This window comes from Vallitalea sediminicola, from assembly GCF_054408565.1.
This window is the reverse complement of the sequence record NZ_BTPT01000024.1, coordinates 1-57,671: the sequence shown is the minus strand read 5'-3', so window position 1 is coordinate 57,671 and position 57,671 is coordinate 1. Positions and strand designations below refer to the sequence as shown.

The 57,671-nt window shown below is 29.9% G+C and carries 57 protein-coding genes, 4 tRNA genes, 1 rRNA gene and 1 pseudogene (1 of these 63 running past the window's edge); 5 read left to right on the top strand and 58 right to left on the bottom strand.

Features of this window, described 5'->3' with window-relative positions; all coding sequences use genetic code 11:
- From ACX6CF_RS10530 to wecB, 15 genes and pseudogenes are all read right to left on the bottom strand, one after another.
- On the bottom strand, positions 1-4,923 hold the 5' portion of the coding sequence (locus tag ACX6CF_RS10530; RefSeq protein ID WP_458785281.1) for a hypothetical protein. It extends 45 nt beyond the left edge of the window; 4,923 of the gene's 4,968 nt are visible here — the first part of the coding sequence; it begins with the start codon at positions 4,921-4,923; the stop codon falls past the left edge of the window.
- 354 nt (positions 4,924-5,277) lie between these two features.
- Positions 5,278-6,201 (bottom strand): stalk domain-containing protein, encoded by a 924-nt coding sequence (locus tag ACX6CF_RS10525; protein WP_458785280.1) that lies wholly within the window; start codon positions 6,199-6,201, stop codon positions 5,278-5,280.
- A gap of 152 nt (positions 6,202-6,353) precedes the next feature.
- On the bottom strand, positions 6,354-6,773 hold the full coding sequence (gene atpC, locus ACX6CF_RS10520) for an ATP synthase F1 subunit epsilon (RefSeq protein WP_458785279.1): 420 nt from the start codon (positions 6,771-6,773) through the stop codon (positions 6,354-6,356).
- A gap of 11 nt (positions 6,774-6,784) precedes the next feature.
- The gene (atpD, locus tag ACX6CF_RS10515; RefSeq protein WP_458785278.1) at positions 6,785-8,167 is read right to left on the bottom strand and encodes a F0F1 ATP synthase subunit beta; all 1,383 of its coding nucleotides are present in this window, start codon (positions 8,165-8,167) and stop codon (positions 6,785-6,787) included.
- Positions 8,168-8,184: 17 nt separating this feature from the next.
- On the bottom strand, positions 8,185-9,039 hold the full coding sequence (gene atpG, locus ACX6CF_RS10510; protein WP_458785277.1) for an ATP synthase F1 subunit gamma: 855 nt from the start codon (positions 9,037-9,039) through the stop codon (positions 8,185-8,187).
- A gap of 4 nt (positions 9,040-9,043) precedes the next feature.
- Positions 9,044-10,567: a F0F1 ATP synthase subunit alpha gene (gene atpA, locus ACX6CF_RS10505; protein ID WP_458785276.1), complete on the bottom strand. Its 1,524-nt coding sequence runs from the start codon at positions 10,565-10,567 to the stop codon at positions 9,044-9,046.
- Positions 10,568-10,609: 42 nt separating this feature from the next.
- Entirely contained in the window at positions 10,610-11,155 is a 546-nt protein-coding gene (gene atpH / locus ACX6CF_RS10500) for an ATP synthase F1 subunit delta (protein WP_458785275.1), read from the bottom strand.
- Complete coding sequence (gene atpF / locus ACX6CF_RS10495; protein WP_458785274.1) at positions 11,143-11,670, bottom strand: F0F1 ATP synthase subunit B; 528 nt, start codon at positions 11,668-11,670, stop codon at positions 11,143-11,145. The genes atpH and atpF overlap by 13 nt, the downstream gene beginning before the upstream one ends.
- Positions 11,671-11,730: 60 nt before the next feature.
- Positions 11,731-12,012: an ATP synthase F0 subunit C gene (gene atpE / locus ACX6CF_RS10490; RefSeq protein WP_113673125.1), complete on the bottom strand. Its 282-nt coding sequence runs from the start codon at positions 12,010-12,012 to the stop codon at positions 11,731-11,733.
- A 63-nt stretch (positions 12,013-12,075) separates the two neighbouring features.
- Positions 12,076-12,351, bottom strand: coding sequence for an ATP synthase F0 subunit C (gene atpE, locus ACX6CF_RS10485; protein WP_458785310.1), 276 nt, complete (start codon positions 12,349-12,351; stop codon positions 12,076-12,078).
- A pseudogene (locus tag ACX6CF_RS10480) lies at positions 12,328-12,582 on the bottom strand (ATP synthase Fo subunit C); the annotation flags it as partial. The gene atpE (ACX6CF_RS10485) and the pseudogene ACX6CF_RS10480, both read right to left, overlap by 24 nt.
- Before the next feature lie 89 nt (positions 12,583-12,671).
- A complete protein-coding gene (gene atpB / locus ACX6CF_RS10475; RefSeq protein WP_458785273.1) occupies positions 12,672-13,388 on the bottom strand; it encodes a F0F1 ATP synthase subunit A in 717 nt (238 codons plus the stop codon).
- A 30-nt stretch (positions 13,389-13,418) separates the two neighbouring features.
- On the bottom strand, positions 13,419-13,850 hold the full coding sequence (locus ACX6CF_RS10470) for an ATP synthase subunit I (RefSeq protein WP_458785272.1): 432 nt from the start codon (positions 13,848-13,850) through the stop codon (positions 13,419-13,421).
- Position 13,851: 1 nt separating this feature from the next.
- Positions 13,852-14,082, bottom strand: a complete 231-nt coding sequence (locus ACX6CF_RS10465) for an AtpZ/AtpI family protein (protein ID WP_113673121.1) — start codon at positions 14,080-14,082, stop codon at positions 13,852-13,854.
- Positions 14,083-14,226: 144 nt separating this feature from the next.
- Complete coding sequence (gene wecB / locus ACX6CF_RS10460) at positions 14,227-15,345, bottom strand: non-hydrolyzing UDP-N-acetylglucosamine 2-epimerase (protein ID WP_458785271.1); 1,119 nt, start codon at positions 15,343-15,345, stop codon at positions 14,227-14,229.
- 336 nt (positions 15,346-15,681) lie between these two features.
- Between wecB and ACX6CF_RS10455 the strand changes: the two genes are divergently transcribed.
- A complete protein-coding gene (locus tag ACX6CF_RS10455; protein WP_458785270.1) occupies positions 15,682-16,149 on the top strand; it encodes an ACT domain-containing protein in 468 nt (155 codons plus the stop codon).
- Between the two features lie 60 nt (positions 16,150-16,209).
- Here the strand turns inward: ACX6CF_RS10455 and ACX6CF_RS10450 are convergent, their stop codons facing one another.
- The 29 genes from ACX6CF_RS10450 to ACX6CF_RS10310 form a co-directional block, all read right to left on the bottom strand.
- Complete coding sequence (locus ACX6CF_RS10450; protein ID WP_458785269.1) at positions 16,210-17,697, bottom strand: hypothetical protein; 1,488 nt, start codon at positions 17,695-17,697, stop codon at positions 16,210-16,212.
- A 64-nt stretch (positions 17,698-17,761) separates the two neighbouring features.
- A complete protein-coding gene (locus ACX6CF_RS10445; RefSeq protein WP_458785268.1) occupies positions 17,762-18,820 on the bottom strand; it encodes a glycosyltransferase family 4 protein in 1,059 nt (352 codons plus the stop codon).
- 26 nt (positions 18,821-18,846) lie between these two features.
- Entirely contained in the window at positions 18,847-19,287 is a 441-nt protein-coding gene (locus tag ACX6CF_RS10440) for a deoxycytidylate deaminase (protein WP_458785267.1), read from the bottom strand.
- A 19-nt stretch (positions 19,288-19,306) separates the two neighbouring features.
- Positions 19,307-19,738, bottom strand: a complete 432-nt coding sequence (gene rpiB, locus ACX6CF_RS10435) for a ribose 5-phosphate isomerase B (protein ID WP_458785266.1) — start codon at positions 19,736-19,738, stop codon at positions 19,307-19,309.
- Complete coding sequence (locus ACX6CF_RS10430) at positions 19,735-20,196, bottom strand: low molecular weight protein arginine phosphatase (RefSeq protein WP_458785265.1); 462 nt, start codon at positions 20,194-20,196, stop codon at positions 19,735-19,737. Before ACX6CF_RS10430 ends, rpiB begins: the two co-directional genes overlap by 4 nt.
- Positions 20,197-20,214: 18 nt before the next feature.
- On the bottom strand, positions 20,215-21,267 hold the full coding sequence (locus ACX6CF_RS10425; protein ID WP_458785264.1) for an L-threonylcarbamoyladenylate synthase: 1,053 nt from the start codon (positions 21,265-21,267) through the stop codon (positions 20,215-20,217).
- 93 nt (positions 21,268-21,360) lie between these two features.
- Positions 21,361-22,188 carry a lysostaphin resistance A-like protein gene (locus ACX6CF_RS10420; RefSeq protein ID WP_458785263.1) on the bottom strand — a complete coding sequence of 276 codons (828 nt, stop codon included), beginning with the start codon at positions 22,186-22,188 and terminating at the stop codon, positions 21,361-21,363.
- A 96-nt stretch (positions 22,189-22,284) separates the two neighbouring features.
- Positions 22,285-22,989 (bottom strand): N-acetylmuramoyl-L-alanine amidase CwlD, encoded by a 705-nt coding sequence (cwlD, locus tag ACX6CF_RS10415; protein WP_458785262.1) that lies wholly within the window; start codon positions 22,987-22,989, stop codon positions 22,285-22,287.
- Positions 22,990-23,062: 73 nt separating this feature from the next.
- Entirely contained in the window at positions 23,063-24,769 is a 1,707-nt protein-coding gene (locus tag ACX6CF_RS10410; RefSeq protein WP_458785261.1) for a glycosyl hydrolase family 18 protein, read from the bottom strand.
- 450 nt (positions 24,770-25,219) lie between these two features.
- Positions 25,220-26,482 carry an L-rhamnose isomerase gene (gene rhaA / locus ACX6CF_RS10405; protein WP_458785260.1) on the bottom strand — a complete coding sequence of 421 codons (1,263 nt, stop codon included), beginning with the start codon at positions 26,480-26,482 and terminating at the stop codon, positions 25,220-25,222.
- Between the two features lie 73 nt (positions 26,483-26,555).
- Positions 26,556-28,010: a rhamnulokinase gene (gene rhaB, locus ACX6CF_RS10400; protein WP_458785259.1), complete on the bottom strand. Its 1,455-nt coding sequence runs from the start codon at positions 28,008-28,010 to the stop codon at positions 26,556-26,558.
- A 329-nt stretch (positions 28,011-28,339) separates the two neighbouring features.
- Positions 28,340-28,489: a hypothetical protein gene (locus ACX6CF_RS10395; RefSeq protein WP_458785258.1), complete on the bottom strand. Its 150-nt coding sequence runs from the start codon at positions 28,487-28,489 to the stop codon at positions 28,340-28,342.
- Positions 28,464-29,468, bottom strand: coding sequence for an AraC family transcriptional regulator (locus ACX6CF_RS10390; protein WP_458785257.1), 1,005 nt, complete (start codon positions 29,466-29,468; stop codon positions 28,464-28,466). The genes ACX6CF_RS10395 and ACX6CF_RS10390 overlap by 26 nt, the downstream gene beginning before the upstream one ends.
- 62 nt (positions 29,469-29,530) lie before the next feature.
- Positions 29,531-30,070, bottom strand: a complete 540-nt coding sequence (locus ACX6CF_RS10385) for a DUF5317 domain-containing protein (RefSeq protein WP_458785256.1) — start codon at positions 30,068-30,070, stop codon at positions 29,531-29,533.
- A 15-nt stretch (positions 30,071-30,085) separates the two neighbouring features.
- On the bottom strand, positions 30,086-31,339 hold the full coding sequence (locus ACX6CF_RS10380; RefSeq protein ID WP_458785255.1) for an HD-GYP domain-containing protein: 1,254 nt from the start codon (positions 31,337-31,339) through the stop codon (positions 30,086-30,088).
- A gap of 250 nt (positions 31,340-31,589) precedes the next feature.
- Positions 31,590-32,216 carry a hypothetical protein gene (locus tag ACX6CF_RS10375; protein WP_458785254.1) on the bottom strand — a complete coding sequence of 209 codons (627 nt, stop codon included), beginning with the start codon at positions 32,214-32,216 and terminating at the stop codon, positions 31,590-31,592.
- 147 nt (positions 32,217-32,363) lie between these two features.
- Entirely contained in the window at positions 32,364-33,227 is an 864-nt protein-coding gene (locus ACX6CF_RS10370; protein ID WP_458785253.1) for a hypothetical protein, read from the bottom strand.
- 1 nt (position 33,228) lies between these two features.
- Positions 33,229-34,023: a PP2C family protein-serine/threonine phosphatase gene (locus tag ACX6CF_RS10365; RefSeq protein WP_458785252.1), complete on the bottom strand. Its 795-nt coding sequence runs from the start codon at positions 34,021-34,023 to the stop codon at positions 33,229-33,231.
- 47 nt (positions 34,024-34,070) lie between these two features.
- Positions 34,071-35,693 carry a DUF6382 domain-containing protein gene (locus tag ACX6CF_RS10360; RefSeq protein ID WP_458785251.1) on the bottom strand — a complete coding sequence of 541 codons (1,623 nt, stop codon included), beginning with the start codon at positions 35,691-35,693 and terminating at the stop codon, positions 34,071-34,073.
- Positions 35,693-35,875, bottom strand: a complete 183-nt coding sequence (locus tag ACX6CF_RS10355) for a Flp1 family type IVb pilin (protein ID WP_458785250.1) — start codon at positions 35,873-35,875, stop codon at positions 35,693-35,695. Before ACX6CF_RS10355 ends, ACX6CF_RS10360 begins: the two co-directional genes overlap by 1 nt.
- Positions 35,876-35,919: 44 nt before the next feature.
- Positions 35,920-37,416, bottom strand: coding sequence for a type II secretion system F family protein (locus ACX6CF_RS10350; RefSeq protein WP_458785249.1), 1,497 nt, complete (start codon positions 37,414-37,416; stop codon positions 35,920-35,922).
- Positions 37,417-37,419: 3 nt separating this feature from the next.
- Positions 37,420-38,187, bottom strand: coding sequence for a type II secretion system F family protein (locus ACX6CF_RS10345; protein ID WP_458785248.1), 768 nt, complete (start codon positions 38,185-38,187; stop codon positions 37,420-37,422).
- Positions 38,184-39,416 (bottom strand): CpaF family protein, encoded by a 1,233-nt coding sequence (locus ACX6CF_RS10340; RefSeq protein WP_458785309.1) that lies wholly within the window; start codon positions 39,414-39,416, stop codon positions 38,184-38,186. Before ACX6CF_RS10340 ends, ACX6CF_RS10345 begins: the two co-directional genes overlap by 4 nt.
- 3 nt (positions 39,417-39,419) lie before the next feature.
- Entirely contained in the window at positions 39,420-40,529 is a 1,110-nt protein-coding gene (locus tag ACX6CF_RS10335) for an AAA family ATPase (protein ID WP_458785247.1), read from the bottom strand.
- A 43-nt stretch (positions 40,530-40,572) separates the two neighbouring features.
- Positions 40,573-41,106, bottom strand: a complete 534-nt coding sequence (locus tag ACX6CF_RS10330; protein WP_458785246.1) for a prepilin peptidase — start codon at positions 41,104-41,106, stop codon at positions 40,573-40,575.
- 560 nt (positions 41,107-41,666) lie between these two features.
- On the bottom strand, positions 41,667-41,900 hold the full coding sequence (locus tag ACX6CF_RS10325) for a pro-sigmaK processing inhibitor BofA family protein (RefSeq protein WP_458785245.1): 234 nt from the start codon (positions 41,898-41,900) through the stop codon (positions 41,667-41,669).
- 247 nt (positions 41,901-42,147) lie between these two features.
- Positions 42,148-42,399: a YaaL family protein gene (locus tag ACX6CF_RS10320; RefSeq protein WP_458785244.1), complete on the bottom strand. Its 252-nt coding sequence runs from the start codon at positions 42,397-42,399 to the stop codon at positions 42,148-42,150.
- A 146-nt stretch (positions 42,400-42,545) separates the two neighbouring features.
- Entirely contained in the window at positions 42,546-43,229 is a 684-nt protein-coding gene (locus ACX6CF_RS10315; RefSeq protein ID WP_458785243.1) for a response regulator, read from the bottom strand.
- A 92-nt stretch (positions 43,230-43,321) separates the two neighbouring features.
- Positions 43,322-44,827: a sensor histidine kinase gene (locus tag ACX6CF_RS10310; protein WP_458785242.1), complete on the bottom strand. Its 1,506-nt coding sequence runs from the start codon at positions 44,825-44,827 to the stop codon at positions 43,322-43,324.
- Between the two features lie 231 nt (positions 44,828-45,058).
- On the opposite strand from ACX6CF_RS10310, the gene ACX6CF_RS10305 reads away from it, so the two are divergent.
- From ACX6CF_RS10305 to ACX6CF_RS10295, 3 genes are all read left to right on the top strand, one after another.
- Positions 45,059-46,510 carry an ABC transporter substrate-binding protein gene (locus ACX6CF_RS10305; protein WP_458785241.1) on the top strand — a complete coding sequence of 484 codons (1,452 nt, stop codon included), beginning with the start codon at positions 45,059-45,061 and terminating at the stop codon, positions 46,508-46,510.
- A 67-nt stretch (positions 46,511-46,577) separates the two neighbouring features.
- Positions 46,578-47,522, top strand: a complete 945-nt coding sequence (locus ACX6CF_RS10300; protein WP_458785240.1) for a carbohydrate ABC transporter permease — start codon at positions 46,578-46,580, stop codon at positions 47,520-47,522.
- Between the two features lie 19 nt (positions 47,523-47,541).
- Positions 47,542-48,381 (top strand): carbohydrate ABC transporter permease, encoded by an 840-nt coding sequence (locus tag ACX6CF_RS10295; protein WP_458785239.1) that lies wholly within the window; start codon positions 47,542-47,544, stop codon positions 48,379-48,381.
- Positions 48,382-48,525: 144 nt separating this feature from the next.
- Here ACX6CF_RS10295 and dnaB read toward each other — a convergent pair whose 3' ends face one another.
- The 9 genes from dnaB to ACX6CF_RS10250 all read right to left on the bottom strand — a co-directional run bounded on the left by dnaB (position 48,526) and on the right by ACX6CF_RS10250 (position 55,546).
- On the bottom strand, positions 48,526-49,863 hold the full coding sequence (gene dnaB, locus ACX6CF_RS10290; protein ID WP_458785238.1) for a replicative DNA helicase: 1,338 nt from the start codon (positions 49,861-49,863) through the stop codon (positions 48,526-48,528).
- A 206-nt stretch (positions 49,864-50,069) separates the two neighbouring features.
- Complete coding sequence (gene rplI / locus ACX6CF_RS10285) at positions 50,070-50,516, bottom strand: 50S ribosomal protein L9 (protein ID WP_458785237.1); 447 nt, start codon at positions 50,514-50,516, stop codon at positions 50,070-50,072.
- Positions 50,513-52,561, bottom strand: coding sequence for a DHH family phosphoesterase (locus ACX6CF_RS10280; RefSeq protein ID WP_458785236.1), 2,049 nt, complete (start codon positions 52,559-52,561; stop codon positions 50,513-50,515). The genes rplI and ACX6CF_RS10280 overlap by 4 nt, the downstream gene beginning before the upstream one ends.
- Positions 52,562-52,633: 72 nt before the next feature.
- Entirely contained in the window at positions 52,634-53,596 is a 963-nt protein-coding gene (locus tag ACX6CF_RS10275) for a DUF2232 domain-containing protein (RefSeq protein ID WP_458785235.1), read from the bottom strand.
- Between the two features lie 42 nt (positions 53,597-53,638).
- A complete protein-coding gene (locus ACX6CF_RS10270) occupies positions 53,639-53,968 on the bottom strand; it encodes a MazG-like family protein (protein WP_458785234.1) in 330 nt (109 codons plus the stop codon).
- Positions 53,969-54,156: 188 nt separating this feature from the next.
- Positions 54,157-54,393 carry a 30S ribosomal protein S18 gene (rpsR, locus tag ACX6CF_RS10265; protein ID WP_458785233.1) on the bottom strand — a complete coding sequence of 79 codons (237 nt, stop codon included), beginning with the start codon at positions 54,391-54,393 and terminating at the stop codon, positions 54,157-54,159.
- A 33-nt stretch (positions 54,394-54,426) separates the two neighbouring features.
- Positions 54,427-54,870 carry a single-stranded DNA-binding protein gene (locus tag ACX6CF_RS10260; protein ID WP_458785232.1) on the bottom strand — a complete coding sequence of 148 codons (444 nt, stop codon included), beginning with the start codon at positions 54,868-54,870 and terminating at the stop codon, positions 54,427-54,429.
- Positions 54,871-54,888: 18 nt separating this feature from the next.
- On the bottom strand, positions 54,889-55,176 hold the full coding sequence (rpsF, locus tag ACX6CF_RS10255; RefSeq protein ID WP_458785231.1) for a 30S ribosomal protein S6: 288 nt from the start codon (positions 55,174-55,176) through the stop codon (positions 54,889-54,891).
- A 193-nt stretch (positions 55,177-55,369) separates the two neighbouring features.
- Positions 55,370-55,546, bottom strand: coding sequence for a DUF951 domain-containing protein (locus tag ACX6CF_RS10250; protein WP_458785230.1), 177 nt, complete (start codon positions 55,544-55,546; stop codon positions 55,370-55,372).
- Positions 55,547-55,828: 282 nt separating this feature from the next.
- Here ACX6CF_RS10250 and ACX6CF_RS10245 point away from each other — a divergent pair, with 282 nt between their 5' ends.
- Positions 55,829-56,707: a DMT family transporter gene (locus ACX6CF_RS10245; protein WP_458785229.1), complete on the top strand. Its 879-nt coding sequence runs from the start codon at positions 55,829-55,831 to the stop codon at positions 56,705-56,707.
- A gap of 287 nt (positions 56,708-56,994) precedes the next feature.
- Here ACX6CF_RS10245 and ACX6CF_RS10240 read toward each other — a convergent pair.
- The 5 genes from ACX6CF_RS10240 to ACX6CF_RS10220 form a co-directional block, all read right to left on the bottom strand.
- Positions 56,995-57,068, bottom strand: a tRNA-Met gene (locus ACX6CF_RS10240).
- A 32-nt stretch (positions 57,069-57,100) separates the two neighbouring features.
- Positions 57,101-57,171 (bottom strand) — tRNA-Cys (locus tag ACX6CF_RS10235).
- A gap of 43 nt (positions 57,172-57,214) precedes the next feature.
- Positions 57,215-57,332 (bottom strand): 5S ribosomal RNA (rrf, locus tag ACX6CF_RS10230).
- Positions 57,333-57,334: 2 nt separating this feature from the next.
- Positions 57,335-57,406: transfer RNA gene (locus tag ACX6CF_RS10225), tRNA-Glu, on the bottom strand.
- Between the two features lie 11 nt (positions 57,407-57,417).
- Positions 57,418-57,489, bottom strand: a tRNA-Asn gene (locus ACX6CF_RS10220).
- Between the last annotated feature and the right edge of the window lie 182 nt (positions 57,490-57,671).

Here is a 57,671-nt window from a genome sequence, read left to right as displayed (position 1 = left end):
TGTTTCTGTGACCACTTCTTCATTGGGTAATAACCTACCATCTGTTAATTTGATTATACCTAGATTAACTCCTTTAATAAGTACATCTCTATATTCTTCCTTAATATCATAGTCGTCTTCAATAATATTATAGTCAGTAACATTAATACTATCTAGATTAAGGTTATTCTTTATTGAATAAGCCTGCATGAATATGTAAATGGCTTCATCTTTTCTCATATGTCCATACATATCATTTACTGGAATATCAACATTATGTTCTTCTAACCATTCTGCATTATCATAACCTTTTCCAGCACCCAAAACTCTAGCTGTAGCTGATAATAGTTGATAGTTATATACATGATACTTAAGATTACTAAGTTCACCACTGTTGAAAATATCTGTCAAGCTGTACTGAGTTACTAGATCAGTAACCATACCATTATAGATATTATCTAATTCACTGTACATATTCGATTTTGGTGCAAACAGATAAGACCCTGCTTTATCTGTTTCTATATTATATGTACCACCATAGTTATCACTGTTAACTATAGTAAATGAACTTCCCTCTTTTATATAACCTTGTAGAGTATCATTCACTGACCCAACATCAAATGCTATTCGAACACTTTCATTCAATTCCCTTACAGTACTATACTTAGTCTGAATAGAACTTTTCATTAAGCTCTTGATATTAGCTCTGTGAGTTTGTTTGACTAGTACTAGAGTATCAGTCACTATCTTTAATAATTTTGCATCATCTATGCCAGAATCTAATTCTTTATCCAACTGCTCCATGAGATACGTTTTTTTGCTTTCGACTGCCTGTTCGAACTTCTGTAAAATCAATCTTTCAATATCATCTTCTGATTTATTACTGCCAACTACTTGTATATCATAATTCATAAGATTAGTTGATGGTGATTTTCCGTTTACCTTATCTTTATATTCTCCGATATTCATTATTAATCTTATATAATAATCTTTTGTAGAATTATTATATTTATTGATTTCATCAATCTTTTCTATTATTTCGGCTGTCTTATCCATTGATAATGTATATGGTCTAATTCCTAAATCTCCATCAGGAAACCTAATCACTATTGTTATACCATTATCATTAGCAGTTTCAATCATCTTAGCTGGTAGATAGTAATCCTGTATACCTTTTATAGCATCTACCAAATAGTAATTTCCTTCTTTAACATATTTCAAATCTCCGATATTATAATCTTGACGATACTTTATAACTTGTTTCTTATCATCTTTTTCTATCTCCCAATAAGATGTTTTAATAAGTTCCTGAGCTTTATCTTCATAATACTTGATATACTCTATATACTTATTTTCCTTATCATAGTCTTTCTGATCAAATTCCGTACGCGTACTTACTCTGTCAGAAAAACTTGACCTTGGATAGACTCTATCACCATTAGGTAATGTATCTTGTGGCTTAGTTCTATCCTCTATTCGTACTTTTATACTATAGGTAGTACCTGGTTTTAATCCACTAATTTTATAAAATGACCTCGTATAGCCCTCATTAGCACCTGTTACCTGTTCTAAATAATAACTACTGTATTTAGTATTAGTATAATCAGTATCCTTGTCACCTTTTACAAATATCTCTACACCATAATTGCCTGTTGTGTGATAATCCGTAGGTACAGGCGCATCAAATCTTATTACAGCTTCTCTCTTAGGATCATAAGCGTATTTGGGATTATGATCTACTATTAGATTAATTGGTCTTTTGATAGGCGCTGTTGTCAAGGAAGCTGCTACCCAAGCAGAAGCTGCTTTGGGAAGTTCAGATTCAATTCTTATTGTACGTGCATAGTAATAATATACTTTGTTAGGTAGATTATTATTATCGATTATACTAATCTTATTGTCAGCTACATTGAATGTCTGTGTAGCTTCAATCCATGTTCGAGTATTTTTATCATAATACTTCAAAACATATTTTCCATCTTTTACATAAAGTCTCCATCCTTCTACAACTGCACCTGTAAGGAGTTGTGAATCAAATATGTCTTGTAACATCTTTCCACTGCCTAATGATTCTGGCAAGGATTTATTTTCAATACTGATCAATTCAAAACCGTACTTATCTTCTATTAGTTCAATTTCTGTAGGAAATTCCCATGAAATTTCACCTGAAATCATGCTATCATCCAAATGCTTAGCTTCCATATTTTCTGGAGCTAATGGTATTAACTCACTATCTCCTGGATTAGCTGGTATAACTGGTGATGTAGCACTTAACATGCTTGAAGGTTCTGAACGTCTTTTATCAACGATAACACTTGTATCAGATACATCGGAAATATCTAATTTAGTTACAATTCTAATATAATAATTAGTGTTAGGGTCTAAATTCAATAATTTTAATTCTTGAAATCCTGCATCTGTTGGCTGAGTACTTATGTCACTGTATAAAATATTATCAGACCTTAGATTATCTATCTCATCTGCTGTTAACTCGATATCATCTGAATAATCAGCTATTTTATATACTCCATTTTCATTTTCCCTAGCCGCATTATCCAAATCTAGTATTTTCTCTGTATCACCCTCAGTAGTCATCAGTGACTCTAGGTTTAGTATCTTTTGTTTATCCTTAGATATATATATCCTGTAATTGATGTTATTAATATTCTTATTTATAGGAGCTATCATATAATTATCATAATTCTTTATATCAACCAGTTTGAATTTTACATTAAGACCTACTCTTGGTTGTTCCTCTGAAGTAATTCTTGGCGTATAATCTAGAGTTCCAGCCATAGGTATGTCATATCTTAACATACTAAGTGAAATACTATCTGCTATAGAACGGTCACTTTGTCCTGTTCCTCCTGCAGATACATATACAGATCTCATTTTAATGAAATTAATTCCTGGGAATTCATAATCATACTCATCATCTGCTTCTTCAGATTTCGTATAAGGTGTTGTTTTATTAGTTAAATCTTTTTTAATAGGTTTTGACCAGATTGTTGGTTTGTCAGTTAATGAACTACCTTTGTATTCACCCCTGATAACAATATTTTTCACTTGAAATAGATTCTCACTAGCATTATATCCATATTGATATCCTGATATTGTTGATGGTGAAGCTTGTTCCATTCCTGAATCAACTTCCTCAACTTTGATACCTTCTACAGCCTTATATACCTTAAACACTTTTGTAATTGTGTATTGATTGCTTGGTTCTTCTATGGGTATATCATTGAATAGCATCTCGTAATACACAGCAGTATCCGTTTCTGATAACATATCTTCTAACAATTCTTTATCTGGAGCATGCCATGTTAAGTCAAATTGCACTTTAGCTGGTGTGTCAGAATCTAAGTCCTCAGGTGGAACGACAGCTAGGTTCTTAATTTCCTTGATTCTTGGTACTGGAGGTGGTACATTATTATCATTTTTCGGCACATATTCTATTGTCTGTGATCTTAGAGGAGATCCAGCAAACTGAACACCTACTTGATAATATTCTTGAGAACTTCCATTAGAAAATGGAACTGGAATATATATATTAAAGTCTGAATATTCTTGTTTGTGATAGTGTTTTAACCATATATCGTCCTCACCAAATTCTGAACTCCATGTTTTACTATGATAGATAGTATATTCTAAATCATCTGCATTGCTACCTGCATATGGCGCTATGTCTAGATATGCATCATCCATACTCGCTCTTTTTACGATATAATCCAGATATGTATAAGCATATTTATTGACAGGTTCATATTGGTTGAATTGATAATTAGGACTTTCTTCTAAGGTAATGGCTGCAGTATATACTCTACTTGCTCCTAAATTATCCCATTGTAGAAAATCCGTATTTCCATCTTTAAGTCCTGTTCTATCTTGAACTAATTCAATAGTATATGTTCCTGTCGATGAATTATAATCAAATTGTGCTGAAGTATTGTTCCCAGTAGCTATACTAGGCGGACTAATAAAATTCCCATTACTTACACCCATCGGTATTATAATATCAGTATTATCCCCATTATCTCTGATATCCTTTAATGCTAATACAGCATTAACAAGATCACCATCAGCTTTTTTTAATTGGTCTATTGTTGCAATCATATATTCTAAGCTAGTATTATTAAATACTTTTGGTCTATCAAAAGTTATTCTAAGACCTGGTTTACTACCTGGTCGTATATTAGAATTATTTGGTATTTCTATAGTCTGAAGATCTTTATTCGTATTATGAGCTGAATCCTCTACCCAATGTGTTGGTACTATCTTAAAATTATCAAATGCTCTAAGTAATTGTAATGTTTCTACTGTCATATCTGGTGTCGTTAATTTAAAAGGAACGATACACCCTTTCTGAATACCTTTTGTAAGAAAGCTCACTGTTTTTGTCTGCATATTCCATCTAAATCTAACAGGCATATTATTAATAACAAATGAAGCCCCTGGGTATTTGGAACTTGCTCCCTTTACAATGGTAAATTCTAAAGAATCCCCAACAAGTAACCCATCTGTATCTGTTATTGTTTCTAATTGAGGTACAAGTAAATCATAATTCATCATGGCAAATGATTTATTGAATTCTGTATTTGTAATACTAGTTTCTGTACCAGATGAATAATCTAATATATTATATTTAACAACCAACTGATTAACTTGGTGTTCGAATGTTACTTCTGTCTTAATCTTTTCTGTAAGATAATATTCTAATTTGTACTCACCATAATCTTCTAGATCCCAGTTAATAAATACTTCATCATCACCTGCTTTGTTACTTACTACTTGCAGTAATTCATCCATAGTATCATTTTTTTTCCATTCAAACCCTAAATCTGAAGCAGCTTTAATAATATTTGTATTAGTTAAATTTATAATAGATACAAATAAAAAAACTACTAAAGACATTGAAGTTATCCACAATGCTTTTCTTTTTCTCATCATTTATCCCCCTTATTAATGTTATTTGTTCACACTTCTGTTTTTTTCCATCACTTAGTTTTAATATATTAAAACTTAACGTTTATAGATAATTTAATCCAATCTATTTCATCAGTACATAATTATCTCTGTTTCTACAAAATAACATAAAAATCTTTTTCAATTATATATCGGCATTATCCTTATAATAATTGATAGAAACTATCAAATTAACCTACCATTTTTATTAGGAAAAATTCTCCATAAATCAGTCATATAGAAAGTATTTTTTGCAAATTATAAAAACTCCAAAGTATATTTACCTTGGAGTTTAATAATTTTTTTATTATTTCATATTAAAATCATTAATAGTATTTATTTAAGTTTAAAGAAAATACGATCTTTCTTATCCATACTTACAAATTTTTGTATAGCCAAATAATTTTCAGAATAATTATATACCCCTAAAATTATTTTACCTTCTACACTAAAAGATTCATTTTGTCCTGGATGAAGTTCTTTGTAATCTATTAAATCTTCTAGATTCCTTTTTAATGATCCATCAAATCCATAATCTGTTCCACCAATTATACAATTTCCATTTACTGCTTCAGTACCCCATATATCAGGTAGATATGATTTCAAAAAGGCATACTCATTTTTACCTTTATATGTTGCATTGCTCACATCTACTTTGAGCGTTACCATAACATAATCAATTGATGTATCATCATTTGCTTGAAAACCTAATGATGAAATCTTCTCTCTAGTTATTGGCTCTACTTTTGAAACAGTTAATTCATAATCAGCACATTTTGTCCAATCATCATAATCATATATATCACTATAAGAAATAGTTGTCCCTATTTCCACTGGATTATCCATTGAACCTGAATTTGTTGACATATTTTTTTGTGTTGATTGGTCTTGCTTTGGTTGATTTGGTTTATTTGAACCATTATCATTGTTAGCTGAAGGTAAATCAGTAGGAACTGCACCATCATTTACTGTATTACTTGCCATAATTGAAATAGTTTTTGTTTGTCCATCCCATGTTATATCTGCTCCCATCATATCTGCTATTGCTCTAACAGGAAGATAAGTAGAACCATTGATTATTACTGGATAAACATCATTACCATGACCATCTTTCAAGTTTTGTACTTGATTATTATAAGTTATTTTGATACCTTTGTTTTCTTTCCCTGATATATCTCTTATCAAGGAACTTGCTGATAAAGATGTTGATAATGTAAGAATTAGAATTACTGAAGCTAATACTCTTGCAGTTTTTTTCATAAATTACTCCTTTTTTCGGTTTATTTTGACTAATTTCTAGTATATACCATATATTACCATATGAAAATAATTCTTTCAAGAAAAATAATACCCATAGATTAAACACTTTTACAAGTGCTATATCTATGGGTATTTATTATAATTCTCATTATCTATTCATCAGAATCATCATATTTACTAACTTCAATTCTAACAACCGACCTAGCCAGCGCCGCCTTGGTTCTGATCTCATTGAGCTCAGCCTTCTCAGCCGTAAGTCTTCTTTCTGCTCTAATCTTAGCCTCTTCCGCTCTTTTTGCATCAATCTCATGGGGCCATTCAGCAGCATCTGTTAGAATTGTTACTTTTTCAGGAGTTACTTCTACAAATCCTTTGTGGATTGCAGCTTTTTCTTCTTTGGAATCATTCTTGATAATCATCATTCCACTAACCACTGGTGTAGTTAACGGTATATGATTAGCATATATTCCTATATCACCTTCACTGGTTTTGAATTCTACACGATCGACATCATCTTCATAGAATATTCGTTCTGGTGTAACAACTTGTAATAAAAATTTATTATTAGCCATCTAATCACCTACTATACTCTGCTTAAAACATCATCAATACTACCTGCCATTAAAAATGCATTTTCAGATATATTGTCATGTTTACCATCAAGAATCTCTTTAAAACCTTGTATTGTATCTTTTAACGGTACATATTTTCCTACTTTACCAGTAAAGTTCTCTGCCACGAAGAATGGCTGTGATAAGAAATATTGTATCTTTCTAGCTCTTGCAACAATAATCTTATCATTTTCTGATAATTCATCCATACCTAGAATTGCAATGATGTCTTGTAATTCTTTATATCTTTGAAGTATTTCCTGTACACGTCTTGCAACATCATAATGCTCTTCACCTACAACCATAGGTGAAAGAATTCTTGAAGTCGAATCAAGTGGATCTACTGCTGGGTAAATACCACGTTCAACAATATCACGTGATAATACTGTCTTCGCATCAAGGTGAGCAAATGTAGTTGCTGGAGCTGGGTCAGTTAAGTCATCAGCTGGTACATAAACTGCTTGAACTGATGTTATAGAACCGCTCTTAGTAGATGTGATACGTTCTTGTAATGCACCCATTTCTGTAGCAAGTGTTGGCTGATAACCAACGGCACTAGGAACACGTCCAAGTAAAGCTGATACTTCAGATCCTGCTTGTGTGAAACGGAAAATATTATCAATAAATAGTAATACGTCACGTCCACCTTCGTCACGGAAATATTCTGCCATTGTAAGACCTGTTAATCCAACACGCATTCTTGCTCCTGGTGGCTCATTCATCTGTCCAAACACCATGGTAGTCTTATCAAGAACTCCTGATTCTGCCATTTCATGGTATAAATCATTACCTTCTCTTGTTCTTTCGCCAACACCAGTGAATACAGAATATCCACCATGTTCTGTTGCAATATTACGAATTAATTCTTGGATAAGTACTGTTTTACCTACCCCTGCACCACCAAAAAGACCTACTTTACCACCTTTTTGGTAAGGACATAATAAATCAACAACTTTTATTCCTGTTTCTAATATTTCAGTTTCAGTTACTTGTTCCTCAAATTTTGGTGCTTCTCTATGAATAGGCCAGCTATGTTTTGTCTTTGGTGCTGGTTTATTATCTATTGCTTGACCTGTAACATTAAATATACGACCTAAGGTTTTTTCACCAACCGGTACTGTTATTGGCTTTCCAGTATCAATTGCTTCCATCCCTCTTGATAAACCATCAGTTGGACCCATGGCTATACATTTTACAATATTATCACCAAGATGTTGGGCAACCTCTACTATAAGGTCAGTTCCATCAACTTTTTTGATTACAATAGCATTGTAAAGAGCTGGAAGATGTCCACTAAATTTTATATCCAAAACGGCACCAATAATTTGAGTGATTTTACCTACTTTTTCTGCCATTTTATTATTTCACTCCTTTACTTAAGCGCTTCTGCACCACCAACGATTTCTGATAGTTCTTGAGTAATTGAAGCTTGTCTAGCTCTGTTATACTCAAGTGATAAGTCATCAATCATATCTGTGGCGTTATTTGTAGCTGAATCCATGGCAGTCATTCTTGCACCATGTTCACTAGCTACTGATTCTCTAAGTGCTCCAAAAATAATACTATTAATATATTTAGGAATAACTTGTTCAAGTACCTCTTCTGGTGATGGTTCATAAGTCATCATATCACTACTTTTTTCGCCTGTTCCTTTAAAATCATCTGTATCGACAGGAAGAACTTTTAGAAGTTTAGCTTCCTGAGTAAGTGCAGAAACAAAAGAAGTATACGCTATATAAACCTCATCAATGATACCTTCTGTATACATTGTTAACAGCTTTTCACCTATTAATATTGCATCTTTATAAATTGGTTGTTCTATAACATCATTATATTGTTCAACAACTTCATAATCATTTCTTTTGAAGTTATCAGCACCTCTTTTTCCTACTGCAACTATTTTGGAATCATTAGGTTCTGAGTCCTTCATTACAAGTTTAACCACACTGGAATTATATCCACCCGCTAGACCTTTATTAGATGTTATAACAATGTATCCTTTATTTTTAACTTCTCTTTCTGTTAAAAAAGGATGACTAACAGTATTACTTCGCTCTAATATGGAACCTATAGTTTCCCTCATTTTGTCAAAGAAAGGTCTTGACTCAGCAGCTTTTGTTTTAGCTTTCTGAAGTTTTGAAGTGGCAACTAATTTCATGGCCTTTGTAATCTTCTGGGTACTTTGTATACTATTTCTTCTTAACTTGATATCTCTCATGGATGCCATGGAATTACACCTCTTTACTTAGGTTTTTATATCCACTCTTAAACTCTTCAATAATTGAAGCAATTCTTCCATCCAGTTCTTCGTCTAGTCCTTTTTTACCTTTTATATCTTTTTCAAGCTTAGGATATTTTGTGTCTACAAATTCAATAAGCTTTGATTCAAAGTCTAGAATACTGGATACAGGAATATCCATTAAATATTTTTTGGTAGCAGCATATAATATTATTACTTGATGCGCTACTGACATAGGTTTGTATTGAGGTTGTTTTAGAACTTCAATGATTCTCTCCCCTTGGTCAAGTCTTGCTTTAGTCTCTTTATCCAAATCAGAACCGAATTGTGCAAATGCTGCAAGTTCTCTATATTGTGCCAACTCAACACGAATAGGTCCAGCAATCTTTTTCATAGCTTTTATTTGTGCAGCACCACCAACCCTTGATACAGATAGACCTGGGTTAATCGCAGGACGAACACCAGCATTGAATAATTCTGTTTCAAGGAAAATCTGACCATCTGTAATTGATATAACATTCGTTGGAACATATGCGGAAATATCTCCCGCTTGTGTTTCAATAATTGGCAGAGCTGTAATTGAACCTCCTCCAAACTCATCTGAAAGTTTTGCTGCTCTTTCTAGAAGTCTTGAATGAAGGTAGAATACATCACCAGGATAAGCTTCACGTCCAGGTGGTCTTCTAAGAAGTAATGACAGTGCACGATATGCAACTGCATGTTTGGACAAATCATCATAAATGATAAGTACGTCTTTACCTTTTTCCATCCATTCTTCACCAATTGTTACCCCTGCATAAGGAGCAATATATTGTAATGGAGCAAGTTCAGATGCTGTAGCTGCAACAACTGTTGAATAATCCATTGCGCCATTTTCTTCTAATGTTTTAACGATTCCTGCTACAGTTGAAGCTTTTTGTCCAATTGCAACATATATACATAATACATCTTGTCCTTTTTGATTGATGATTGTATCTATTGCTATAGCAGTCTTACCTGTTTGTCTGTCTCCAATGATTAACTCACGTTGTCCTCTTCCAATTGGAACCATTGAGTCAATCGCTTTAATACCTGTTTGTAATGGAGTATCAACTGACTTCCTAGTTATAACACCAGGTGCAACCCTCTCTACTTCACGGTATGTATCCGTATTAATTGGACCTTTTCCGTCTATTGGTTGACCTAATGCATTAACAACACGTCCAATAAGCGCATCTCCAACAGGAACTTCTGCAACTCTTCCTGTAGCTTTTACAATGTCGCCTTCACTAATATTTTTATCAGAACCCATCAAAACTGCACCAACATTGTCTTGTTCTAGGTTAAGTACCATTCCATATACTTCACCTGGAAATTCCAATAGCTCTCCAGCCATTGCTTTTTCAAGACCATGAATACGTGCAATACCATCAGCAACTTGAATAACAGTTCCAACATCACTTACTTCTAGTTCTGTTTTATATCTTTTAATTTGTTCTTTTATTACTGAACTAATTTCCTCAGGCCTTAAATTCATGGTAAGGTTCCACCGCCTTTCTGTTCATAAAGTATATTCATTTTAACCTATTTGAATAGCGTATAATTCCTTTGAAATAGCTTCAATTTTACCTTTTATGCTATTATCTATAATTCTATCACCTATTCGAATCACTAAACCACCTATTAAGTTTTCATCCACACTTGTTACTAGTATTATTTTTTTCTTTGTAGTCTCTTCAAGTCTGTTTCTAATACTATCTAACTGTTCATCAGTTAACTCCTGTGCAGATGAAACATAAGCTTTTGCATTTCCTTTTAGCGCATCAATTTCGTCAAGACAATAATTTATGATTTTCAATAAATTATTAGCCCTTCCTTTTTTTATCGCTATAACCAAAAGACCTAAAATTTCTTTTATTATTTTACCTTCAAAAATATCTTCCACCATAGCAATCTTATTTTCAACAACTACTTTTGGATGGTTCAATAATCCCATAAAATCTTTTTCTGTAAGGATTATCTCTTTAATGAATTCTAATTGTTCGCCTACAAGGTTGACTTGATTTGTTTCTACGGCAAGCTCAAACAAAGCTGTTCCATATCTTTTAGCTATCAATTCAGCCATGTTTCTTCACCAATTGAATCTAAAGTTTCTTCTAACAATTTATCGCTTACTTTTTTATCAATAGATGATGCCACAAATTTGCTTGCCAAAATTTTAGCAACTTCTATCATTTCAATTTTAATTTCATCTTTAACTTTGTCTTTTTCTCTTTCTATCTCTTTATTAGCTCTAGCCATAAGTATAACTGCTTCTTCATCAGCATTTTTAATAATTTCACGTTCTTTTAATTGAGCTTTCTTTCTAGCTTCTTCTAGAATCTTGCCAGCTTCTTTATTAATATTAGCTAATTTTTCTCTATATTCTTTTTCAAGCTCAGCAGCTTTTTGTTTTTCATCTTTAATGAAATTATATTCATTAGCTATACTGTCTTTTCTTTTCTTTAAGACTTCTCTTACTGGATTAAATAATAATTTACTTAATATAAAGAATAATAGAAGTACACTTATAACATGTAGAAGAATTGAGGCTACCATTTGAGCATCAAAGTTTATAATCCAGCTTTCTACTAAGTACATAAGCTTTTATTTCCTCCTTTCGTTAAGGAGTGAAAGGGTTAAGTTCCCTTTCACATTTTATTAGCCAATCAAACTCATATATTTTGAGATTAGTGGATTAGCAAATAAAAGAATAATTGCTACAATCAATCCATAAATACCTGTTGTCTCAGCTACTGCTGCACCTAATAACATAGTTCTTAAGATATCTGATTGAGCACCAGGTTGTCTTCCTACAGCTTCTGCACCTTTACCCGCTGCAAAACCTTGTCCGATACCAGGACCTATACCTGCTATCATTGCTAAACCTGCTCCTATTGCTGAACATGCTAAGATTAACGCTTTTCCATCGATTTGTTCCATTTTAACATCCTCCTATAATATTAATTCTCATATTATTGTTAATCAAGTTTACTTTTAATTTATTTATTTTAAAACATTAACAAATAATAATACTAATGCAATAATTAGTGCATATATACCAGTTGTTTGAGCTACTGCTTGGCCAAGTAACATCGTTCTTACAATAGGACTTTGTAACTTAGGTCTTTTCCCAACTGCTTCTGCACTTTTACCTGCAGCAAATCCTTGTCCTATTCCTGGACCAATTCCTGCTACCATAGCAAGTCCTGCGCCAATTGCACTGGCTGCTAATACTATTCCAACCCCATCGCGTGTTACCAAAGGATTAGCAAATAACATAATAATGGCTATTACTAAAGAAAATATTCCTGATGTTTCGGCTACTGCTGAACCTAATAGCATAACGATTGTAGCTGGTCTTCCACCTTCTGGGTTATTTCCCACTGCTTCAGCAGCTTTACCAGCAGCAAATCCTTGACCTATTCCTGGGCCAATCCCTGCTATCATAGCTATACCAGCACCAATTGCTGAAAAGGCTAGGATTAATGCTCTCTTATCAACATACGCCATCCAACCTATTAGCAAATCAAGTATGCCGTTCATGACCTCACCTCACTTGTTTTTATAAACTCAATATTAATATTTTGTGATTTTACATTCTATTCCATAGCACTTGATACAAAAGTCATACTCAACATAACAAATATAAATGCTTGCAATACACCTGCAAAAACATCAAAATACCCGTGTAATGCTGTTGGTACACCAATAAGTGCAAACCAAGGTAAATTATAATATAAAGTCATGATAATCGTACCACCAAGTATATTTCCGAACAAACGAAAGCTAAGTGATACTGGATTAGCAAGTTCTCCAATAATATTAAGTGGTGTCATTGGCCATAAGGGTTCTGTTAAACCTTTTGCCCATTTTCCAACACCTTTTACTCTAATTCCATAACCTTGCACCATAAAAAATGTAATTAGTGATAACGCAAACGTCACTGATGCATCAGCTGTAGGTGGTCTTAGAAATCCAAAACCTAATTTTCCATTATTGAAATTAGGACCTAGTAATAAACCTGATAAGTTACAGATCAAGATGAATATAAACATACATCCATAGAAAGAAGAGAACTTTCTACCATTTTCACCCATTGTTGATACTGTAAAATTGTCTAATAATTCAATAATCCATTCAATAACATTTTGAACACCTGCTGGAACTTTTTTTGGCTTTAATATAATTCTTCTTATGATTAATGCAATAACTATTAGAACAATTCCTATAAGCCATACATTTACCATTGATTCAGTAATCCATAGGTCAAAACCAAATATTCTTATGGTTTTAACATGATGAATACCAATATCCATTAATTAACCCTCCTTTCCATATAGGAAACGTTAAAAATCTGACTCTTCTTCTTCATCTTCCCATTCAAGGAACTGTACAGAGCCATCTTTTGGTGTAGGTTTTTCTATGTATCCTTGCCAATAAGCGGCTAATTTCACAGATACAAGTGAAATAATAACACCTACTAAATTAATTGTTGGTTCCAATGCTCCAACAACTAATACTAAAATAGTTAATAAATACCTTAAAAAATAATGAAAATTGGCATATCTCCTAGCATCATTTGGAGGTTTGCTTAATGCTTTTTTAAATGTTACTTCCATTAGTTTTAACTTAAGAATGGAAAATATTCCTCCAAGAGCCAAACCTTTACCATAAGCTAAAATATCTTTAACGAAAAACAGACCTATTACAAATGAAAGGACTACAATGATTGTGATTTTAATTGTAAGTGGAAATAATATTGATTTTTCTGAGTTCATATCAAGAGTCCTTCTTTCTCTTTTTACTACTTTTCATAGCTATGACGTATAAATTTCGAAAGGCAGTCAACATACCTAATATTGTAAATATGATTAGAAATAGTACTCCGGTACTAAGTATCCTGTCGAGAAAATTTCCAAACAAAATACAACCAATAATAGGTATTGCCATTAAAAAACCTATTTGAGTTATTAAAGATAAGCTTTTCATTATATTCGGATCAAACTTCATAAGTTCTCCCTCTTAATAAAGTATTATACGCATGATTTTATCATATGTCTACAGTAATATCTATTTTTTTACAATTTCCATCTTATTACCTATAAATTATTAAAACCTATAAAAAAACAGAAAAAGATAGACATATTAATGCATCTATTTTAAACTATTTATGATAATATCAACAATTCTACTTGATGCTTCTCCATCCCCATAAGGGTTAACAGCATTAGCCATTTTTTTATATTCATCAGCATCTTCAATTAATGATTTTGTAAATTCATAAATAGGTTTTTCTTCCGTACCAGCAAGCTTTAATGTACCAGCTTCTACACCTTCCGGTCTTTCTGTAACATTTCTAAGAACTAGGACAGGCTTGCCCATTGAAGGCACTTCTTCTTGCAATCCTCCTGAATCAGTTAAAACTAAATAGGAGTTATTTAGAAGATTATGCATGTCTTGCATTTCAAGAGGCTCTAATAAATGTACCCTTTCATGCTTTCCTAATATCCTATGTGCTACATCCCTAACTGCTGGATTAAGATGTACAGCATATACAACTTCTACATCTTCATACTCTTCCACTATTTTAAGCACTGCTTTACATATATTTTCTAGTGGTTCGCCAAGATTCTCTCTACGATGTGCAGTCATCGCTATAATTTTTTTGTTCTTGTAATCTAAGTGATTAAGTAAATCATTCTGAAATTTATAATCATCCTTTATTGTAGTATTAAGGGCATCAATAACTGTATTTCCTGTTACAAAGATGTTCTCTTCTGATACATTTTCTTTTAATAAATGCTCCTTAGCCGTATTAGTAGGTGCAAAATGCAAATCAGCCAAGCATCCTGTAAGTTTCCTATTCATTTCTTCAGGGAACGGTTCATATTTATTATATGTTCTAAGTCCTGCCTCTACATGACCAACTTTTACCTTATTGTAAAATGCAGCCAATGAACCTATAAAAGTTGTTGTTGTATCACCATGAACAAGTACTATATCAGGCTTTACTTCTCCAATAATATTGTTTAGTCCCTCTAGCGCTCTTGTTGTAATTTGTGCAAGTGTTTGTCTTTCTTTCATAATATTAAGATCATAATCTGGTTCTAAGCTAAATACTTTAAGTACTTGGTCTAACATTTCTCTATGCTGAGCTGTTACACATACAATACTCTCTGTATATTCACTTTTTTCTAGAGCTTTAACAACAGGACACATTTTTATAGCTTCTGGTCTTGTTCCAAAAATACTCATGACTTTTATCTTTGACATTGGTACTTTTCCTCCTATATATAATCTAAGTTTTCCAATTATCTTATTACAGTAATCTAATCCTTTTTAGCGTTTCATTTTATATTATACATCCATTTTACACCTCTTGCAAAATATTTTATACATTTTTTATTTAATTATTCCCACTATTCAAATTAAAATTTAACTCATAAAATATTTTTATATAATTATATTTTTTTAATTAATTGTTTAATCAAAAAAATTTATTTTAATAACTGATTTTTTTAAAATAATATTTGTTACCTTGATAAGTATATGCTATAATCAATCTTATACTCAATTATGTTAAATAATTTATAGGAGTGATTATATATTATGAATAAAATTATTAGTAAGCTAAACATTACACAAAATGTAACTTTAATTACCTTAGCTAATATACCTATTAATAATAAAAGCATTGCTGCAATATTCACTTCTTTGGCTGAAGCTGATATTAACGTGGATATGATTAGCCAAACATCACCTTTAAAAGGAAAAATAAATATCTCATTTACTCTACAAAATGACGTATTATTTAATGCTATACAAACACTTAAATCATATAAAAAAGATATTCCTAATCTACGTATTGATGTTAATTCCAATAATACTAAACTTTCACTGTATGATGATGATATGAAATACCATCCTGGAATTGCAGCAAAAACCATGTCCATCCTTTCAGACGCAAATATTGATATTAAAATGATAACAACATCTGAAATAGATATTTCTTATCTCATATATGCATCTGATGAAGAGAAGGCTATCTTATCACTTAAAAATATAATAAAAGATTAAAATTCAGAAGCTATCTCTTTACTACTTTTTACTTTGAGATAGCTTTTTTAAAATCTATTTTTAGTTATTTTCAAGCCATTTAGTTTTACTTTCAATCAGCTTACTAAATTCGTCAGGTACGGTTTCGCCTCTCTCATTTAAAAGATTAACTAATAATTTCATATCCTTTAATGTTAATTCTCTGTAATCAGTTAATCCATATTCACCATTTTGCTTTATACAATACCAAAAATCATTATTTTCCTTTATCCAATTTTTATATGTATCAATTATTGCTTGCTGCATCTTGTCTGCTAATATTATGTATTCATTATCACAATTATAATATTTATCATATAGATATATTGCATTAATTTCTGATAAAAGATGGTTAAGTGAGCAATGTGTTTCAGATTTCTTTTCGTTTCTGTTTTTATAATCAGGTATAAATAAACCATTATTCTCTGTTTCCCAATTATTATCATAGGCATACTCTATAAAAAACGAAAAGTAATTATCTATAATCTCATTTAATTTAGACTCATCTAATATTTGGTCCCAATAAATTAATGCCATGATTGTATCTGTATTAAATCTTGTATCATAAAATTCATAATCGATATCATAATCTTCATACAACCATGTAGACCTTGGTAAACTAGGTATGTAATAATCATCATTAAATTTATCTATGTAATCATATAATAAACTAGTTCCAATTAATCTAAATAAATTATTGTCTTTAATATTTTCATACATTATTATCAATGGAAATCCAGATGGGTAATTCCACTTAGAATTACTACCATATGGTATATAATTATTAGCAATATTATAATAGATACCATCACTTCTAAAAATCTTTTTATTAAATAAATCTAATCTTCTTACTAAATCAAGAGTATCATTGTCTTGAAAATCAACTAGTTGATTAGTTGATATTATAGCCTCTAAATTAGTCTCCATATTATATTTAATATCAAGTTTTATATTAGTATTAAACCTATTCGTATTGTTAATCTTCCAGCCATTACTATAATGTGCAACATCTATTACAGAACATCCTAGTTCCTTAACATAATAGGGGCTACCTAATCTAATACTATAATTATTACCGTCAAGGTATAATTGACTTTCTTTATTTATATTTACTAAGTCATCATTCTTATTATTGAATTCAAGTAATACATTGTTATTATACATAGCTTCTGTAATAGTATTTATTTTTAATTTACCTTTAAATTTAACGTCTAAAGAAAATTCCTTTGACGTTGTAGTAGCTTTCAAGAACAGAATATTATCTTTGCCAATTTTTTTATTAACAATAACTACTGAACCAATTTTTTCTTTTTTATCATATATAGAAAAATTATATTCTTTTTTAAATAACTGAGTATATTCAACTAAATACTTCTCCTCAGTTTTTATAACAAAATTATCTAATGATTTTATACATAAATCTAAATCTTCATTAATGGAAATATGTATCTTGTTAGAATTATCATTCTTAAAAAACAGTAATAACATTCCTATCATTGCCATTATAACTAATAGTACTATTTTTTTCATTGATTTTCCTCACATTAGCATAATAAATCTCATTTTTTAATTTACTATTATAATATACCTATTTTCACTTTGTCTTAATTTTTCTAGCTATAAAATCAAATAACCAAACTACAAGGATTAATCCAATAATTATAAGTGCGAACATTACATCGTTCATAGCTATCAGAATCCCAGCTATACCGAATCCTCCACTTATTCCATACAAAGTTAAAACTGCTCGTTTATGACTGTAACCTCTATCAACCAATCTATGATGTAAATGTCCTCTATCGGCTTGCATAACAGGTTTACCATTAGCTATTCTTCTAAGTATCGCGAAAAAAGTATCAAATATAGGTAATCCCAATATTAACACAGCTACAATAATTGTTATGGCTGTATAACTTTTAATACGTCCTTGAATAGAAATCACTGATAAAGTGAACCCTAAAAACGTTGATCCTGTATCACCCATATAAATAGTGGCTGGATTAAAATTATGTGGTAAAAATCCTAAGCACGAACCGGCAAGTGCCGCTGTCAATAATACAGCAGTCGGTTCTCCATTCAATATAGATATAAACATCAAACAAAGTGCTGCTATTGACGATACACCTGTAGCTAATCCATCTAGCCCATCTATTAGATTAACAGCATTAGTTACTCCAATTATCCAAACAATTGTTATAACGTTGCTAAAAGAACCCAAAAGAATGACACCTCCAGGTGCCCATGGCCAACTTACAGCTTGGATAGTAGTACCTGTAATTATCACAATTAATGCAGCTAAAATCTGAAAAAACAATTTTAACTTAGCTGGTAAATCATAGATATCATCTAACAATCCTACAACTGTTATAACAATACCTCCTATAATTAAACCTAATAAATGTTTTAACTCTAAATCATCGATTGAAGGTGCAATTAAAGCTACTGTAATCAAAAAACCCAATACAATAGAAATTCCACCTGCTAAAGGCATTGGTTTTGTATTCATCCCTCTAGCTTTGGGCATATCAATAGCACCAACTCTATAAGCAAATTTTCTGCTAAGTGGTGTAGTAGAACATGCTATAACAAAGGCAATAGCAAAAGCAATTATATAAATAAAATTACTATTAATACCTTTTAAAAAATCAAACATTTTTCTTCCATCTCCCCTTAAAAAGCTTATTCATATTTATCTACAATAATGCTTGCTTCTTTTAATAGCTCCATGGAGAGTTCATCTGGATAAGATCCTTTGAAAACTACCCTTTTCAAACCAGCATTTATAATTAGCTTTGAACATATTACACATGGTTGATCTGTAACATATATAGTACCACCATCAATTGATACTCCATGCATGGCAGCTTGTACTATTGCATTTTGTTCAGCATGAGATGCTCTACAAAGCTCATGTCTTTGCCCCGATGGGATATTCATTTGTTGTCTTAAACATCCAACTTCTGCACAATGCTTACAACCCGATGGTGCTCCATTATACCCTGTTGTCAGTATTCTTCTATCTTTAACAATTACCGCACCTACTTTTCTTCTTAAGCAAGTAGATCTGCCTTTAATAATCTCTACAATATCCATGAAGTACTCGTCCCACGATGGTCTCATAATATTTTCCCCCGATACATTAATCTATTTCTATTTTATTAATTCTTTTAATATGTCTTTCATCATTTGAAAATTCAGTATTTAAAAATATATTAACAATCATTAAGGCTAACTCTATTCCAACAATCCTTCCTCCAAGAGCTAAGACATTAGCATCATTGTGCTCTCTCGTAGCTTTAGCAGAAAAACAATCATGACATAGAGCTGCTCTAATACCTTTGACTTTATTTGCAGCTATTGATATGCCAATACCTGTCCCGCAAATAAGTATTCCCTTATCACTCTCTTTATTAACTACTGCTTTACAAACTTTTTTTGCAAAATCAGGATAATCAACTGAATTCTGATCATAACATCCATAATCTTTAAATTCTATTTTATTAGTTTCTAAATATTTAATCACTTCTTGTTTTAATTCAAAACCACCGTGATCACTACCAATTGCTATCATAATATTTCCTCCATATTTTTTATTTTACTAACTAATTTATCAATTAAAACACTAATATCTTCAGCACATTTTAAATAAATATCTTTTCCATTACCATATGGATCAGTTATATCTCCAACTTCATCCAAATACTCTTTTAACGTCAAAATGTTTTCTTTAATACTAGGATAAGTCATGTGTAGGTATGCTTTATGTCTACAAGTCATAGTAAGCACCAAAGTTTCTCTATCCACTTCATCTTCACTAAATACAGTAGCAACATGCTTAATTACTTCTGGATAATGCTCTTTTACCGCTTCAACTGTATATTTACTAGCAGGTGAAGGAAATGTCACAAGTATCCCTCTAGATGAAACTTCAATGTCAATATTATTATCACTAAAATTTTTATTAGCTAAAGCTTCAGCCATAGGACTCCTACAAGTGTTCCCAGTACATACAAATATAATTTTTTTCATAGCATCACCTTTTTTTGACTAATCAACATTAATAATTTTATTACCAGCTGCTTTTAAAAGTCTATTCATAGTCGCTGTACCAATGTCTTTTTTAGAAAAAGCTTCACAATATATTGTTTCAACATTCATTTCATCAAATTCTCTTAATACTCTAAATAAGTTAGATGCTATTTCTTCTGGTTTATTTTTATCCCCGATAATTATAGTGTTCTTACAATTGAAATAAGCTTTTGTTTGTTCAGTAGCTATAACACCTATTTTTTTATCCTCTTGTTTTTCTATTCCAACTAATTCATTAATGCGGGATACAACTTTATCACTTTCCCCCTTGAATACAATTAGATCTGCATTTGGAGCATAATGTCTATACTTCATTCCAGGTGATTTCGGTATCAACTTCTTTCCTGACAACTTAATTGCAGGATCAACACTAACTGAACCTATCACTTGTTCAAGCATTTCCTTGGTTATTCCACCAGGTCTAAGTATTGTAGGAATAGTACCAGATACATCCACTACTGTAGATTCAAGACCAATCTCTGAGAAACCTCCATCAACAATCATATCAACTTTACCACTTAAATCATTAATTACGTGTTTTGCCATAGTTGGACTTGGTTTACCAGACACATTAGCACTTGGAGCAGCAATAGGTAGATTCGAAGCTTCAATTATACTTCGTGCGATTTTATGAGATGGCATTCTTATAGCTACGGTTGAAAGTCCTCCTGTTATATTATCTGGAATGATATCCTTCTTTTCAAATATCAGGGTTAAAGGACCTGGCCAAAATTTACCCATTAATTTTTGTGCTGTCATACCAATGTTTCCAACATATTTACTAACATCTTCTTTGTTAGCTACATGAACAATCAATGGATTATCAGAAGGTCTCCCTTTTGCTATATATATTTTTTTTACTGCATTGACATCTAACGAGTTAGCACCAATTCCATATACAGTTTCAGTAGGAAATGCCACTAAACCGCCATTTTGCAAAATATTTGCTGCCTCTACAATTATATTATTATCAATATTATTACTGTCTACTCTACGAATTATTGTCTCCATATAAATGTCTCCATAAATGATTTATTATTTTCCTAACCATTATACCATATATTTATCAAATTAAAAGTGCAACCTAATTATTGCTTCCATTCATTATTCCATGAATTCAATTATCTCACTCTCTTTATTTTCTCTCATCATATAAATAATCCTTAATCCCATTACGGTCAATAGAACTCCAGTAACAATAAAAGTAACTAAGTGGTTATATCCTATATTTTTCCCTTGTATATTTGAGATAATCGTACTTAAAGAATTAATCACAATATGTAATATAATAGAACTATATAAACTACCTGTCCAAATAACCACATAACCTAAAATTATACCTATCAAAAATGCATATGTACCTTGTACTAAGTTCATATGGCTTATACCGAAAAACAGAGCTTGTATCATTACTGCTCCAAAAACACCAAATCCATTTCTTAATTTGTTCAATACAATTCCTCTATATAATAATTCTTCAAAAAAAGGAGCTAATATCCCTACACCTATCAGCGTAATATAAAAATCATTATTAGAGATACTTGCCATTAATTCTTCGTATTCAGGAACTAACTCATTTATATTAATTAATGTCAATATTCCATCTATAGCTATATTGATACCTATCCCACAGATGATACATATAAGTATAGTCTTTAATGAAAGCTTTTTATTCAAATTGGTTTCATTAACAAAATTTTTCTTACTAATTAAATATATCAATAAAAATACACCCAAAGTAACAACCCATGCAATTATAGTGATTAGCAAAGAGTGAGTAACAAAAAAGCTATATACATCTTCTTGATTAGTTTTATACATATTAAGCTTTACAGTAAAATAAATACCCGCAACTACAACTGCTAATACCTGTATTAATTTAGATATAATCACAAAAATCACACTATTTCCAAAAGCTCTAAATTTATTCATATAACGCACTCCTTATAATAAATTAAAAAGCTGTCTTAAAATACATAATTAAGGCACTTAATTACCATTAAATGTGTTTTAAGACAGCCCCAGAATCTATTTTTCTTCTAAAAATTTCATAATACCAATGTATATAGCCCATGCAATTTTATCTTGATATATATCATCAGTTAATAACTCCGCCTCTGCATAATTAGACAAAAAACCACATTCAACTATAACACCTGGAATATTAGTTTGTTTTAATATAAAATACGAATTACTGTCTTTTACTTGTCTCTTGTTTTCAATATCCACAAAAGTTTTAATCTCTTGTTGTATGCACTGGGCCAATTTTTTCCCATCGTCAGAGGAAGCATAGTAAAAAACTTGTGCTCCTTTATATTTTTCTTGGGAGAAGCTATTTTGATGTATACTAACCAGCATATTTCCCCCACTTGAATTAATTATCTCTTTTCGTTTATTCATATCCTCTCTTTTTTTATTATTGCTCGATTCGTTGTATAAACCGCCATCATCTTCTCTTGTCATCACAACGTGTACTCTACTATATTCCAAGTATTCTTTTAATTTTATGGCAATAGATAAGTTAATATCTTTCTCTAATTCACCATTAACACCAACTTTACCAGGGTCAAAACCTCCGTGCCCTGCATCAACAACAACAACATGTTTATCATCCACACTTGAAAAAACATTAATTACCTTATTAGCATATAATATTGTTGCTACTAAAAATATTAATATTATTAAAGACACTACCCACATCAGAACATGAGTTTTTTTAATAATTATTATCATATATCCACCAAAGGGTTTTTATAAATATATTAATTAAGACATACCTATTATGCATATATGAAATATTTTCCACCTATTTCTTCAAATAATCACGTAAGACATCCCATATTTCATCTTTTTCTAATCCTATTTTCCACCCTGCAACACCAGCTATATCATTATCTATCACTAATTTAACTTTTTCTTCAATTGAACGTTCCTCTTCTAACCAAATCTTATAGACTTTATTTTCCTTTTTATAATCACCATAGTATTGCTTTACTTCATCATTCCATACTATTTCTGCATCATTATCATCAAGTATTTTTTTAGCCCTATCCATACTATATGCTTTGGAAGATACATTTACTAAGCCGTCCACTTCTTCTTCAGTCCATAAACGAGTATAATAAGGTAATCCTAAAACAACTTTTTCTTTCTGAACTTCTTTTAGTGTATTCACAATACCTCTCTCAACAAAACCTATTGAAGCTACAGATCCACTTTCAGGTGATGTTGACCAATGTTCATCATATCCCATGATAATTACATAATCAACAACTTTGCCTATTTCTGTTCTATTATAATGAGCAGTCCAAGCTGAAGGTACATAAGTATCTACGGAAACTACTAAGTCTTGAGCCTTAAGATAAGGCGTTAATTCTCTGATAAATTGAACAAAATATATGCCGTCTTCTTTTGCAACATTTTCAAAATCTATATTTATACCATCTAAATCATATATAGAAGTCAATGCTAATATTTGTTTTATGACTTTTTCTCTTTTTTCTGTACTACTTAATACATCATGAGTAATTTTTTTATCAAATCTATTACTAAATAATGCCCATACTTGATATCCTTTTGATTTTGCATATTGCACATAATCACTACTAGCGATATTACTTATATCTCCATCTGAATTTTTTATTGAAAACCAAGTCGGTGATATTACATCAAGTCCTTTGACATCTTCTAATACCTCTTTAATTTTACTATTAGCAGCTGTTCTTGTTACTTGGTGCCAAGCAAGATTAATAAGTCCATCAATATTCTTTTTGTTGTTATATTGTGGTTCGTCTTCTTTTTTTACTATATTTGGATAGATATCTTTTATTACCCCTAAATCAGTTCTTTTCATGTAACCTACTAACCCGCTTTCGCTTCTCACTTTTACCCATTCATCAAGTTGTTCGTATATTCTTAATTCATCATTCATAGCTAGTTTTTCTACAACTTTACTTTTTTCGTTTGTATCCAATCTTATATAGGATTTTTTCTTTACCACATTAGATGTTTTATATTTATTACTTAGATAATCGAATATCAGTATTTTTAGGTCTTTATTAAGTTCAAATTCTATATCAGAGAATTCTAGAATGAAATCCATAGGTATATAAGCCATATCAGTTTCGAATGTCATTATTGGCATGTCTAATTTCAGTGGCTCACTGTTAACAAAATATGTAAGCTCATCATTTTTCATTCTTATTACTTTATTACTAGTTGTATAAGTTAATGTTTTTTCATTTTCATCCCAATGATAATAAGGATCTATATATTTATTAACTAAATCCACTGGTAGATATATTTTCTCCTCTACCAATTTGGGCGAATAATTTATTTTTACATTTTCATCTTCAATTATAACTGACATATTTCCTCTTTGGTAATTTGGTAATATTTCTCTTATGTTTGCTTGTTCAAAATTAGGTAGCATATCAATTATGTAATGATAAGCAAAAAACCCCCCTAAGAACAAAAGTAAAGAAATCATTACAATTTTCATTGCTTTTTTCATTAATTATCACTCCTTGAAGGTATTATATCACAAACTTCTCGTTCATTTAACAGTTGTCGACAAATTAAATTGTTAACAAATTGTGACTAGGAATGCAAAGATATCATTTGTATATTTATATTGTTTTAGAAATCATAGATACTAGAATAATATTTAGATGATTTTAAATAAATGAATAGACTATTTTAAACTTACGACAAGAATTGTAATATAAAATGAATCACCTAATTACTTTTTTTACAGAAGATGATTCATTTATATTTAAAATTGGAAATAGCTTTATTACTCCGTTCGCTATGGCAAACTTCTTAAATGTTTTTTATTGATTTTATCTTATTTATATTCACTAGTGAATCATCTATTACTAGTGTTATGTCATAATATTCAAGTACAATATTATCTATATCAATTAAAATACTAAACAAATGATTACCTAATGTTTCAGCCACATCAACGTTTAATTAACACTTCTTTTTCATATACTTTAACTTCTTGTAACCATTCCAGTCCTGTAGGATTTCCATTTGTATAACAATAATAATCCCAAACAGCTTGCCATGGATATGATTTCAATTCCTCAAGTATAACAAGCCGTGTAGTGAAATCAAAATTTCTTTCAGCTTCAACTATTGTTTTCGTAGGTTCTAGCAATGCAATCATTAATGCCTTCATCATATTCCTCGTACCAATTGTCCATGCTGCTATTCGATTAATACTTGCATCAAAAAAATCAAGTCCAATGTGTACTCTATCAAGAAGATTATTTCTGACAATCTCAGCAGCTATCGCTAGTAACTCTTCATCCAAAATAACCACATGATCACTATCCCAACGTACAGATCTACTCACATGTAATAGAATTTCATTTGTAAATAAAGATAGGGAAGAAATTTTATTAGATACTGTCTCTGTTGGATGAAAATGCCCTGCATCCAAACATATAAGTGTATCATTTTTTATGGCATACCCCATGTAGAATTCATGAGAACCAACTACATAACTTTCTGATCCTATTCCAAAGAGTTTACTTTCCAATGCATCTAAATGAAAGGCTGGATCTATTTTTTCTTGTAATATTTCATCTAAAGAGTTCTTTAGCCTTTGTCGTGGACCTAATCTATCTACTGGGATATCTTTAAATCCATCTGGGATCCATATATTCATAATGGAAGGTGTACCTAATTCTTTTCCGAAGTATTCACTAATTCTTCTTGATCTCTTAACATGCTCAATCCAAAAATCTCTAATTTTCTTATTAGGGTGAGAAAGTGTCAATCCGTCATTGGCATATGGATGAGAAAATAATGTAGGGTTAAAATCAAGTCCAATTTTATTCTTTTTAGCCCATTTTACCCATTTTTTGAAATGCTTAGGTTCAATTTCATTACGATCGACTTTTTCACCATTTGTCTCTAAATAAATAGCATGAAGATTAAGCTTCTTTTCCCCTGGAATAAGGCTAAATACCTCTTCAAGATCAGCTCTAAGTTCATCAGGTGTTCTTGCCTTTCCTATATAATTACCTGTGGATTGTATGCCACCGCTTAAATCCCTATCAGTATTTTCAAATCCTCTTACATCATCACCTTGCCAACAATGTATAGATATAGGTATTTCATTCAACTTTTTCAAAACTTTTTCAGTATCAATACCTAAATCTTCATATTGTTCTCTAGCTAATTCATATGTTTTTATTATACTTTCTTTCTTCATCTTTCGTCCTCCAATTACCAAATATTTTTTATTACAACTATTTTTTATTTACATATACCTATATAAACATCTACTATAGAAGTTTTTGAAATTCATTCCATTTATCTTCAACATTTTTTTGTAGATCAGGACTAAATTTTTTAATATTAAAGGAGCAGTTAATAAGCTTTCTAGCTTCAGTTAAATTATCTATTTCTCCCAAAGTTATATATTGAACCATAATATTTCCAATGGCTGTTGCTTCAATAGGACCTGCAAAAACATCACATTCTGTATAATCAGCACACAATTGATTAAGATAATCATTTTGTGACCCTCCACCAACGATGTGTACTTTATTAATTGTTCTACCACTAATTTTTCTTAACTGAATAAGTACTTGCTTATACTGAAGGGCTAAGCTTTCAAATATACATCTGGCTAATTCACCAGGAGTAGTAGGTATAGTTTGATTAGTCTCTCTACAATAGGTTTTAATTTCTTCAATCATATTCACTGGATTTAAGAATCTACTATTATTAGGATTAATAAGTGATATGATTTTAGCTTTTTCAGCCAATGATGCTAATTCTGAAAAGCTATATGCATACTTTAATAGACGTTTCACCTCTTGTATTAGCCATAATCCCATAACGTTTTTTAACACTCTAATTTTGTTATAGGCTCCACCTTCATTTGTAAAATTACATACCATTGCTTCCTTTGAACAAATTGGTGTATCATTTTCAATTCCCATCAATGACCATGTACCAGAACTAATATAGGCAAATTGGTTATCTGTAGCTGGAACGGATACTACTGCTGACCCTGTATCATGAGTTGCAGGAACAATGACTTTTAGTTTATTTATTCCCACTTCATTTTCAATCTCTTTAGATAGATATCCTAGAATTGTACCAGGTTGAATCATAATAGGAAAATAAAATGACTTTAACCCTACTAAATGGAGCAATTCCTTATCCCACAAATTTTGGTTAATATTATACATCTGTGTAGTTGTTGCATTAGTATATTCATTAGCTGCTTTATTACTTAGTAAATAATTAAGGTAATCAGGTATCATTAATATTGATGATACTTCATCTCTTATATTTTTATTTAATTTTAGATGTTCATATAATTGATAAATTGTGTTAAACTGCAAAAATTGAATCCCAGTTTTTTCGTATATCTTTTCTTTTGAATAACTCTTTATAATCTCATTCATTGTATTATCTGTGCGATTATCTCTATAAGCATATACAGGACCTAGCTTTTTCCCATTCTTATCTAATAAAACATAGTCAACTGCCCATGTATCAACACCTATACTTTCTGCTTCTAATTTTAAACAACCGAATTTCTTTAATCCTGTAAGTATTTCAGAAAATAGATGATCCACATCCCATAAATAGCTGTTATTTTCTTTGTACATCTGGTTTTTGAAACGGTAAATTTCTTTAATCCTTATTCTATCTTCTGATAAAATGCCTAGAATAAGTCTACCACTTGAGGCACCAATATCCACTGCTAAACATGTCTTTCCCATAAGCACAACTCCTTATTCATCAATATGTTAATTATATCAATTATTATAGATAAAGCATTGTCTTTTAAAGTGTATATACCTAACAAAAACAGATATATTTTAAAATATCCACAACCATCTATGTTTGCTGACTCCATCATTTCTTTAGGAATGGTATTCAATGATGTCATTATAATTAGAGTCGAAACAGGTACACACCCCACTAGATAATGAGCTATTAATCCAAATTTTGTACAGTATCAATGGCAATTCGATTATAGTGATATAGCTGGACATATGATTCTGAGTATAATACCTATACCTTTTGATTTACCTTTAGCTCATGTAGCTTATGGTAATTTTAGAAGTGAAAGTGGTTCATGATTTTCATATGATTTATTTGTTCCTGCTGATACAGATGAAATAAGAGAAACTTGTGAGCTTAATATAAGCTCTGTCCTAAAACAACTTATTCTATTCTTTTCTATTCCTATATTCATCAGGCGTTATTCCCAAATAAGCTTTAAATTGCTTATAAAAATAACTAATATTTGAATAACCTACTTCATTTACAATGTCTGAAACAGAAAGATTAGTGTTTTTTAATAAATATTCCGCTTGCTGAAATCTTTTTTCCTTTATTAAAGTTTTATAGCTCTTTCCCGTTATTTTCTTTATTATTTTTCCCATATAATCAGGATTAAAATTAAAATACTTTGCTATATCTTTAATATTATTTTTTTTGTAATTATCATTTATATAATTCATAATATCAAGTAAAATACTTTTTTCTACTCTATGAGCAAAATCATTATTGAATTGTTTTTTATAATGACGTAACAATTCATTAAAAAGCAAATTCATAAACGCTCTAATAGCTATTTCCGTCCCCACTTTGGGTTCATAATATTCATATAATATATTTTCAATTATGTCTTTAATTTTATTATTATTGGAAGTTTGAAAATGAAGATATTGTTTAAATTTTTTCTTTTCGTATAAAGCCTTTACTATAAAATCAGAAATTATATCATTATAGGCTATTTGACTAAGAAATATCCAATCAAAAAATTCTTTTTTTATAAGAATATTGATGGCAATATCATGTTCATATGCTATATCAATGCTATGCTCCACATTCATATCTAATATTATAATCTCACCTTGTTTAATAATCACTTTGTCATCTTCAATTTTTTGTCTTATCTTACCAGAATAAACAAAGATCAATTCTAAATAATCATGTTTGTGCTTATAAAACTTTATAAACCTATCATGTTTATGTATCGCCAATAATTGAGTACCCATTATAAGTTTATCACTATTAATAATCCATTTACTATCATTATTATTCTTTGAAAAAAAATGCTTAAGTTGGAGCTTATATTCTGATTGATATTTGTTTTTCAATAAATTTTGTAACTGTAATTCAAATTCATTTAGATTTCTTAATTTATTATGTAGTTCTTCCTTATTCATAATAGAATCTCCTTAAATACACTAACCTTATATTTAAAAGAAATACCTTTTACTGTACTTCTTCATCCCTTGAAAAAACATTTATCACAATATCGACTTTTTAGCATTCCATGTTGTATTAGGAGAAAGATTCCTATTAGGATAAATATATCACCCACACTAATGATTTTTGGTAGGGGATAGGGTTTTAGTATTGGGATTATGTCAGATAGTATGTATGCTTTAGTTGTATTAGTACCAAGTATGTGTCCCATATCAAATGAGGCATTAACTCCTTGTGGTAAAAACACAGGCATTTGTCCTTTGTTCAATGCGATAGGAATTAAATTAAGAATTGTACCTATAGATAATAGGTTCATAGATAGTAATCTATGGTTTATTACAAGTGGTATTAAGAGTAAGATGTAGGATAATATATGCATTATGTAGAAAGCAGTTGTATTAATATTAATACTATTTCCTAGGCGAATAGCTATTATTTGGAGTAGTTGACTTGCAATTATCAAATACCATGCTTTGATTTCTATATTTTCAAAGTTAATTAGTCGTCCTTTTCTTAAATATCCAACTATAATAGATAAAACAATACCTTCAATTATCATATTCTCACCTTTTTATCATTCATACATGACTTTAATAAATTCATCAACTAATATAGGATTAAACTGGGTACCTTTGTTTACTTTTAATTCATCTAGTGCTTCTAGTGAAGCCATAGCTCTTTTATATGGTCTATCTGTTGTCATTGCATCAAAGCTGTCAGCTATAGCTAAAATAGCTGATTCTATAGGAATATCAGCACCTTTAAGGGCATCTGGATAGCCCGTACCATCATGTTTTTCATGATGATATCTGATAATATTTGATATCTCTTTTAATGAGTCTACATTACTAAGTATTCTTGCACCCATGACCGGATGTTCTTTAATAATCTCATATTCTTCCCTTGTCAGTTTACCTTTTTTATTAAGAATGAAATCAGGTATTCCTATTTTCCCAATATCATGAAGAAGTGCGGCTGTTCGAATCATTTCCACTTCTTTTTTCTTCATACCTGATGCTTTTGCAAGTTTTACAGCATACTCTTGAACACGTGTTGCATGCCCTCCTGTGTAAGCATCTTTTACTTCCAAAGCGTCATTTAATGCATGTATCGTTTCCATTGCCATTGATTGGGATTCAAAATATAATTTAAATGAATACCTTGCAACTAGAAGTGGAGCAAAGAACAAGACAACTACACCTTTACCATATCTCATATCCGCTAGAGCCATTATTATACCTAGAGCACCAATACCCAATAAGCTTGGAACAATACCTTTTAAATTATTTACAAATGTTTCTAATATATTTTTTTCATGCATAAGATTTATCATAATCGCTACTAAGAATGAATTTAAAATTTCACAGATTAGTATTATTATAAGTACTATTGGAACTAATTCTGATAAAGTATTTAGAGTTCCTTTTGTATATCCAAGTATACCATATAATATTTCCCCGGCAATACCAATAACAACAACTACTTGAGAAATATTAAATATTGTTCTTGAAATCTGCGTATTAAAAATATGCCTTCTTTCTCCTTCAATAACAGGCATTCTAAAAACAAATCCTATACCTGCAACTATCGCTCCAGTAGTAGGACCGCATATAATCATAGCTGTAACAGTAACTGCAAGTCCAACAGAAACAGCTACCCCAGAAGGAAAAGATATTAAAAAAGTTTCAGTTACTGTAGCCAATAATCCCCAAAAGAATATATCTTCTACTGAACTTATTTCATACTTATTATAAAGGAAATATAAAACAGTTATAGCTAATATACTCATAAAAATAATATACATCAGCATACCTTTTTTATTATTCATTCTTATACCCCCATATATATAAAAAGTCGACTAACCAATCATATATATTCTACCAAACGCTAATCCAAGCACCTGCTGATAAAACTAATGATAATAAGCTAACTAAAGCTACAATAATTTTTTTCATTGAATATAGCCTCCTTGTTTCTCATCTCTGCTAATCCGCTATAATAGCAGGCTATATTCCTCTCCGCTAATCTCTATCTACTGAAAAAACTATAATAATTTTAGATTAGTCGACCTCTCATAACTAAAGTGTCAGCTGTAAAATGTGTCTATTTATAGAATCCATAGTTGCCCTTGCAAGAGCTTCTTTGGAATCATTACCAATCTTGGCCGAACCTGTATAGATTTCTTCTCTTCCTTTTAGTTGAGATGAGATACTAACAACCATAACTTCTACGTTAGATAAACTTACTCTTCTAGCATCTTCAAATACAAATACATCTTCTAACTGACAGAATTTCTCAACTGCTCTTAAAACTGTATTACCGAGTATTCTATTAATATTACTTAATGTATTTATACCTGACATACTACTTTCATATGTATGTCCACATTTTTCTAACACTACTCTTACTTCAACGTTAGAACCATTGTTATTGTATTCTATACTTTTAATCTTTAGTCTAGGATCTGACTCCTGCTGTACTACATCGCCTTTAATTTGGGCAATGCTCACTTTTTTATAATCAATGGATATGTCAAACTCAGATATAAGAATTGCTTCTATGTCTCTTAAGATTTGTTTAGGATTTCTTCTTAAATCGGATACTATATGAATCTCTTCAATACTTTCATTTTCATCAATAACTACCTTACAACCTTGCACCGACCTAATTTTCTTTAGGTAGTTTTCCATCTTTTCAATATTCATTATGATATTAGCCCCCTCTCCAATCATTTATTGAATCTCTTTAAATTATATAGTATAAAACTAATAATTTCAATAAATATACGATTTTTTAGGATAAATATACCATCACGAGATATTTTATTTCAATTTATATAGTTGTTCGTTCATTCATAACGCTCCTATATCGAACATATTAGATATAATTCTTAAGATATCCCCTTCTTCTATATCTTCAACATCTAGCTTATTATCTAAAATATCTTCTATTGATATTTCACTTACTTCATTATAATTTTCAATACAGTTAATTGATAATATTCTATAATCATTATTCTCTAAAATAATTTCAATTTTTTTCACATAATCTCTATTATCTATATATGTATTAATATTAATTCTAAATTCTTCTTCAGTTAATGTATTTAATAATTTCTTATCAATAAAATCATTTTTTGCTTTAGTGGTAATTACCTTATTAATATCTTCATTATTTATATTGATGGTAATTTTATTTGTCATAATTTTTTTGCTACTACCATTTATTGTTATTGGTTTCATTCCTTCATCGATAATGATATCATGCAAACCATCAAGTGTTTGTTCTACCCTATTAATATCTAATTTATTGTTTATTTCTTCACTAAACAAATCATAATAATAACTATTTTCTTCTACTATTGGGGCAAAAACTATCCTATTATTTATTTTATAGATATCTCCTAACTCTTTATCTATTCCAAGGTTGTTTGCATTTATACTGATGTTTAGCCTAATCCTATTATCTGCATTACTGACTATTCCATCATATAAAAAAGAGATATCATCTATTATTGATATATCTTCACCTTTACTTTTAATGGTTATTTCTCCACTTATATTGTAATCATCATTGATCAGTTTGTTTACACCATTACATAATTTTTCAGAAGTCGATTTACCAATATCACGTAATGAAACATTCACCATAATTATTAGCAAAATAAATATACCACCAATAACTGTCAGTGGTATTCTTTTCCTATCAAATTTCATATCATTTCCTCCAAAAATACCGTTTATATTTAATAAGAATTATGGATGCATTATCACCTGCTCCATTTTTCATAATAACATTATAGATATCATTTACAATCGATTGCAAGTTAACATTGCTTCTAAATTTATCAATAATAATTTTATCCATTATTTCTTTTGATATAAAATTATATACTCCATCACTGCATAACATAAATAAATTCCCTTTATCTAGATAGTCAATTTTTGTGAATGGATTGATTTTATTTTCCAGGCCTATACATTGAGTTAAAATATTTTTATTGGTATTGATATATATACTATCTCTAGATATGTCTCCTTGCCTTACTTTAGCTGCAACAAGAGAATGGTCTTTTGAAATTTGCTTAAATGAATTCTCGTTCTTCTTATATATTCTACTATCCCCTATATGAGTTATCACATACTTATCCCCATATATGAATAGAACTGTTAAAGTTGTCCCCATTTTCTTATGTTTATTCCTACATTTGTATATTTCCTTATTTATATTTGTAAAACAATTCAACAGACTATTTTTAACAGATATAAAAATATTATCCGATTCCACCATAATTCTCTCTAAATCATTATCCCACCAATTAGTAAGTTCACAGATTGCGATAGTACTGGCAACTTCTCCTTGTGAATGTCCACCCATACCATCAGCAATAACGAATAGTCCAAATTCCAAAGAATTTATTTGTCCTATCTTGATTAATATCCTATCTTGATTCACTTCTTTAACTAATCCACATTCACTTATTACCCCATATTCAAATTTCCTGTTAGCCAATTTTATTAGTCCCTTCCCTATAAAACCCCTTAAACCATAATTCTTAATTAATTCATCTCAAAAGTATATTCACAATTGGAAATAGCAACGTGAGTTCCATCATGCAACTGATATTTCTTATTACTAACCAATCTCTCTTCATCTAGATATGTCCCATTCTTAGAGTTAAGGTCAATTATATAATATTTTTCATCTTCATTAATAATTTTACAATGAATTCTGCTTACTGAGCTATTTTCTACTATATAATCTACTTGACTATCTAACTTTCCTATTATAAATGGATTACTAGCTATAATTACTTTATTAACTATGTCTCCATCTTTACTTAATAAATAAGGTTCTGCCTCAATATTTAATTTCTGCTTGTAATCCTCTAATAAGATAGTATCCTCCGTTGAATAATTAGTTCTTTCAGGTTTTTCAACCATTTTTTCTTTAGCCTTATATTTTTTATTTTCTATGATACTATCATTCTTACTTTCAACCTCTTCTTTTTCAACAATAGGCTCTTCAAATAACTTTTCTCTATTTTTATATTCAACATTAAAAGAATTCACAGCTGGTTCATTATAAACCTTTTTCTTATTCATATTTATAGAGTTAGTCTGCTCTTTTTTATTTTTCATATGGTCGTATACCTTTTTAGAGGTATAAAGATTAACTGCAAGTAACATACCAATACACGCTAATAATGATGCCATTTCAATTTTACCTGTTACATCAGAATATAGAACCTTTGATTTTAACATAACTACAAATACTAATACTGTTAGAATCTGTATACAACCTATAATAATAATGTACAAATAATTACCCATATCCTTAGAAGATTTTTGATTATCTTTTCTATTATTGTTTTTGTGCTTAATTTCTTTTTTGATACTTTTGTTCTTAGTGGTTACATCTACTTTCTCATTACCGGATTTTTTATTAATTTCTGATTTCATGCTTTTTGCTTCTTCTACTTTTTCTCTTTGCTTATTTTGTTCAATAAGCTTAGAAATAATAAAGTTATCTTCCTCATTCGATTCATTACTATTTATATTTTTATCATTACCTCCGCTATTTTTCTGGGCTTGCATCTTCTTATTATCAGATTGTACCTTGGGACTAACTGTACTGTTAATAATATTTTCTATAGTATTTATATTGAAATCAGGCTGTTTACATGCTGTTATCAACTTATGGAGCAACATTACTGCATTTACATCTTCTTGACTTACTTTATCAAATAGAAATTCAATAAGGTTGATTGTCTCATCAATAATATTACCCTGTTCATTATCAAAAGGAGTATATACATAGCAAGGTAAAAACCCATTGGGATTAATATAAATCATCTCTGGTTGTAATAATATTTTATTACAATCCAAATAATATTTTTCACAATCTTTAACAATACTTATTAGATTAGAAAAAAACTTCTTCAATTCATTGGAGGTTAACTTTTTCCTTTCTAATATTTCTGTCAACTTCTGTTTAGATGTTATATTGTAATAGAGCTTTTTTTCCATGTTTATTGTTCTTATGTTAATGTCTAGAAAGGAATCTATAGAATTCCTCTCCAACATCTCAATTTCATAATTTTCTATGCTGATAGCATCATCTACTTTTATTACCAGATAACTGTTTATAGCATCTCTTTCATATGTAATATTAGTAATCATTAATTCACACCGGGTATCTTATCTGTCTCACCACTAATTTTTGCAAACAAATCATTAATGAGTTCTATAATTTTCTTTCTAAATATAACTACAATCCCCACTATAACAATAATGATAAGCGCTATCTCCACAACTCCCATACCATCTTCTTCATTCCAAAATCTCTTTAAAGTATCTAACATACATTTATCCTCCTATAATTTATAATTTATTTTAATACAGTGACTTACACTCCAAGTGACATAAATGCTGGCATCATTACAATAATTATTATAATGACAAACATAATACCCATAGGAATAAGTAGCTTGGAACTAGCTTTTTCACCAGCCTTTTTTGCCTCATTTTTTCTAACATCCCATGCCTCATTAGCCTGATTTTGAAGTGCCATTACCAATGTATCATTACCTTTTCTAATATTTTGAACAATAACTGTTGTAAACCTCATCATTTCTGGTATCTTACATCTTTTACCAAAATCTTCATAAGCTTTTACCTCAGACAGTCCATTATTGATCTCTTGAAGAGTTTCTAGCATCTCTTCATATAAAAACAGCTTATCAACTCTACCAGTTGTAACATCCTCGTAGTAATCCTTAGATATCTTATTCCATGCTCGACTTAATGTCATTCCTGCATTTAATAATAGGGTCAGCTTTATTACAAACTCTGGAAAACATTTTCTTATTTCTGAACTTCTATCTTCAACTTTTTTCTTGACTTCATAATCTTTTAATAACACTAATAGGATAATTACTATCAAACCAAAAATTAAGAACTTCAAACTATCATTACCATCTGATTTTAATAACCAACTTATTTTTCCGTTATGTCCTTCTATTGTAGTAGGTAAAATTATTTTATCGTCAGATTTGTTCAATAGATTATCTGTTGATAACTCTTCTTTTATGGCTTTTTCAATCAATTCTAATTTTTCTTCTTTTGTTAATGTTTTTGGATATACTTTTAAATCTATTGTTTTATCAATACTTTCTCCTGCATATATTAGTTTTGCAGTAATCTTGGTTTCATTACCCTTACCCGCAATATTACTGTAATCTAGCTCACCATTTTTTTCTATATACGGATTATCAATAGTCCATGTAATCTTGATATTTTTACCAGGAAACCACTTAACTAGATTCAATTTCTTATCTATGACTTTTAGATTGGAATTACCCCCTAGTATGTAATTAGGTAGTACATTTGCGGCTTCTTTTAAGATTTCTCTTGCTTTTTCTTTATCTGGATTCTCCTCTGGAACTAATACCGTTACATCCTTAACATTTTTTTCACCATCGATCGCTATCTGTGCTTGTAAGTCATAGGATACATTTCCTGTTCCTAATGAAGGTCTTTTTATAGTATTATTCATAAGATTGATACTATCATTACCTTGAAAACTCAAAATCAATGTTATGAATAACACTCCAATAAGTGATATTACTCCAAGAGAAATTTTTTCTGCTTTATGCATTCTAAGACGGAATTTATATTCTCGCTTCCCATAAATGATATATATATTATCTCTTATACTTTTACCTACTCTTATTTTTTTACCGATAACTTTATCTAGTATAATCAAGGCTGTGGGCATAAGTTCCTTAAGTTTGTATTCTTTCTTATCAATACATTCCATTTCTTCTTTATACATATTTTTAGTTAGAAAAAATAATACAAACAACCCTACCAATACAATAAAACTTATTATTCCTATTACCATTATCTACACCTCTATGTCCGTTATTTTTCTACCAACTTTATAGCTTATTGCAAATAATATAAGGCAAACGGTCATTAATATTCTTCCTAACAAAGTGGAATACATAACATCTAAATAACCTGGTGAAGATATTTGAAGATAAATAATTATTCCAGGGACTAATAAACTCAGTATACTCTGTTCGAATTGTTTACTTGATACTAATACTTCTATTTCGCTCTGAATTTCAATTTTTTCACTTATCATATTGGATGTATATCTTATTATGCTGATAATATTACCACCTGTTCTTTTTGCTGTAATAAATACATTTGAAAAATTAGTAATATCATCAATAGAAGCTCTAGAAGCAAAATCCTGTATAGCATCTTCTATGGTTTCATTCATTTCTATCTTTCTAACTATGTACTCAAATTCTAATATAATATATGTATTTGGTTCAGGATATAAAATTCTTAGATCATTCAAAACAGATTTAAAAGCACTCTCAATGGATTTTCCTGCTCCCAAAGAAGAAGATAATGCATAAATGGCTTCTTTAAATTGAAGTCTTAATTCTTTTTTTCTTTTTTTAATCAATTGGGGTTTCTTATATTTAGGATACAATAGTCCTATTAAAGAAAATATCCCTGCAATAATATGATTATTATAAAATAGTATACAAAGTAGATAAATACCTACCATAGCCATTACTGAATATTTAATTCTCTCTCGAATATCCATATGATACTCATCATAATTAATTAGCACATTAGTAGTAACATCCATCATATCTCTTCTCCAACTTCTACTCCTGACATAATAAATTTATCTCTATGTATCAACTTATTATTAGTTCTAATAAGTTTACCTTCCAATTTGGAACTATCATCCTCATACTCTCTTAGTTCATGAAACTTATATATGGGATTAAGAACTATCTCACCGTTTTCATATCCTTTGACCTCAACTATTTCAAGAACCCTTCTAGATTTATCTCTAAGTCTTCCTAAATGAATCATTATGTCCATAGCAGACGCTATCTGTTGTCTTATAGCCTCAAGAGGCATATTGGCACCAGTTAAGATCATTGTTTCTAATCTACTTAACATATCTTTAGTAGAATTGGCATGACCTGTTGATAGGGAGCCATCATGACCTGTATTCATTGCCTGTAACATATCCAATGCTTCTTCTCCTCTGACTTCTCCTACGACAATTCTATCTGGACGCATTCTCAGGGAAGATTTAATTAAATCACGGATACTAATCATTCCTTTACCCTCAACATTTTCATTTCTGGTTTCTAACCTAACAAGATTATCAACTGACCTGATCTGTAATTCAGCCGAATCTTCAATAGTGATAATTCTCTCGTCTCTAGGTATAAAATTAGATAGCACATTTAAAAATGTAGTCTTTCCAGAACCTGTCCCTCCACAGATAAAAATATTATACTTAGCTCTAACCATTTTTTCTAGAATATCCGCAACCTCTTTTGTTAGACTTCCCCACTGTATCAATTGCTTTATGCCAATTGGCTTTTCTGGAAATTTTCTTATAGTGACTATGGGCCCATTTAGTGCTATGGGAGGTAAAACAATATTTATTCTTGAACCATCTGAAAGTCTTGCATCAACAATAGGTGAAGATTCATTAACTATTCTATTGACTTTAGCAACAATCTGCTGAATGACATCTTCTAGTTTAACAGTACTTTCAAAACAATTTTCAATCTTTTTAATTCTTCCATTTTGCTCTATGAAAATATCATCTTTACCATTTATCATAATTTCTGTTACAGTTTTATCCTCCAAAAGAGGCTGCAATACATCAAGTCTCCTAATAGAGTTGAAAAGCTTATCCCCTAACTCATATCTTTCTGTTACACTAATATATTCTTCTCTAGATTTTTCTTTTATTACATCATCAATTATATCTTTAATAGCATCATCTGTAGGGTCTACGGTCAAATCAATTTTATTTCTTACTATATCTTTTAGATTATCCAAGTCCTTCATCAATTAATTTCCCTCACTTTTAATAACTCTATCTACATAATTTCTTAAGGATCTACCCAAATATCCATCTAGATTAATACTTTTTCTTTCTTCTATATTGATTAGTAACTCTCTATCATAAGGAATATACATGTCTACTTCTTTATTTCTTATTGATACACCTTCTAATACTTCCTTTTGACTATCAGTATTATTAATAATTATTTTCACATTGTTATTAATATCCTCAATACCTATTTTTTCAATACTACTATACAGATAATTCATCTTAGTTAAAGCCATTTCAAACATATTTGTTAATAATAACACTTCATCACATATTCTTAGAATCTCTAGATTTTTATCATTAATATTAGAATCGAAATCTATTACAATTCTTGCATAATTGGAATTATTTTTTATGTACTCTATTAGATCTATCCATTCTTTGGCGGATACTTCATGAATATCTTTATAGCAATAGGGTGGCGAAAAATAGTCCATCCCAGAATTAACATCAGTATTTTTTAATCCTTCAATTTTCATTATCAGGTTCTTATTTTTTTGCTTGATATAATATAGTAAATCAGAAAAGTTATTCGTATTGTTACAATCTAGTATAGCTGAATAAGAGGCCATTTCTTCCAAACTTATAAATAATGTTTTAATACCTTTTAGAGCATATTCCTTAGATAGACCAACTGATACTGTTGTCTTTCCACTCCCACCTACAGGAGAATAGATTCCTATCACCTTTGCCTCAACATTATTATTATTTTTCACTATTATTTCATCATTACTATATTTTGAAAAAATACTAATTAATTCCCTAGCAATAATATCTCCTGGTTGATACTTATTAATATAAGGATATGTAAGTAAATTTTCTGGTACTCTATCAGGTGTGTTAATTATTGTCATCTGTACATTGGTAAGATCAATTTCTTCTGTCATTAATTTTGGTGAAATCAATAATATATCTGCTTTCTTAGTTTCTAGATATTTAATAAGCAACTCTTTCTCGGTAAAAGAAATAACATTGTATTCTGTTTCATTCCACGAAGATAGAAATCTTGAAATTGCATTTAAATAACCTTTATCCTTGTCCACTATAATTACATTCAATCTAATCATATTATCCTCACTCCAAGTATAACTTTGTACTTTTTCTCTTTTATTAGCCAAAAATTCTAAGTTCAGAAATCATCTGATATATGATACCTGCTCCTATTGCATATGATAATCTTATTACATGACTTTTATCTTCTTTATTGAGCTCATCATATATTCCAACCTGTCTATTAATAAATATATTATGTAAAAAATTGAAAAAATGTTTGAATCTAATAGCAAGATTTCTTTTTACTATCATTTTGATAAGTGCCATAATAGCTGCAGCTATAAGTATATACAAAGATGATTTTGCTAAAAAATTTATTCCTAGTAATCCACCTATAACTCCAATCAATTTAATATCACCAGCACCTAATGTTCTAAGAATAAACAAAATGAATAAGATTAGTATAGGTAACGATATACCAATTAACCAGTTAACTAATCCTGTAACACCTAACTGAGCACAATTAACAATAAGTCCAGCTCCTGCAAATAATAAGATAACTGAATTTTTTATTGTATAGTTTTTTGTATCTGTATATAATGATAAAATCAATAATACACATACCAGAACATACTTAATTATAGGAATCATTTATTTATTCCTTTCATTCATATAAGCTTAAATTTTATACTATTAAATTTTTACCTTCCTAACGCTAATTTTCATAAGATAATAATAATGATTATACAGAAATTAAACATTTATAAATTACGTATATTATTAAATTGTTCGTTTAATATACATTTAAGATATAATAGATATGTTAAAATAAAATTAATTAAAATTAAATATATTTTCCCCTCTAAACGTCCCCTTAATACATATTATATGAAATTTATAGAGAAATGTAAAGATATTTTTGTTATTTGCATATATTTTGTTGAATTTTGTTATATTTTTATTTATTCATAATTGGTTTTAGTGTCAAAAGCAAGTTTTTCTAATAAATGTACCATATATTGTGTTTAGTAGAACCATCCAAACACAATATATAATACATTCAAGTTCAACTATATGCTTTTGACACTATAACCATAATTAAGTATTTTAGTTTCTTATTCTTATTAATGTGAATACTAATTAACATATTAAATATAGGTAATAAAAAAGCCACATATGATATTATAACTCAACCATAGTGACTAAGATCATTATAAAAACTTATCGACCAACGCTAGGGAATATAACAACAGAAATCCAGGGATTCCTAAAATGCCTACTACAAAACCATTTACTATATTCAACCCAACAAATAGGCCTAAACCTTTTAGTATAAAATTCAATCCATAAATTGCACCTAAACCAATACAACCTCTTATTAAAACTAATAATACCTTCTTAACTGGTTTCATAAGCATTGAAAACAATATAATAATTAAACACACCACAAAAATCCATATAATTAATTGATTGTTTTCCTTCTACCCCCTTTACCAAATGAATATCAATTTATCTTATCAGCAGTACCTCAGATATTTCATATTCTCGATAATTAAGTAAACAAGTTATCATCTATTATATTATATGTTGTCTATAACTATATATTCTTATTTTAATTAAAAAGCATCTTTAACCAATACTTCTATCACAACAAAAAATATAATAAATCAAATCTTTTTGTTGGATTAGTCATTATTGTATTTTAGCAATAATATTCATTTGTTTTGCTTGGTTAATAAGATATTCATATTTTAATTGCATTGCTTTTACCTCATATATGCAACTATCGATTAGTTCCGGTTCAGTGACAACATCAAAATTGCTATACGCAGTATCTAGAGCTCTTTTAGCAATTTTAATATTATTAAGTAATAGTTCTTTTTCATTAATGTCATTACTATTTTCATTTTGTATAGCTAGATTCAAATTACTTATCCTACTCATATTCTATACCTCTTATAAAATTATTTTATTATATAGTATAGTCATAAATTAACTATTTATTCATTTTTTGGTAAAAACAGTAAATGAAATGAGAAATAGAGTGCAATTAAATGATAATATAATGAAATGAAATTTGATAAAAATATTTATATATTATTAAGTACTGTAAAAATATTTAATTTATTAATTATCCTTATAACTTCTTTTGTATCTTTTGATTTGAATTTTCTTAGTATACTCCTTATTTGAGATTTGACAGTAGACTCTTCCACAAATCTTATTTCGCATATCTCACTTCTAGATTTCCCTTCACATAAGAGCTTAAGAGTCTCTAATTCCGTACTTGTAAGTGTAGAAACTATATTAATATAAAAAAGCAAACTTTCTTCATTACCTTTAATTCTTTTAAATTCACCACGTAATTTTTTTGCAATATTAGGTCTAATAGGAGAAGAATCTCTATACGCATCTTTTACAGCAGAAAGAATTACTTCTGGTTTTGCATCCTTTAAAACATAATCAACTACACCTGCTTGAAAGGCACTAAAAATAAGTTCATCTTCTTCATAAACTGTAAGCATAATAATTTTTATATTAGGAAAATGCAATAAAATCTCATGAGTAGCTTTAATACCTGCAGTATGAGTTTCCATATGAATATCCATCAAAATTACATCAGGCTTGTGTAAAGAAGTTTTTAAAATTGCTTCATATCCATTTTGAGCCGTATGTATTTCAATTATTTCTTCATCCTTTTTTAAAATATTATTGATTCTTTTACATACTGAAGGAATATCATCTACAATTAATACTTTAATACCTTGCTCCATATATTATCCTCCTCTAAATTAACCCTATAAATGATTATACTTTAATTGTAAATCATATAATTTGAATTTTTGGGTTGAAATTTCTTCAACCTTTACATTATTAGTGGCAACATAATCTTAATTGTAGTACCTCTGTGTTTTGAACTTTCTACAACAATATTGCCGTTATGGATATCAATAATTTGTTTTACATAAGACAGTCCTATTCCCCAGTTATTATCTCCTGTTTTTGTTGTATAGAATGCCTCAAAAATCTTACTTTGTATCTCTTTTTCCATTCCTATACCATTATCCTGTATTGATATTATTACCCAATCATTGATAACTTCTGTTAGAATACTTATAATTCCATCATCGTTTTCATTAGCTTCAATGGCTTCAACTGCATTTTTAATCATTACATTCAAACACTCTCCAATATGTTCTTCGTCAATAAATGCTCTTGGATTCAAGTTAGTTAATTTGTAATTCAATGAAGTATCATTAGTCATACTAGCAACCTGTTCATTGACAAATTGACTAATAAAATCGTTGATGTAAGCAGGTTCAAGAATAATACTTTGACTCTGAATACGTTTATGCATCTCATTTAATCTCTCAATAGTTTGCTTGGATATATTATTAATAGTATTCGCCGTTTCTAATAGGTCAGTATCATCTTTTAATTCATCAATCAAAATCTCGCTCTCAAATTGTATAGCAAGCAGTTGATTTTTCAACGAATGACTTAATGCCCTGATACCAAAATTATTCTTCTTAAGAATCTTATGCTTACTGTGATGCTTAGAACTATATACTTTATTCAACGACTTATATTTTAGTGTTGCAAAAAGCATAATAGTAAAACAGAAAACACTTAGGTATGGATAAATATAATATATAAACGAGGGGATCATTTTAGGCTGTTCATATATCAAATAAGTTGTTCTTTGATAAATGCTAACTAATATTGCTGGTGCCCATGAAAAAGTGATTAAGTGAAAAGTAATAATACAAAGTAAACCTACTAGATTAAAGAAATAATACTCTCTTATAATAGGAAGGTTCTTTCTTCTTAGAAATTCCATAATTAAAAAAATCAATGGTATGATTAACATAAGTAAATTATATACCTTCGTAAATGAATAAAATGATTTATACAAGGAATTGAATGCATCATAACCAAGAATGTTGAGACTCAAAGTAATCTTATACAGTTCTCTATAAATCTCTGGATCATATAATATCAATTGAACAACTAAAATAATACATGGAATATATGAAGCTAATCTAGGCTTTCTATAACCATAGATAAAGTAGATCATATATAGATACATACATACAATAAATAATACCGTACCAAAATTAATTAATCTTATTACATTAATTATATTGGCTTTAGAATAAACCAAATCATTCCATACACCAAATGGTACATAGAAAAAATATTTAACTATAACATAAGATAAATTCAATTTAGCTAAATATTGCAACAACCCCAATAAAGACATACACCATCCTATAATACTGCCTATTAAAAAATATGATGTAATGTTAAGAGGGTTTTTAACAAATACAAAGATTGCAAAAACCAAAAATAATACTGTTATATATAACATACCTTCACCTACAGTTTCAAATGGAAAATTAATTGACAAGGGCTGATAAAACATCAACTTTACATATGATATAAAATATATCATTATATTACTACAAGGTAGCATCGCTTGTAAAGATGATAATTTTGTAATTAGTTCATTAATATTATATACATAAATAATTATTCTCAGTTATAAATCATCTTGAAAAGCACAAAACTAAAAATATATAAATTATATGGGAGGAACAAAATGAAAAAATTACTTTCGATTTTATTAGTAGCAATGATGATTGTCACACTAGCTGGTTGTGGTTCTAAAAACTCAGAGAACAATGAAAAACCAAGTGATAAAGATTCCAATAACACTAAAAAAATCACTTTAAAAGTTATGGATTGGAGTGACAGCTCAAAAGCTCAGAAAGAAACATTTTTTGAAGAATATAAAAAGAATAATCCTAATATTAATATTGAATACACTTGTCTTACAATGGATCAGTATAAAAACACTATACTATCCGCAATTAATTCTGGAGATGCTCCTGACCTATTCCCTCTACCAAGCGGCATGGATTTAGGTGCTGTAGTAAAAGAAGGTTGGTTCCAACCATTGGAAGGTCTTGTAAGTGAAGGTTTCAAAGATATGTTTGTAGATGGGGTATTTAAAGATGGCGTTAACGTAATAGATGGAAAAGTATACTCTATACCAGAAGTACTTCAATTACCTAATTCTATAATATTCTACAATAAAGATTTGTTTAAAAAAGCTGGATTAGATCCAGAACAACCTCCAAAAACATTCTCTGAATTAAGAGAGTATGCTAAAAAAATTACAGAAACAGGTAACGGTGATTTTTATGGAATAATTGAAGGTGGCCAACAAGTAAACAGATGGAAAACATCGGCTCATGATTTCTCTGCTCTAGGCGGCAGCGGAATGTCAGAATTCTCACCTGTCAGTTTATTTACTGGTGAATCAAGCTATGCTGATAAAGCGATGGTAGAAACTTTTGAATTATTTAAAGGTATGGCTGAAGATGGAAGTTATCATCCAAGTACAATGAGTATAAGAGCTCCAGAAGCTAGAGCATTATTTGGCGCAGGAGAAGCTGCTTTCATCATTCAAGGTGTTTGGTGTATAGGAGTTTGGAATGCTAACAATCCTGATTTAGATCTAGGTATTGCATCACAAGTCATTTCTGATAACGGTAGACAAGGTTCAGTAGCAATGGCTACAGCAAATGCATGGATGGGTGTATCAGCTAGCTCTAAGCATCCCAAAGAAGCAGCAAAATTATTAGAAGCTTTATACTCAAAAGATTATAATTACCAGAAAGATTGTGTTTCTGATGGAGTATTCTTCTCACTTGTTAAAGGTGTTAATGATGAATATCTAGCAAATCCATTATTAAAAGATTATTATGATGCTGCTATAGAAACAGCAAGCGTAGCTCCAAATCCAAAAACTGAAAACCCAGCAACATCACAATTATTCTTGCAATATAATGATGTAAGTCCAGCAATTGGAGACTTATTACAAGGAGCTGTAGCTGGAGCCATTAACGATATAGAAGGCAGTCTGAAAGTATTAGCAGAAAAAGTTAACCAAGAATTTGATAGAGCATTAAAAGCAGCTAATGAAAAAGGAGCCAATATTTCTAAAGATGATTTTAAATTCGATTGGGATCCAATGACTAATTATTAATTAATGCTTATAAAATGCTGTGACTTAATAGTTACAGCATTTATATTATCAAAAAGGAGAGAACATAATGCAACAAGTAGATAGTAGGAAAAATATATTTTCTATTAAAGATAAAAAAAATGTTAAGTGGTGTTGGATGTTCATGCTTCCAACGATACTATTATACTTAATATTCACCGCATGGCCCATATTCTCAAGTTTTTATTATGCGACTTTGAATTGGTCTGGATTAAGTGTAACTAAAGAATTTGTTGGATTACAAAATTTTATTGATGTAGCCAAAGACCCTTATTTTTGGTCTTCCTACTGGAATAGCTTCAAATTCATGTTTGGTGTTGTTCCCATTCATTTAGTAATTGGACTGTTATTAGCTGTTGTATTAAATAATAAGCTATTAAAATTTGCAAAAGTATACCGTACATTATTCTTTTTACCAGTTGTAACAACCGCATCTATTGTTGGTATCATCATGATATTTATTTTAGGTGCAGATGGTCCTGTTAACTCATTATTATTATCCATAGGTATAATAAATACTCCTATCAATTGGTTAGGAGACCCTAAATATGCAATGAGTTCAGTTATCCTCATTTCTGGCTGGAAAAATCTAGGTATAAACATGATTTACTGGCTAGCTGCCTTACAAAGTATACCATCAGAACTATATGAAGCCGCTAAAGTAGATGGATGTAATTCTAGGCAAATGTTTAGGCATATTACATTCCCATTGATCCTACCTATTGGAGCTGTTATCGCTTTACTTAATATAGTAGGTTCCCTAAAAGTATTTGATATTATAAAAACAATGACTAATGGTGGTCCTTTCTTTGCCACAGATGTTGTCTCTACTTATATATATAGATACGCCTTTTCAAGTGAAATGGGACTTCCAAGAATTGGCTATGCTTCAGCGGCAGGTATTTTCTTTGGAATAACAATTATTATTGTAGGTTTTACTGCAAATTATTTCAAAAAGAAAATCAAACAAAAAAGTTCCTTAACACAAAACTAATAACTGGTGGTGAATTGAATTGAAACAAATTAGAATAAAAAATAAAAAGATAGGTTTAACTCATTTAATATTGATAATAGTTTCTTTTGCATGGATTTATCCTTTTATTTGGATGGTAAGTGCATCTTTCAAGACACAAGATGAAATATTTGCGAATGGATTAACTCTAATACCAAAAAACTTTAATTTTGATAACTTTATAAGAGCATGGAATAACGCTAATTTTGAAGCTTACTTTCTTAACTCTATAATTGTTACAGTAAGTACTGTTTTATTAGTACTAATACTCAGTGCAATGATGGGATATGTAATGGGACGATATGAATTCAAAGGAAAAAAAGCAGTTTTACTTGTATTTCTAGCGAGTATGGTTATTCCCCTTGGTTTCACAATTATTCCTATATATCAAGCTATTAAAGCTTTAGGGCTCATGAACACAAGATTAGGTCTTATATTAGCTGAATCAGGTGGCTCACATATTATATTCATTCTACTTTTTGCCGGATTCTTCAAGGAGATACCAAAAGAATTAGAAGAAGCTGCGATTATGGATGGATGTGGATTTCTAAGAATATTCATAAATATTATGCTTCCTTTATCTAAACCAATAATAGGTAGTGTAGTAATTATGCAGTTTATATGGACATGGAACTCATTCCTATTACCACTCGTATTAACTCTTAGCAAAGAAGGGCTTCGTACTCTTGCCGTAGGTCTCTATGCTTTTAAAGGCGAATATGTCGTAGATTGGACTGGAATAGCTGCAGGAGGTACTATTTCATTAATACCTATAATAATAGTATTTGTTGCTCTACAAAAATATTTTGTAGAAGGAATAGCTGGTTCAATAAAAGGATAGTTAATGTTAATATTGAAATATGTAAGAGAGTTAAAAAATATATTAAGCAACATTTGATAAGAATTTTAAACTAATAGAGCATAGAAGAGTATATTATTAGGCTGGAATAATTCTCCAGCCTATATTGTGCTTACATTTATTTAATTAATAACTTTTATTATCCATACTAGCAAATTTAGTATATTGTCCCATCCATACCAGATGAATAGTACCAGTTGGTCCATTACGTTGCTTAGCTATTATTAATTCACCTTGATTTTTAGCTTCAGTTTCAGGATTATAGTATTCATCCCTATACAAAAACATAACTACGTCAGCATCCTGCTCAATAGCTCCAGATTCCCTTAGGTCCGATAACATTGGTCTATGGTCAGCTCTAGATTCACAAGCACGGCTAAGCTGGGATAATGCAACAACTGGAGCTTCCATTTCCCTGGCAAGCGCTTTCAATGAACGTGATATCTCAGATATCTCTTGTTGTCGTGATTCTGTTCTACCATTTCCACTCATAAGCTGCAAATAATCAATTAATATTAAATCAAGACCTTTTTCCAATTTCAATTTTCTACACTTAGCTTTCATTTCTGAGACTGTAATACCAGGTGTATCATCTATATAGATTGGAGCATTTGACAATACACTTGAACCACTTGCAATCTTTGCCCAATCTTCATCTTCTAATTCACCTGTTCTAACCTTTTGTGCATCTACCATAGCTTCTGAACAAAGAAGACGATTAACCAACTGTTCTTTTGACATCTCCAAACTAAATATAGCCGTTGAAGCATTTTCCTTAATGGCAGCATGTTGTGCCATATTAAGGGCAATTGCTGTTTTCCCCATTGAAGGTCTTGCAGCAATAAGAACAAAATCTGAAGGCTGCAATCCTGCAGTTTTATAATCAAGGTCAAGGAATCCAGTAGGTATCCCAGTAACTTTCCCTTGATTTTTATGTATAGTCTCTATTTTATTTAAAGTTGGTACTACTAAATCTTTAATAGAAGAAAACTCTTCCGTACGCCTATCTTGCATAATATTGAAGATTCTCTCTTCGGCACCGTTAAGAATATCTTCTAACTTATTTTTACCATCATAACTTTCATCAATTATTTCTCTGCTAGTCTTAATTAATCTCCTAAGAACCGACTTTTCCTTAACAATCTGAGCATAATTCTTTATATGTGCAGATGTTGGTACAGCCATAGCTAATTTAGATAGATAATTGATTCCACCTATTTGGTCTAGAACACCTTCGTCTTTTAGTTTATTTTCAAGTGTAACTAGGTCGATAGCTTTATTCTTATTATATAAATCAATGATTGCTTCAAATATCACCTGTAAATCAGGTTGATAAAAATCTTCAGGCATTAAGGACTCCGTACCTGTAGCTATCGCTTCTCTATCTAGTATCATAGAACCAATAACTGATTGCTCAGCCTCTAAGCTATATGGTGGTAATCCTTTTATTTCTGCATCCACCACAATCCCCTCCAAACTATTAATCCATACTACATATATATACATAGTTTGTATATCTAACCTAGTACTTAAGTTAATTATAACAGCCAAATTCTTATTAATAAACTTGTATTTATTTCTAATGCATACATTGTTTGGCGTAATTATATATATCTTTTAGATAATGAAACATCAAGACCCTTTAAGGGCCTTGTATTCATTTACTAAGATTATAATTCTTGAACTTTTACTTTTAATTCTGTTTTAACTTTTGCAGTTAATTTTATTGGTATTATGTGAGTTCCTAGAGCTTTTATTGGATCTTTAATTTGCATTTTCTTCTTATCAATATCAAAACCTAACTGTTCTTTTGCTGCTTTTGTAATTTCTTTTGTGGATACTGAACCAAAGATCTTGCCTCCATCTCCAGCCTTTACTTTTATTGTTATTTCACTACCTTTAATTTCATTAGCTAATTCTTTAGCTTGTTCAAGCAATTCTTCTTTTCTTCTCTTCTCTGATTGTTGTTTTAATTTCATATCATTAATAGAAGATTTAGTAGCTTCAACTGCTAATTTTTTAGGGAATAAGAAGTTCCTAGCATAACCATCACTTGTATTAACTAACTCTCCTTTTTTACCTACCTTCTTAACATCATCTAATAGTATTACTTTCATTTTTTTTCACCTTCCTCTAAGTATTCATCAATAGTATCTTTTAAGATTTCTATAGCACCATCTATGGTATTATCACGAAGCTGAGCACCTGCTACACTTAGATGTCCTCCTCCTCCTAATTTTTCCATTATTAACTGCACATTGATATCATCAAAAGAACGGGCACTTATATATATTATACCATCTACATTAGTTAACACAAATGATGCCTTGATACCAGATATATTAAGTAATTCATCTGCTGCTTGTGCAGTAACCAAAATCGGATTTTGAATATCTGACGGACATATTGAGATAGCCAATTTATCCTTATATATCTCTGAATCTCTAACCGCTGTTGCTCTAGCTTTGTATGATTCCATATCATTTTTAAATAATTTTCTTACTCTAACAACATCTGCTCCATTTCTTCTCAAATAAGCAGCTGCTTCAAAAGTCTTGACACCAGTTTTTATCACAAAATTTTTAGTATCTACTGTAATACCTGCAAATAAAGCCTCAGCTTCCATAGGTCTTAGCTTAACCTTATCTGAAATATATCTTATTATCTCAGTTACCATTTCACATGCAGAGGAAGCATAAGGTTCTATATAACTTAAAACAGTATTTTCAATATGCTCTGCCCCAACTCTATGGTGATCAAAAACCACAACATTGTTTACATATTTAAATAATTCTTCGCATTCGGTATAACTTGGTCTGTTAACATCCACAACTACAAGTAATGTATTCTCATTAGCATAATTAACAGCTTCTACGTTATCTATAAAAAGGTCTTCACCATAATTATCATCTTCAATAAAACGGTCATATAAAGGTTTAACCGCTGAAGTTATTTCATTAAGAACAATATGAACAGTCTTATCCAATAATCTAGCACAACTATAAATACCAATAGCTGCTCCTAATGAATCTAAGTCTTGAACTTTGTGTCCCATTACAATAACCTTATCACAATCTTCTATAAGTTCTCTGAACGCATAAGCTTTGATTCTAGCTTTTACTCTTGCGCTTTTTTCTACACCTCGAGTTTTTCCTCCATAGAATAAAAATTTATCACTTTCTTTTATTACCGCCTGATCTCCACCTCTACCAAGAGCTAAATCAATAGCAACTCTGGCAAAATCCATTGATTGAATATAGGAATAATCATTAATTCCAAGACCCATACTTAATGTAACTGGCAGTTCATTACCAATATTAATTTCTCTAACAAGATCTAATATAGCAAATTTATTTTCATGTAAATCCCTTAAATATTTCTTTTGAAATATTATCATGTATTTATCTTTTTCAAATTTACGAACAACACCATCAATTTTTTTAGCAAATTTATTTATATTTCTATCAATAAGTGCAACTAAAAGAGGTCTTCTAACATCTTCAATACTCTGAAAAGCTTCTTCATAATTATCAATGTATAAAAGGCCAACCACTGTTTTCTGATCATCATTCTTTGTTTGTAACTCTTTTTCATTAGTTATATCAAAAAAATATGTCGCATAGATAATACCGCTATCACTCATTCTATCATATGCATCTAAACTATTATCATCATTATCTATTACAAGACTACGAATTATTACTCTATATATTTTATCTTCTAGAGATATCTCTTTTTCAAAAACAGTATCATCTTCTACAGGCAATATAGTAGAATTAAGGTGAGGTATTAATGCATTAATATTTTTGTCCAATATCTTTTTTTCACCTATCATAGTTTCAAATTCTTCATTAAACCATCGTATTCTTCCATCAATATCTAACAAAATATAAGGTATCTGAAACTTTTGCAAAAAATTCTTTTGCAATGTACCAAAAGTAAGAGCATAATTAATTACCTCACTCATTAAATGTCTTTTTGAAACAACACTAATGAAAATACTTACCATTATAGCAACTAATAAAAATGCCAATGAGATAATACCCGCTGTAATACTGATATAAAATAATATTATGGTTAGTATAAATAGAAAAGCAACATATATTAAAGGCCATTTAAAATAACTTTCTATTTCTTTATTCATTTGAAATTTCTTATTCATATAATCTTCTCCTTTAAGGTTTAAAGAAGTTCCATATTATTATCTTCCATTATTAGATTTTTAATGCTTATTTTATGCATTATTTAATTTAACTCTAATTTGGAAAACACTATCTATAAAACCTGCTACTACAAAATAAGCTTGGAAAAAGATAAGACAAAAGATAGCTACTAATATTAGTAGACTTCTCCTTCCAGCATTTCTAACTCTTTTAATTACTGATACTTCAAATAAGATACCCAACAAAAATAACATTAATGTTAAAATAACTAGTATATTATTAATCGCTATAAGTAAATAACTATCACTACTTAGATTAAATGCTTTGGTACAAATAACAATCAATAAAAATATAATGATGCTTCTAGATACCTTTAACCCTAATATGTTTCCTAAGTTATAGTCATATATCTTTGCTTTACTAGCTACTATTCTAATACATAAAATAGATATAAAAGATATACCTAAACATAATAGATATAATAAAGCAGGGTAATAATATTTCATGAAATAAAAAGTCTTCTTAAATGTCCCCATAGCAATAGAATATTCTTGTATGGAATTAGTATTCGCACTAAAAAACCCACTATACATATCAGTAAATTCAATTTCCAAAGCATCTATAATATTAAAATAATCTGCTAAAACATCTATCTTGCAAATATATTTTAATGATATAATAGCTCCTAGAAAACATACAAAAAGTAATAAACTAGATACTGATAAAGCTTTAGGAAAAGAGGTTTCTTCTTTTACTATGTAACTAATAATAAAAGCAGGTAACATTATCAGCATACTATATGAGATAAAGTCTTGAACACCATATAACAAATAAATTACAGTAGAAATTGCTAACATACAACAAATCAAACTAGCATCTATCTTATATTGTAAACTATAGATTGCTATAGGTATAAAAACAATAAAACTAAAAAGTATTACTTCCGCTTGTGTTAAAAATAGGTAACTATAGAAAGTATTAATAATTAATATTATTAAAAGAAATATATATCTAGAATTACTATTTTTTTTCATAATAACCTCCTATATTTTGAAATTCATTCAAAATATATCTATCTATATTTGCTTAGACTTATTAAGATGTTTTGATAATGTAAGTATCTCTTTTGCCCATTCAGCATTTTCAACATCCTGTAAACTAGCTAAACGTAATTTATTTACTAATTTGACGTCAAGTGCTTCATTTGAAACACCTAACCTATCAGATAATAAATAGGAAAGTATAATTACATCAGCTAAAATATCAATATTTTCACTAGTGTTACCAGTATTACCTTCAGCCATATTTGAAAACAAAGCAGATACATTTGATAGTAGCTGACTTTTTAATCTTTCAATAATCCTAATAGTCTTTGTAATGTCAAAGTCCCCTTTATATATAGCCATAGCTACAGTCCCCTTTTATTTTTATAATTATTTTTATCTATTTGACATAAGTTATTTTATCTATTTACATAGATTAATCATATTATAACATTTTATGGAAGATATGAAAAGTTAAGAAACTATATTAATATGTTCATATTTAATAATTAATAAAGGCTCTGATTACTCAGAGCCCTAGAATATCTATATTAATCTAATGTATAAGGCATTAATGCTATATGTCTTGATTGCTTAATAGCTATTGTTAATGCTCTTTGATGTTTAGCACAATTTCCAGTGATTCTTCTTGGAAGAATTTTTCCTCTTTCAGAAACATATCTTTTTAATTTATTCACATCTTTATAGTTAATTGTCGCTTTTTTGTCTGCACAAAAAATACAAATACGTTTTTTTCTTCTTCCGCCTTTTCTTTTTTGGAAAGCCATTATTTTACCTCCTTTATAAAAATCATATTATACCTAAAATGGTAAATCGTCGTCAAAACTCTCGTCTATAGGAACAAACCCATCGGCATTATTATTATTCTCTGGTACAGGAACAGATGTTTCATTTGGTTCCGTTGCCATTCTTTGTTCAAATGAAGATTTACTTTCAGCAAAATGCTGTTCTTCAGCAATTACTTCTGTCATCCATTTTCTATTGCCGTTAGCATCATCATAAGTTCTTATTTGTAATCTACCAACAATACATACTTGTTGACCTTTCTTAAAAAACCTCTCAGCAAACTCTCCTGATTTTCCAAAGGATACAATGTTAATAAAATCAGCATCTGGCTCACCTTCACGTTTAAAACGTCTATTAACTGCTAAAGTATATCTAGCAATTGCAAGAGGTTGAGCACTCTGTGAATATCTAACTTCTGGATCCTTTGTTAATCTTCCCATCAATATGACTTTATTCATAACATTACCCCCTTAAAATTAGTCTTCTAATCTCTTAAATAAGAATCTTAAAACTGGTTCCATAATACGGATTCTTTTTTCAATCTCAGCTGGTGCATCTGAAGATGATTGGAATTTAATAAAGTAATAATAACCTTCTTTTACTTTATCAATTTCGTAAGCTAGTCTTCTTTTTCCCCAGTCGTCGATTTCACCGATAGTACCACCAAATCTTTCAATATAACCTTTGATTTTTTCTAAAGCAGCTTCTTTAACTTCTGTTTCAACATTCCCACTGATTACAATTGCTAATTCGTAATTATTCATTAATTACACCTCCTTTTGGACTTTGGCCCTTATTAATTTATAAGAGCAAGGATAATAATCATTAAAATAATGATTATATAGCTTGACATAAAATTACTATTTTATCTCTATACTACAATTAAACATATTACCATAGTTCTTTACATAATGCAATAAGAAATTTACATTTTACATTAATATAGATCATTATAGCCTATTCCTTAATGTTTTTTATATTCTTTTCTAATTTCTTTCTTGGAATCATGACCTGGTGACCGCATCCTAAACATTTTATTCTAAAATCTATACCTGTTCTAAGAACTTCCCATTCATGACTTCCACAAGGGTGTTGTTTTTTTAAATACAGCACATTTCCTACTTTTATATCCATCATCAATCACCTCTAGTTAATTATTAACTTCTACCAATAATAATACCTTGTCTACTATTATAAATTAAATCTATGTAATAGTAAATATATTGTATTATTCAAATGATATATATATTAATATTTTTATTTACCTTTATCCTTATGTCATGTTATAGTTATTATATTGCAATCAAAAAAAGTTTTAAAATATTACGTTAAGAAAGGATTAATTAGACTCAATAGCTTTTATAATGAACATAACTTCAGTTCTGTTTTAGTAACTCTAATTTATGGTGAGTACATATGTTAAAATCAAAAAAATATTTATATGAAGGTCTTTTATTTATTGTAGCAATAATCTGGGGCAGTGGATTTATAGCATCTAAAATAGCATTAAATATGGGGGCTACTCCTATACTTATACTAACGCTAAGATTCTTAACCGCAGCCGTTTTACTAAGTATTATTTTCTTTAAACATCTAAAAACTATATCAAAATCAGATATCATTGGCGGTTTCATCGTTGGCTTATTTCTTTTTCTAGGTTTTATATTTCAAACCTTCGGAATACTCTATACTACACCATCTAAAAATGCTTTTTTAACAGGTGTCAATGTTATTATTGTTCCATTTCTATGCTGGATTTTATACCGTAAAAAACCACCTATCAAATCATTTTTATCAGCAATCATTTGTTTTGCTGGAATTGGCTTGTTAACATTAGATATGGCTACAGGGGTTAATCTAGGTGATATACTAACTTTGATATGTGCTGTTTTTTTTGCACTTCATATAGTTTTTAATGGACATTATAGTAAAAAAATTAGTCCTATAAAGCTTTCAATTATACAGATGTATATAGCATTTATTTTGTCTTTACTCTGTTTCATTGTTATGGATATTAGAACAGTAGAATTAAATATAACCTTGAATGCAATATTAGCTATTTTATATTTAGGTATTTTTTGTACTTCTATTGCATTTTTCATTCAAACTTATGCACAGAAAAAAGTACCAGCTAATAAAGCAGCTATATTCTTATCAACTGAGTCTGTATTCGGAACAATTTTTTCTGTAGTACTGTTAAAAGAATCATTAAGTATTAAACTAATATTAGGCTGTATAGTTATATTTATAGCTATTCTTATATCAGAAGTAGAACTCAAAAAGAAACGATCCTAGACTCTTAATTTTATTAAGTGTATAAGATTTTACCTATCATGTAAGCTTCATACTAATCAATAAAGACTTTAATTACCAAAGATGATAATGATATGTACTCATTGTCATCTTTTTAATACCTCTATTTTTAACTAACTAGTAGTAAACGCATTTACTTACCTTTACAATTATACTATGTATTTATAGATAATTATTTAGATCACCGTACTGCATCAATAACCTAATAGATATCATTCCATATTATATAAAATAAGGACAAAAAAAACAGCCTATTAAGCTGTAAATAATTGCGGAGAAAGGATTTGAACCTTTGACCTTCGGGTTATGAGCCCGACGAGCTACCAGACTGCTCCACTCCGCGCCAGTATAAAATTCTTATGTTAAAGCGTTTTAAGGCGCCAATCGGATTTGAACCGATGATGAAGGTGTTGCAGACCTCTGCCTTACCACTTGGCTATGGCGCCATAGTATATTATATGCATAGTGCATTAATTTTGTCAATAACAAAATCGGCAGCCATCTACTCTCCCAAGTCGTCTCCAACTAAGTACCATCGACCGTTTATGTCTTAACCATCGTGTTCGGTATGAGAACGGGTGTTTCCCATAAACGCATTACCACCGAAAATGACTCGTAGGGGAATCGAACCCCTGTTACCGCCGTGAAAGGGCGGTGTCTTAACCGCTTGACCAACGAGCCTTATTATTTAACTCCCCGAGTGGGACTCGAACCTACAACCCTTCGGTTAACAGCCGAATGCTCTACCATTGAGCTATCGAGGATTACTTTTATAAACATTCAAAACAACACATTGCACAACAAATTATCCTTTAATCAACCTCTGCATTTGCTACATAACTTATATATCTTAACTCTTAGCTTAACTACTTAAGCTTGGTCAAGCCCTCGACCTATTAGTATCGGTCAGCTGAACATGTTACCATGCTTACACCTCCGACCTATC

Excerpts from the sequence above, each read along its gene's own strand:
- ACX6CF_RS10465 (WP_113673121.1), bottom strand. The coding sequence starts at position 14,082 with ATGAAGTTTGATCCGAATATAATGAAAAGCTTATCTTTAATAACTCAA.
- ACX6CF_RS10455 (WP_458785270.1), top strand. The coding sequence starts at position 15,682 with ATGAATAAAATTATTAGTAAGCTAAACATTACACAAAATGTAACTTTA.
- rpsR (WP_458785233.1), bottom strand. The coding sequence starts at position 54,393 with ATGGCTTTCCAAAAAAGAAAAGGCGGAAGAAGAAAAAAACGTATTTGT.
- atpC (WP_458785279.1), bottom strand. The coding sequence starts at position 6,773 with ATGGCTAATAATAAATTTTTATTACAAGTTGTTACACCAGAACGAATA.
- atpE (WP_113673125.1), bottom strand. The coding sequence starts at position 12,012 with ATGGAACAAATCGATGGAAAAGCGTTAATCTTAGCATGTTCAGCAATA.
- atpF (WP_458785274.1), bottom strand. The coding sequence starts at position 11,670 with ATGTACTTAGTAGAAAGCTGGATTATAAACTTTGATGCTCAAATGGTA.
- ACX6CF_RS10385 (WP_458785256.1), bottom strand. The coding sequence starts at position 30,070 with ATGATAATTGAAGGTATTGTTTTATCTATTATAGTTGGATATTTAAGA.
- rhaB (WP_458785259.1), bottom strand. The coding sequence starts at position 28,010 with ATGGGAAAGACATGTTTAGCAGTGGATATTGGTGCCTCAAGTGGTAGA.
- ACX6CF_RS10320 (WP_458785244.1), bottom strand. The coding sequence starts at position 42,399 with ATGAGTAGGATAAGTAATTTGAATCTAGCTATACAAAATGAAAATAGT.
- ACX6CF_RS10315 (WP_458785243.1), bottom strand. The coding sequence starts at position 43,229 with ATGGAGCAAGGTATTAAAGTATTAATTGTAGATGATATTCCTTCAGTA.
- ACX6CF_RS10430 (WP_458785265.1), bottom strand. The coding sequence starts at position 20,196 with ATGAAAAAAATTATATTTGTATGTACTGGGAACACTTGTAGGAGTCCT.
- atpB (WP_458785273.1), bottom strand. The coding sequence starts at position 13,388 with ATGGATATTGGTATTCATCATGTTAAAACCATAAGAATATTTGGTTTT.
- ACX6CF_RS10375 (WP_458785254.1), bottom strand. The coding sequence starts at position 32,216 with ATGAATATTGAAAAGATGGAAAACTACCTAAAGAAAATTAGGTCGGTG.
- atpA (WP_458785276.1), bottom strand. The coding sequence starts at position 10,567 with ATGAATTTAAGGCCTGAGGAAATTAGTTCAGTAATAAAAGAACAAATT.
- ACX6CF_RS10350 (WP_458785249.1), bottom strand. The coding sequence starts at position 37,416 with ATGGTAATAGGAATAATAAGTTTTATTGTATTGGTAGGGTTGTTTGTA.
- ACX6CF_RS10450 (WP_458785269.1), bottom strand. The coding sequence starts at position 17,697 with ATGAAAAAAATAGTACTATTAGTTATAATGGCAATGATAGGAATGTTA.
- ACX6CF_RS10275 (WP_458785235.1), bottom strand. The coding sequence starts at position 53,596 with ATGAAAAAAAATAGTAATTCTAGATATATATTTCTTTTAATAATATTA.
- atpD (WP_458785278.1), bottom strand. The coding sequence starts at position 8,167 with ATGGCAGAAAAAGTAGGTAAAATCACTCAAATTATTGGTGCCGTTTTG.
- ACX6CF_RS10355 (WP_458785250.1), bottom strand. The coding sequence starts at position 35,875 with ATGTTAGATACTTTAAAGAGATTTTGGAATGAAGAAGATGGTATGGGA.
- ACX6CF_RS10250 (WP_458785230.1), bottom strand. The coding sequence starts at position 55,546 with ATGGATATAAAAGTAGGAAATGTGCTGTATTTAAAAAAACAACACCCT.
- ACX6CF_RS10440 (WP_458785267.1), bottom strand. The coding sequence starts at position 19,287 with ATGAGACCATCGTGGGACGAGTACTTCATGGATATTGTAGAGATTATT.
- rpsF (WP_458785231.1), bottom strand. The coding sequence starts at position 55,176 with ATGAATAATTACGAATTAGCAATTGTAATCAGTGGGAATGTTGAAACA.
- ACX6CF_RS10305 (WP_458785241.1), top strand. The coding sequence starts at position 45,059 with ATGAAAAAATTACTTTCGATTTTATTAGTAGCAATGATGATTGTCACA.
- ACX6CF_RS10445 (WP_458785268.1), bottom strand. The coding sequence starts at position 18,820 with ATGTTTGATTTTTTAAAAGGTATTAATAGTAATTTTATTTATATAATT.
- ACX6CF_RS10345 (WP_458785248.1), bottom strand. The coding sequence starts at position 38,187 with ATGATGGATGTTACTACTAATGTGCTAATTAATTATGATGAGTATCAT.
- atpG (WP_458785277.1), bottom strand. The coding sequence starts at position 9,039 with ATGGCATCCATGAGAGATATCAAGTTAAGAAGAAATAGTATACAAAGT.
- ACX6CF_RS10280 (WP_458785236.1), bottom strand. The coding sequence starts at position 52,561 with ATGAATAAGAAATTTCAAATGAATAAAGAAATAGAAAGTTATTTTAAA.
- atpE (WP_458785310.1), bottom strand. The coding sequence starts at position 12,351 with ATGTTATTTGCTAATCCTTTGGTAACACGCGATGGGGTTGGAATAGTA.
- ACX6CF_RS10420 (WP_458785263.1), bottom strand. The coding sequence starts at position 22,188 with ATGAATAAATTTAGAGCTTTTGGAAATAGTGTGATTTTTGTGATTATA.
- ACX6CF_RS10260 (WP_458785232.1), bottom strand. The coding sequence starts at position 54,870 with ATGAATAAAGTCATATTGATGGGAAGATTAACAAAGGATCCAGAAGTT.
- ACX6CF_RS10525 (WP_458785280.1), bottom strand. The coding sequence starts at position 6,201 with ATGAAAAAAACTGCAAGAGTATTAGCTTCAGTAATTCTAATTCTTACA.
- ACX6CF_RS10245 (WP_458785229.1), top strand. The coding sequence starts at position 55,829 with ATGTTAAAATCAAAAAAATATTTATATGAAGGTCTTTTATTTATTGTA.
- wecB (WP_458785271.1), bottom strand. The coding sequence starts at position 15,345 with ATGTCAAAGATAAAAGTCATGAGTATTTTTGGAACAAGACCAGAAGCT.
- ACX6CF_RS10270 (WP_458785234.1), bottom strand. The coding sequence starts at position 53,968 with ATGGCTATATATAAAGGGGACTTTGACATTACAAAGACTATTAGGATT.
- ACX6CF_RS10410 (WP_458785261.1), bottom strand. The coding sequence starts at position 24,769 with ATGAAAAAAGCAATGAAAATTGTAATGATTTCTTTACTTTTGTTCTTA.
- rplI (WP_458785237.1), bottom strand. The coding sequence starts at position 50,516 with ATGAAAGTAATACTATTAGATGATGTTAAGAAGGTAGGTAAAAAAGGA.
- ACX6CF_RS10470 (WP_458785272.1), bottom strand. The coding sequence starts at position 13,850 with ATGAACTCAGAAAAATCAATATTATTTCCACTTACAATTAAAATCACA.
- rpiB (WP_458785266.1), bottom strand. The coding sequence starts at position 19,738 with ATGATAGCAATTGGTAGTGATCACGGTGGTTTTGAATTAAAACAAGAA.
- ACX6CF_RS10370 (WP_458785253.1), bottom strand. The coding sequence starts at position 33,227 with ATGAAATTTGATAGGAAAAGAATACCACTGACAGTTATTGGTGGTATA.
- ACX6CF_RS10425 (WP_458785264.1), bottom strand. The coding sequence starts at position 21,267 with ATGGAGACAATAATTCGTAGAGTAGACAGTAATAATATTGATAATAAT.
- ACX6CF_RS10380 (WP_458785255.1), bottom strand. The coding sequence starts at position 31,339 with ATGAATAATAAAAAAGGTATGCTGATGTATATTATTTTTATGAGTATA.
- cwlD (WP_458785262.1), bottom strand. The coding sequence starts at position 22,989 with ATGATAATAATTATTAAAAAAACTCATGTTCTGATGTGGGTAGTGTCT.
- ACX6CF_RS10310 (WP_458785242.1), bottom strand. The coding sequence starts at position 44,827 with ATGTTATATATAACAGTATTATTTTTGGTTTTTGCAATCTTTGTATTT.
- ACX6CF_RS10330 (WP_458785246.1), bottom strand. The coding sequence starts at position 41,106 with ATGATTCCTATAATTAAGTATGTTCTGGTATGTGTATTATTGATTTTA.
- ACX6CF_RS10390 (WP_458785257.1), bottom strand. The coding sequence starts at position 29,468 with ATGAATAAGGAAGAACTACATAATAAATTAAGAAATCTAAATGAATTT.
- ACX6CF_RS10300 (WP_458785240.1), top strand. The coding sequence starts at position 46,578 with ATGCAACAAGTAGATAGTAGGAAAAATATATTTTCTATTAAAGATAAA.
- atpH (WP_458785275.1), bottom strand. The coding sequence starts at position 11,155 with ATGGCTGAATTGATAGCTAAAAGATATGGAACAGCTTTGTTTGAGCTT.
- rhaA (WP_458785260.1), bottom strand. The coding sequence starts at position 26,482 with ATGAAGAAAGAAAGTATAATAAAAACATATGAATTAGCTAGAGAACAA.
- ACX6CF_RS10340 (WP_458785309.1), bottom strand. The coding sequence starts at position 39,416 with ATGAAGGACTTGGATAATCTAAAAGATATAGTAAGAAATAAAATTGAT.
- ACX6CF_RS10395 (WP_458785258.1), bottom strand. The coding sequence starts at position 28,489 with ATGAATATAGGAATAGAAAAGAATAGAATAAGTTGTTTTAGGACAGAG.
- ACX6CF_RS10360 (WP_458785251.1), bottom strand. The coding sequence starts at position 35,693 with ATGATTACTAATATTACATATGAAAGAGATGCTATAAACAGTTATCTG.
- ACX6CF_RS10335 (WP_458785247.1), bottom strand. The coding sequence starts at position 40,529 with ATGATTAGATTGAATGTAATTATAGTGGACAAGGATAAAGGTTATTTA.